Genomic DNA, 57,069 nt, shown 5'->3' with positions numbered 1-57,069 from the left:
GATGCTGTTTGCAATCATCGTCGGCGGCCTGATTGGCTATGCTTTTGGAAAATTCCCGGGATTCCTGGTGGGCGCTGCCATCGGCGCCTTCCTGCTCCACCGCCTCAAACGCCGCCTGATCGGTAAACTGCAAAGCATCCAGTCCGGATTCATCGATTCCGTCTTTGCCGTCATGGGCGCCCTTTGCAAGGCCGATGGTGTGGTGTCGCGGGATGAAATCCAGATGGCGGAAACCATGTTTGTACGATTCCGCCTGAATGAAGCACAGAAAGCCCAGGCCAAAGCGGCGTTCTACCGGGGCAAGCAACCGGACTTTGATCTCGAGGCGGAGTTGGGACGCTTCCTGCGGGCCAGTGGCCGCCAGCCGGCATTGCTGCAAATGTTTCTTCAGGTGCAGGTATCCGCCGTGGCCGCGGATGGCTCAGTGCACCCGGCCGAACATGAAATGCTGGTTCGCATTGCGCGGGGATTGGGCCTGCCGGAAAGCCAGGTGGACCAGCTGGAAGCCATGCTCCGGGGGGGCGCCCATTCCGGCCAGGCGGGAGCCGGTCAGCGGTCCTCTGCCGACCAGATCAGTGACGCCTACAAGGTGCTGGGCGTGTCGCCTTCGGTGAGCGATGAAGAACTCAAGAAGGCCTACCGCAAACTCATGAGTGAAAACCACCCGGACAAGCTGGCGGGCAAGGGGTTACCGGAAAGCATGCGCGAGATGGCCGAGGAGCGCACCCGGGAAATCAGCCATGCCTACGATGTCATCAAGGAGGCCCGCAAACGCCAGGCATGAGCCGGGCCGGGTAGCTGAGGGACTCAGAGCCAGCGCGGTACCCTGACCCGATAACGCTCGTATTCATCGCCGAATTTCTCCGCCAGGGCCTTTTCCTCCTCCCGGGCCTGGCGGGTAATCACCAGCACGCCGGCTACCAGACACACCAGAGAGAACACACTGGGCAGCGCCAGGAAGAATCCCAGCTGGCCGGCGATCACCGCCATGAACAGCGGGTTGCGCGATCGGGAAAATGGCCCTTCGGTCAGCAGCCTGCTCCGGTTTTTACGGGGGTCAATCCCCGAACGCCAATCCTCATGCATGTAGGCCTGCAGGTAGTTCACGACCGCAAAGGAGCCCAGCAACAAGACCATCCCGGCCGCCAGCACCGGCCACTGGTATAGCCAGCCGAACACCCCCAGCCAGCCATCAATGTCCGCGAAAATCCGCACCACGCATACCGAAAGAATCAGTGCCCGGAATACGTTGAAAATGTGTCTGTGCCACCAGGGTGCGGAACCCCGCTCACCATAGTTGATATGGGAGAAGTGCATACGGCTGTATAACCCGAGGCTGCGGCCCGCAAACTGCAGGCCGATCATCAGGAAAAAAATGCCGAGAAAGTGGCGTACAAGCGGTTCTGTGATTTCCATCGGGATCGCTAACAAAGAATCAAACCATCAGCTTATTACCTGAAAACACGGATGAAAAGAGCCTTTTTACGGACTTTTATCACGCCCCTGTCTCAGCTTCCCGAAATGACATGTTGCCACGCTGGAGATTACCGTAGAGTAAATACTGAACTGGCCACCAGACAGACAGGGAAGCACTATGCCCGATGCCCCGGCTCCAAAAACCTGCTCGGCGTTCAGAAACGATGCGCTGGGACACGACGACGCCACCGCCCTCGCCCGCCGCCTGAGAGAGAAAGAGGTCTCGGTGGCGGAAGTGACCCAGGCCGCCATCGACCGCGCAAACGTTGCACAACCCCTGCTGCAGGGCGTGGCCGCAGAAGACTACGAGCGGGCCATGGCGGAGGCCCGGGCCCTCGACAACCACGACCGCCCCGCGTCTTGGCCATACTTCCGGGGTGTGCCTACGTTCATCAAGGACAACACCAACGTTGCCGGGCAGACCACGCAACATGGTTCCCTGGCCGTTCCAGCCGCCCGGGCCACCGACACCAGTCCTTTCGCCCGACAGCTGCTGGCCCAGGGCTTCGTTTGCCTTGGCAAAAGCACACTGCCCGAATTCGGATTCAATGCCACCACCGAACCTGCCCATGCGCCTGCGACCCGTAATCCCTGGAACCTGGGGTATTCTGCTGGCGCCTCCTCCGGTGGGTCTGCTGCGCTGGTCGCCGCCGGTGTGGTGCCCGTCGCCCATGCCAATGATGGGGGTGGTTCCATCCGGATCCCTGCTGCCTGTTGTGGCCTGGTTGGTCTGAAGCCAACCCGCGCCCGCCTGCTGGACAACGAAGCGGCGGCCTCGCTGCCGCTGAACATCATCGGCGAAGGCATTGTTTCCCGCTCGGTTCGGGACACCGCGAATTTCCTGGAACAGGCCGAGCTTTTTCACAGGAACACCAGGCTGGCCGCCGTTGGCCACATGGAGGGCCCTTCGGATCGAAAGCTGAGAATTGGCCTGGTGCTCGACTCCATCAATGGCCACAGAACGGACGACATTACCCGCCGAACCGTGGAAAAAACGGCCCACACCCTGGAGAAGCTCGGCCATCGGGTGGAGCCGATCCCCGTACCGGTACACCGCTCATTTCCGGAGGATTTCGCGCTCTACTGGGCGCTCCTGGCCTTCGGAGTAAGGGTCAACGGCAAAAAGCTGCTGCATCCGGAGTTTGACAGACAACAGACGGACGGCCTCACCAACGGTCTGGATGCCCTGTTCCGACGGCAGTTCTGGCGCCTGCCCGCCGCCCTCTGGCGGCTCAAGCAATCGCACCGGGACTACTCCCAAGCGATGAAGGGCTACGACGCGGTGCTAACGCCCGTCCTTGGCCATACGACGCCGGAACTGGGCCACCTGAGCCCAGACGTTCCCTTCGATACCCTGTTCGAGCGTCTGCGGCGCTACGTCAGTTTCACACCATTGGCAAACGCAACTGGCGCGCCCGCCATCGCCCTTCCCATGGGGCGCACGCCGGAGAACCTCCCGGTTGCCGTGCAGTTCATGGGCCAGCACAGCGGCGAACGCACCTTGCTGGACATCGCCTTCGCACTTGAGGCGGAAGCGCCGTGGCCACTTCTGCACTCCGCCAATGTAACCGGGAAAGCCGGCCAGCCTGTGACTGACCCGGCGTGAGCGCCTCCCGCATTGGACAAGAAACACCTGAACTGTCATATTTTTCAGGGAGTTCAGGACTGACCTGATCTGCTCTTGACCTTCCCGACAGAACCAGCAAACAGGGCCGCCCGTATTTCAATAACGAGGATCTGACATTGAGCCCGGCCATGCGCGACAGTGATGTTCTTGTGACCCACCATAAGGCACTGATGGAGCTGAGCCACAACACCAGCTTCATTGACCTTCCCAGGACCCGGAAACTCGCGGCTCTGCTGGAGCTTTGCGCCAACCGCCTGGGCCTCCGGCGCGCCAGCGTCTGGCAGTTCCCGCCCGAGCGCGACCGTATTCGATGTGAATGGCTGCACGACCAGAGCGAAGCGCGGAGAAAAGTCCCCCCCGCAGAGCCTTCCGATATCCAGCTGTTCCGTTCCGACCACCCCGCCTACTTCAAGGCGATTACCGAGGAACGAGTGATTGCCGTCGAGGACGCCCGCAACGATCCTCGAACCAGTTCCTTCGATCGCGAATACCTGTCGGTGCAGAACATCCAGGCGATGCTCGACGCGCCGATTTTTGACGGCGAACGGCTGAGCGGCGTCGTCTGCCTCGAGTCCGGTACCTGCCGGGCATGGACGGTACCGGACATCTCCCTGGCGGTCGCCATCGCTGACACCATCAGCCTGATGAACACCCACGAGGCCTGGCTGCGTTCGAAACGGGCCCTCGACTATGTCCGCCGCTACGATGCCCTGACCGGCCTGGCCAACATCGATTCGTTGCGCGATCGCCTGGAGCACCTGGTACGCAAAATCAAGCAGCGGGGTACCGGCAGCCTGGCCCTGCTCTGGATTGATGTGGATCGGTTGAAAACCATCAATGACGGTCTGGGGCCCCAGGCTGGAGACCAGGTTATTGCCGGCATCGGGCAACGCCTGAGAGAGCTCCAGCTCGCGGGAAAAGATTTTCTCGCCCGAATTGGCGGCGACGAGTTCGCCCTGGTAATCCGCAACTATACCCTGCCCGATTTCCTGGGTGAGGTTACTCGCGAAATCCAGGGTCGCATCCGCCAGCCTATCAAGGTTTCCGACCAGACCCTGAACATCAGTGCCAGCGTCGGCATCTGTCATTTCCCCGGTGACTGCGAAGAACCGGAGGAACTGCTCAGGGGCGCTGAAGCGGCCATGTACCACGCCAAGCGGCAGGGTCGGGACCGCTCCACCCTGTTCGATTCGGAAATACAGATGACCGCGCGCTCCCGGTTTGCGCTGGAGGGCGAACTGAGGGATGCACTGCAGCAACAGAGTCTCGATGTCTTCTTCCAACCCATCATGGATCGCACCGGGCAACACATGGAAAGCATGGAGGCCCTGGTGCGGTGGCAGCATCCACGGCGCGGCTGGCTGTCGCCCATTGAATTTCTCGACGTTGCCCGAAGCGCTGGCCTGATGTACGAACTGGGGGCCTGCGTACTGGAACGGGTCTGCCGGCACTGGCGGGAAGGCATGGACGCGGGCTTACGCCTGCCAACGATCTCCGTCAATCTGTCGGCAGAACAGGTGCTGGTTCAAGAGTTGCCGGAACTGGTCCGAAAAATTTGCGAACTGTATGAAATGCCCCTCACCGCCCTTCAGTTCGAAGTCACCGAAGATTCCATACAGGGGGATTTCGAGGTAATCAGCGGGGTTCTGGAACAACTGGTGGAGGCCGGCGCAGAGCTCGCCATCGATGATTTCGGCACCGGTTACTCATCGCTTTCCCGCCTCAAGAGCCTGCCGTTCTCACGAATCAAGATAGACCGGTCGTTCATTAACAACCTGCCCGACGATGAAAACGACTGTGCCATCACCCTGTCGATCATCGGTCTTGCCCGCGGGCTGGGCCTTTCCGTAGTGGCAGAGGGCGTGGAACTGGAGTCCCACGAGGCCTGGCTTTTCGACAAGGGTTGCGATTACCTCCAGGGCTACCGGTACAGCAAGCCCCTGCCCTTCGCGGACATCTGCGCCAAATTCCTCAATTATCCGGCCTGACCGGGCAACGCAAAGCCGGGAAATATCGACAGCACCTCCATAAAGCTTGCTTCCGGTTTCGCCTGCACCACCACGGACTCGCCGGAGACCGGATGATCAAAGGCAATCGCCGTCGCCGCCAGCATCAACCTGCCCTGGCCGAAACGCTCTGCGAAGTAGCGATTGTGACGCCCGCGGCCGTGATTGGCATCTCCGATGATCGGATGGTGAATATGCTTCATGTGCCGTCGAAGCTGATGTTTTCGTCCGGTTTCCGGATATAGCGCCACTACCGCGTATCTGCTGCTGGGGTATTTCTCGATGGCCACCGGAATCTCGGTGGTTGCCAGGGTCCGGTAACGGGTGATGGCCTCTCGAACCGGCTGCTCCAAACCTTTCAGCCGGCGATCCTCGGGTTCCTCCCTCAGCGGATAATCGATCTCGCCCCGCGATGGCGGCCACCCTCGCACCATGGCCAGATAGGTCTTTCGAACCGATCCCGCCATCATTGCCAGTCCAAGGCGACGCGCCGTGTCGCTGTCTCTGGCAAACACCAGGACACCAGAGGTCGGCCGATCCAGTCGATGCACCGGGTATACGTGCTCCCCGCCATTCAGCGCCCTGGCATACTGCAGCGCAAACTCCGTTTCATGCCGATCAATCGGGCTCCGGTGCACCAGCAGGCCCGCCGGTTTGTGAACCACGAGCAGGTGCTCGTCGCGGTAAAGAAGTGTCAGCGGGTTAGTCATGGGGTTCTGTCATAAAAAATTCACAATTCTCGTGCAATAAAGGCTCATGGTTATGCAAACGATGCCGACATTATCGTCGCCAATAATAAACGATTGCCAACGCCACTGATCTGTCACCTTCAACTTTTTCGGGAAGCTTCCATGGGCTGGTATTCAAAAAGCATTCTCAACCGGGTTCTCCTGGTTGTTCTTGCCGCGAACCTGGTAGTAGCGGCTGTGGCGGTCGTTTACCTCAATTTCTCTCTCAACGTCAAAGACGATTTTAACGATCTGGTTGGTAACCGGATGGTCACTGCTCTGGAGTCTCAGGATGTACTCTCGGAGTTCAAGACTCAGGTCCAGGAATGGAAAAACGTACTTATTCGCGGTTCCGATCCCGAACAGCTGGAGAAGTACTGGCAGCGTTTCCAGGACCGGGAGGCGGCGATCCAGTCCCAATTGAAAACACTGATTCCGCGCATGACCGAACCGGACGCCAAGGCTCTCATGACCCAGTTCAGTCAGGCCCATCGGGAGATGGGCCAGGCTTACCGACGCGGCTTTGAAGCCTTCACCCGTGCTGGCTTTGACCCCAACGCTGGCGACGAAGCGGTTCAGGGCATTGATCGGGAGCCGGCCCGCCTGATCCAGGAAGCAGCCCGGGCAGTTCGTGAAGACAGCCTGACCCGGGCCGAGGCGCTCAACACGACCGTGACCGAGCGCAGCTGGCTGGTGGCCAGCGTCCTGTTGCTGGCGATTGTTCTGGGTACGGTCGTGCTGATCCTGATTCTGATCTCCGGCGTGGTGCGCCCCGCCCAGAAACTGACGGCGCAGATTTCCCGGCTGGGCGACGGCGACCTGTCTGATCCTGTCACCATGCAGCGCGCGGACGAGCTGGGCCAATTGGCTGATGCTGCGCGCAACCTGCACCGTTTCCTGAGCGATACTGGTGCCCAGTTGAAGGACAATGCCCGGCAGCTGAACGATACCGGCGAGCTGATACGACTGAACGCTGACAGCGTGGTCAGTCAGTCGGACCTCGCCCACCAGCGGATTGAGCAGATCGCCACTGCCATGAATGAGATGTCGGCCACCGCCGAAGACGTTGCCCGGCACGCAGCGTCAGTGGCCACGGAGGTGGCTCAGACCTCCGAAGAAACCGCTACCGCCGACACGCAGATCAACCGGGCGGTGGACAGCATGCGCCGCCTTACCGACCAGATCCGCAGTTCCGCGCAAACCGTCAACCAACTGGCCAGCGACGGTAAGAAAGTGGGCGACGTCATGAAGGTCATCCGGGAGATTGCGGACCAGACCAACCTGCTGGCGCTGAATGCCGCCATTGAAGCCGCCCGCGCGGGCGAGGCCGGTCGGGGCTTTGCTGTGGTGGCGGATGAGGTCCGCAACCTGGCAGCCAAGACCCAGGAAGCCACCGTGGAGATCGACCAGATCATTGGGGCTATCAGCAATGCCTCGCGGGATGCTACCGAGTTCATGGAAGCGTCAGGCGTGGTGGCCGGAGAAAGCAGCGAAGCGGTAGAGGCGGTGCGTACCACACTCGCCGGCATCAACCACCGTATGGGCAGTATCAACGACGCCACCACGCAGGTTGCCACCGCCGCCGAGGAACAGACCAGCGTGTGTGAGGATATCAACCGCAACGTCACTGACGTTGCCGAAACCTCCGAGGCCATGCACCAGGCGGCCCAGAACAACTTGCGCACGGTGCCGGAACTTGAGGCCATGGCCACCCGCGCTCAGGACTTGGCCAACCGCATCCGGCACTAGCCATCAAGCGCCACGCACCCGTCCGGCCAGGCCCCGTATGGACCGGCCGGCCCGGTTTCCCAGCACCAGCAGGGCCGGTGTCAGCAGCAGGGTCAGCATGGTCGCGAAGGTGAGTCCGCCGGCAATGGCGCTGGAGAGCTGGGTCCACCACTGGGTGGAAGGCGCACCCAGGCCCAGGGAGGGCGTGAGCAGATCCACGTTCACGCCCAGTACCATGGGCATCAGACCCAAAACCGTCGTGATCGCAGTGAGCAGCACCGGCCTGAGACGCAGGCAACCGGTTTCCAGGGCTGCCTCATAGGCGTCCATGCCGTCCTTGCGCATCTGGTTGTAGGTGTCGATCAGAATGATGTTGTTGTTCACCACGATGCCCGCCAGGGCAATGGTGCCCATGCCCACCATCACTATGCCGAAGGACTGGCCGTTCACCAGGAGCCCCAACAGAACCCCGGCGGTGGATAGCACGATGGCCGACAGGATCAGGAAGGTCTGATACAGGGAATTGAACTGGGTCACCAGAATCAGCAGCATCAGGCCAATCGCCACCAGGAACGCGGTGGCCAGGAAGTTTGAAGCCTGCTGCTGGTCTTCATTCTCACCAGCGAACTTCACCGACACGCCCTCTGGCGGCTCGGGCATCGCGGCCTGGAGTGAACGCAGCAGTTCGTCCACCCGACGGCCCTCGGCCAGCTCGGATTTGATGGTGACGGTGCGCTGGCCATCCACCCGCACAATGCTGTTGGTCTTGTCACCCGGGCGCAGATCCACGAATTCCGACAACGGCACCTGGCCCCTGGGCGTGTTGATGGTCTGTCGCTGAAGATGGTCCAATTCCCGCCAGTTGTTGGGCACGCGGACCACAATATCGACTTCATCCCGCACGTCTTCCGGCCGGTAGGTAGCCAGAACCAGGCCGTTGGTAACCAGTCTGACCGCGCTGCCGATACCCAGCACGTCTGTACCAAAGCGCGCCGCCGCCTCGCGATCCACCTGCAGCCGCCACTCGATACCGGGCAGGCTACGATCGTCCTCGATGTCCACAAAGCCGCCCAGCTCGCGCATCTTTTCCTTGATCTCATTCACGTAGCCGTTCAGGTTGCCGGCACTGCGGCTGCTCACCTGCAGTTCAATGGGCTTACCCTCCGCCGGTCCGCCCTCCTGCTTGCGAAACTCCAGCTCTATGCCGGGAATGTCCGCCGTCAGATCGCGGAAATCCTCGAGGATGGCACTGGCCGGGCGACGGGTGAACCAGTCGGTAAACTGGAACTGCAGAACGCCGATCACATCCGGCGCCAACTGCGACCCGGGGCGAACCATTGAACGTGCGTAGAGGGCCTTCACCTCGGGCATGCCACGCAGACGCTGTTCCACCTCCCGCACAATGGCATCCCGCTCCCAAACGGAGAGATCGCCCCGGGCCCTGACCTGTACCTGCGCCGAATCCGGCTCCACGCTCGGGAAAAACTCCACCCCATGGTTGAAGCGCGCATAGGCCACGTAGATCACGCCAATCACCAGCAGTACGCCCACCAGAGTCAGACCCGGCGATTGCAGAAGTCGGGTCAGCAGCTGGCGATACCCTTGCATCAGCCGCCCGCCCGGCTGCGTGTTGAGTGACCGCCGACCACCACTGACGCTGCCCAGCACCGGCAGGAACACGAGCGCCATCGCCAGGGACGCAATCAGGCAGATGATCACCGTCAGCGGCAGGAACTTCATGAACTCACCGACCACACCGGGCCAGAACAGCAGTGGCAGAAATACCGCCAGGGTGGTGGCGGTGGAGGCGATGATGGGCCAGGCCATGCGACTGGCCGCCTCGGCCCAGGCGTGCCTGACCGGATGACCCTCGGTCAGGTTACGGTCCGCCAGCTCGGAGACCACGATGGCGCCGTCCACCAGCATGCCCGCCACCAGAATCAGGCTGAAGAGCACCACGATATTGAGGGTCAGCCCCATGCTCCAGATCACCAGGATACCGGTGAGGAAGGCACCGGGAATGGTCAGTCCGACCATCACCGCCGAGCGCGGCCCCATGGCGGCAATCACCACGATCAACACCAGTACAATGGCCGTCAGTACGTTGTTGAGCAGGTCGCTTAGAATGTCCCTCACTTCCTGGGACTGATCCATGATGTAGCGTATTTCCAGCGAGTTCGGCAGCTGCGGCCTGGCCTCGTCAATCAGCTCACGAACCTGGGCGATGGTCTCGATGATGTTGGCACCGGCACGTTTGGACACTTCCAGCACCAGGGCCGGCTCGCCGTTGATGCGGGCAAAACCGGTGGGGTCCTTGAAGGTGCGCTGGAGCATGGCGACATCGCCGAAAGTCACCACCGTATCGCCGTCCACCTTCACGGGCATGGACATGACATCCTCGATGGTCTCGATCACACCCGGGACTTTCAAAGCCATGCGACCGTTACCGGTGTCCAGGGAGCCTGCCGCCACCAACTGATTGTTCCGGGTAACCAGGGCGGCCAGCTGGTCAAAATCAATGCCGTAGCTCTCCAGCACCTGGGGGTCCACCACAATCTCGAGCAGGTCCTCCCGGTCGCCGCCGATGTCCACTTCCAGCACTTCCGGAATGGACTCGATAGCATCCTGGAATCGGCGGGCAATGGTGATCAGCTCACGTTCCGACAGCGGCCCCGACAACCCCACCGACAGCACCGGGAACAGGGAAACGTTGATCTCGTTCACCCTGGGCTCATCCGCTTCCTCGGGCAGCTTGGTTCGAGCCGTGTCCACCTTCTCCCGAACGTCCTGCAGCGCCTTGTCCGGGTCGAAACCGGCATCGAACTCCAGCATCACCGAGGCATGGCCTTCCGAGGCGGTACCGCGCATTTCCTTGATGCCTTCCAGGGAACGCAGCTCCTGCTCCATTGGCCGCACCAGCAACCGCTCCGCGTCCTCCGGACTGATGCCATCCAGTGTCATCGAAACGTAGATCATCGGGATGGTGACGTCGGGATTGGCTTCCTTCGGGATGGTCTGGAACGCTGCCAGCCCGCCCAGAATCAGGAACAGCAATGTCAGCAACGTGGTCCGGCTGCGATCAATGGCGGCGAAAATGAGGGTGCGCATCGGCTTTAGCCCCGGTTTTCAGCTGCGTCAACGGGCACTACCTGCTCGCCGATACTGACAAAGCCGCCACCCCGGGTAATCAGCCGGATCTCCTCCGGCAGGCCGGTCACCCAGGCGCCCTCGGTGGACACGCTCAGCAGCTTCACCCGGCCGAACGCCACCTCATTGTTACCATTCACGTACTTCACTCCGGGTCGTCCATCATCGCCGAGCGACAGATAGGCGGGCGAAATGAACATCGCTTTCACCTCCGGCAGGGCTACACGCAGGCTCGCACTGCCGCCGGCAATCCGTTTGCGATCCGGATTTTCCACCGCGATCTCTACCGCAAAACTGCGGGTTTCCGGTGACGCGGCACTGGCTACAAAGGTCACGACACCCGAGAGCTGGCTGCCGTCCAGAAGATCCACGCGCACCGCCTGGCCCGGCGCAACATCCGCCACCGATTGCTGGGGCACCCGGGCGGTTGCCTTCAGGCGATCCACCTGCACCAGTTCAAGCAGCGGTGAGCCAATCTGCACCAGGTCACCGGTATCCACAGATTTCTGGTTGATGATGCCATCAAAGGGCGCTTCCGGAGTCAGGTGGTCGACGACCTGCCGGGCAATGGCCAGTTCGGCACGCGCCGCCGCAAGGTCGCTTTCAAGGCCAAGGACCTCGGATTCTGCGGCCAGGTTGCCAGACCGCAGGCGCCTGGCCGCCGCCAGATCAGCCTCCAGTTTCTTGACCCGGGACTGCCAACGCAGAACCTCGGCATTGCGCCCTTCATCAGAGATCTCCAGCAGTTGCTGACCCTGGCGTACGTCATCTCCCAGCCCCACAGACAGGGATTCCACCCGGCCCGACACCTGGGCACTGAGCATCACCGAACGCCAGGGCTCAAGCTGGCCCTGGAGCATAAGCCCGGGTTCATGGAGCCTGGCACTCAGGGTTTCCACCTGCACGCTGGTGAGTGAGTCCTCGACGTTCTCCTGGCGTTGCGGCGCCTCTTCGCTGGCCACCTTCACTTCCCCGATCGCCATCCAGATCACCAGAACCACCACGATCAGTAGAGAAAGCCCGATCGACCCCCATTTTGCTTTCGTCATTGAATGCTCTCTGTAAATAAGGCTTGCGCCCGGCTAAAAACGTGGGTTAGATTCTACACAGAATCGTTTTATGAATTCAGAGCAGACCGTCGATTTTATGAATCTCAACTCAGTGATTGTCCTTGTGAAGCTCGTCCTGGTGGTCGTGGTACCGTCCGGGGGCTTTTGCGTGGACAAGCGGGTGAGATAGCGACAACCTGACAAGACACCAGAAACCCCCGGCACCGAAAGGTCCCGGGGGTTTCTTTTTTTACGGCAAAAGAAAAGGGAAAAACGACCATGAACGGCGCACAGCACATTCTTGAAGCGTTCCACCGCCACCACATCAGCACGGTATTCGGCTACCCCGGCGGCTGCATCATGCCGCTCTATGACGCGCTGGTGGACGATGTGGGTGTGGAACACGTGCTGTGCCGCCACGAACAGGCCTGCGCCCTGGCCGCCGACGGCTACGCCCGGGCCAGTGGCAAGCTGGGCGTGTGCATTGCCACCTCCGGGCCCGGTGCCACCAACCTGATTACCGGCGTGGCCAACGCCCACCGGGATTCCATTCCCATGCTGGTGATCACCGGCCAGGTGCCCTCCGGACTGATCGGCACCGACGCCTTCCAGGAAACCGACGTACTCGGCATGACCCTGGGCATCGTCAAACACAGCTACCTGATCGACGATGCGGACAGCCTGCCCGGCATCTTGGAAGAGGCGATTGAACTCGCCCAGAGCGGTCGCCCCGGTCCGGTCTGGATTGATATCCCTAAAGACCTGTTGCTGACCGAAGTGGCCGAGGCGCCCGCCCCTCAACAGTCGACCGCCTCCAACGCCGCTCCGGATCTGACCGACGCCCTGGCCATGCTGCGAACAGCCCGCAAGCCCCTGCTCTACAGCGGCGGCGGCATCAGCCTGGCCCACGCCGAGGAAAGCTTCCGTGCCTTTGCCGGAACCTCCGCCTTGCCCGCGGTCGTCACCCTGAAGGGCATCGGCAATGCCGGCAAGCACAACCCCTACAACCTCGGCATGCTGGGCATGCACGGCTCCCGGGCGGCCAACAAGGCGGTGGACGAATGCGACCTGCTGCTGGTGATCGGCGCCCGCCTGGACGACCGGGCCACCGGCAAGCTGGACGGCTTTGCCCCGAACGCCCGGATGATCCACATCGACGCCGACGCCGCCGAGATCAACAAACTGCGCCCGGCCGACCTGGCTATCCGTGGCGACCTGAACGCTATTCTGTCGGCGCTCACCGAGGCGTTTGAGAAACAGCCGCTGGCCATTGCCCCCTGGCAGAAGCAGTGCCGAACGTGGCACACCACTGGCGGCTTCCACGCCGCCGACAACGAAGAGCCCCTGGCCCCGATCACCGGCCCGGCGTTCATCCGCCAGCTGTCACGGATTGCCCCGGACGACACCGTCATCGCCTGCGACGTGGGCCAGCACCAGATGTGGGTGGCCCAGCACTACGAGTTCGACCACCCGCGCCACCACCTCACCAGCGGTGGCCTGGGCACCATGGGCTTCGGCCTGCCCGCCGCCATCGGAGCGCAGTTTGCAGATCGCAACAGCACCGTGATCAACGTTACCGGCGATGGCTCGTTCATGATGAACGCACAGGAACTGGCCACCATCCGCCGCTACAACCTGCCGGTGAAACTGATCGTCATGGACAACCAGTGCCTGGGCATGGTCCGCCAGCAGCAGGAGCTGTTCTACAACAACCGGGAAAGCCAGATAAACCTGGACGACAACCCCGACTTCGTAGCCATGGCCCGGGCCTTCGACATCCCGGCCCTGCACATCGAACGCACCGACCAGATCCGCCGGGGCATCGAAACCATACTGGCCTACAACGGCCCGATGCTGCTGCACGTGGCCATCAGCCGCGACGAAAACGTCTGGCCCATCGTCAAACCCGGCGCCAGCAACACCGACATGATCGACGAAACCCGACGCACCACAAACAACAAGCAGGAGCAGGTAGCATGAACCCGCAAAGCCAGCCAGCAACGCCCAGCTACACCATCCACTGCCGAATGAATCAGGAAGCGGCCGCCCTGGAACGCCTTTGCCAGGTGGTCCGCATCCGCGGGTTCCGAATCGCCACAATGGCGGTAGAGACCGCCGGGGAGCACCTGAACATCGCCCTCACCCTGGAAGGCACCCGGCCGATTGCCATGTTGCAGTCGCAACTGGAGAAGCTGCATACGGTTGCTGAGGTGGCGCTTGCTTCCGGGGGCGTGGCTCGGTCTCGGTTGGCCTGAGGTTTGGCGGGTATAGTCTTTTTGTAGCCTGAGGGTTGGCGGGCAGGTTTCTCTTTAGCCTGAGGTTTGGCGGGCAGGTACGCGGGTGGCGGTATTTTTTCTTCGGGGAAAAGAACTCGCTTCGCTCAGACACCTTTTCCCTGTCAGAAAAAATACCGCCACCCCCTACCGACGGGCAGAAACGATAGACCAAATGAAAGAAAAAGACCTTAATGCAGAATCAGGAGTTTGTAGGTCGGATTAGCAAAGCGTAATCCGACAAAATCTGTTGGATTACGCCTACGGCTAATCCAACCTACACGAGCACAAGAGTCTTTAACCTCGTGAACCCCTGTTGCACGTCGGCGCGGGGTGGTAGGTGGATTTTTCGCCGGAAAAAGGTGTCTGAGCGAAGCGAGTTCTTTTTCCAAGAAAAACTCCACCTGCCACCCCGCAGGCCCGCCCCCCAGCCAACAGGCTACAAGGACGAGACCTCCGAGGTTAAAGAACCCAGGGTTACCAGGCCTTATAGGGCAGGAATTTCCCGTTCATGGTGACCACCACACGGTCGCCCTTCGGATTCTCTTCCTTCTCGATGTCCATGGTGAAATCGATGGCACTCATGATGCCGTCACCGAACTTCTCATGGATGAGTTCCTTCATGGTGTCGCCGTATACGCCGACCACTTCATACAGACGGTAGATCAGCGGGTCCTGGGGAACGGCGCCGTCCCAGGCTTTCTTCGGGCACACCTGCAGGGCTTCCGCCACCGGCTTTTCCAGGCCCAGGGTTTCGCACAGGGCGAACGCCTTGTCTTCGGTGAGGCTGTTCATGCCCAGGGCGGCCGAGGTGGTGAACACGGGGGACATGCCGATGGCTTCGGCAATGGCTTCCCAGGTCATGCCCTTGGCGACTTTGGCTTCCAGGATTTTGGCGGTCATCAGTTCTTTGTTCATCATGGCTGTTTTCCTCTCTTGGGTTGTTACGTCAGGCATTCACCGCGCGCGCGGCGGTTTCAGATTCGGATTCGGTGTCAGAGGCCTCGGGCGACGATTGCGCGACACCTTTGGCAGGTTCGGCGACTTTCGGGGTGCCGTCTTTTTCCGGCAGGGCCGAGCCGCTGCGGTTCACCAGGAAGTCCACCAGGTAATCCCGGGTCTTGTGGTAGGCCGGGTTCTGGAAGATGGTGGAGCGGGCCCGTGGGTGCGGGATATCCACTTTCACGCTTTCGGCGATCCGGGCGTTGGGGCCGTTGGACATCAGGAAGATGCGATCGGACAGCAGGATGGCCTCATCCACGTCATGGGTGATCATGAAGACGGTCTGGCGGGTTTCTTCCCAGATTTTCACCAGCTCGTCCTGGATCACGCCCCGTGTCAGGGCATCCAGCGCGCCGAAGGGTTCGTCCAGCAGCAACAGTTCCGGCTGGGTGGCGAAGGCCCGGGCGATACTCACCCGCTGGCGCATACCGCCGGACAGCTGCGAGGGCTTTCGGTTCATGGCGTGCTCCAGGCCCACCATTTTCAGGTAGCGCTCGCTGTGTTCCCTCACTTTTTCCTTGGACCAGCTGGGCCAGCGCGCTTTAACCGCAAACACGATGTTGTTTAGGGCGGTTTTCCAGGGCAGCAGGCTGTAGTTCTGGAACACCACGCCACGCTCAAGACCCGGGCCTTTGATTTCCTTGCCGTTCATCACCACGTTGCCGGCGCTGGCTTCGTCCAGGCCTGCCAGCACGTTCAGGATGGTGGATTTGCCGCAGCCCGAGTGGCCGATGATGCAGACAAACTCCCCTTTCTCCAGGGCAAAGCGGACATCCTCGAAGACGGTCAGCTCACCGCCCTGGCCGTCCGGGTAGATCTTGGACAGACCATCTACTTCCAGGAATGACTTACTCATAACAGGTCTCCGTTCGGAGGGTTGAGGCCGGCACCGCAGACCGGTGCCGGGCCGCTCATTCTTTGTATTCCACCAGTTTCTGGGCCTTGCCCAGGGCCAGGTCCAGCAGCATGCCCACCACCCCGATCATCAGGATGGAGAAGATCACACTGGCCAGATCCAGGTTGTTCCATTCGTTCCACACGTAGTAGCCAATGCCGGTGCCGCCCACGAGCATCTCCGCGGCCACGATCACCAGCCAGGCGATGCCGATGGAGATGCGCATGCCGGTGAGGATGGTGGGCGCCGCGGCCGGCAGGATGACCGTGAGCGCGGTCTTGATCGGGCTGAGTTCGTGGGTGCGGGCCACGTTCACCCAGTCCTGCCGGACGTTGGCCACACCAAAGGCAGTGTTCAGGAGCATCGGCCAGATCGAGCAGATAAAGATCACGAAGATCGCCGAGGCGTCGGAGTCCTGGATGATGAACAGCGCCAAGGGCATCCAGGCCAGCGGCGAGATCGGCCGCAGCACCTGGATGTACGGGTTCAGGGCCTTGTACATCAGCGGCGACATGCCGATCAGGAAGCCGATGGGCAACGCGATGGCCATGGCCGCCAGGTAGCCGGTGAGTACCCGGTACACTGAGTAGGCCAGCTGGATGCCGATGCCCTTGTCGTTGGCGCCGGCGTCATAGAACGGATTGGACAGCTCTGCCCAGGCCAGCTTGATCACCGCCGACGGTGGCGGCACCCGGGATTCCTGTTCCGCCCCGCCCATGAGCATTTCGTATTCGGTGAGCCCGGTCTGGGCCTCCGGGGGCTGGGTTGCCATTTCCCAGAGCCCCAGGGCCAGAATCAGGAACGACACCGACAGCAGGGCTGCGCGTACGTTCAGGGAAGCCATGGTTACACCCTCCCGATGGCAAAGCTGCGGGCGTACTCTTCCGCGCTGTCCGGATCGAAGGTCTTGCCCATGATGGTGTGGGTCTTGTAGGTCTTGTCCGGCGCGCTGTAGCCCATCTCCTCCATCAGCTTGCCGGTCTCACCGGCCAGATAGACCTGCTCGGCAATGCCCTTGTAGTCCACATCGCCCTCGATGTAGCCCCAGCGCTTCATCTGGGTGAGGATCCACACGCCCATGGAGTGCCACGGGAATGGGTCGAAATCGATACGGTCCGGCACGTTTTTCACTTCGCCCAGGCCGTCGGCGTAGTAGCCGGTCAGCACCTGCTGGATCACCGGCACCGGCTGGTTCAGGTAGTTCTTGGGCGCGATGGCTTCGGAGATTTCCTTGCGGTTCTCCGGGTTGTTGGAGTACTGGGTGGCATCAATGATGGCCCGCAGCAGGGCGCCGTAGGTGTTCGGGTTCTCGGTGGCGAACTGCTGGCTGCAGGCGAAGGCGCAGCAGGGGTGGCCTTCCCAGATATCCTTGGTGAGCATGTGAATGAAGCCCACTTTCTCCCACACGGCACGCTGGTTGAACGGGTCCGGGCTCAGGTAACCATCGAGGTTGCCGGCGCGCAGGTTGGCCACCATTTCGGGTGGCGGTACCACACGGATCTGCACGTCGGTGTCCGGGTCGATGCCGTTCTCGGCCAGGTAGTAGCGCAGCAGGAAGTTGTGCATGGAATACTCGAACGGCACACCAAACTTGAAGCCCTTCCACTGTTTGGGATCGCGTTTGTCCTTGTGGTCCACGTGCAGAACGATGGCCTGGCCGTTGATGTTCTCTACCGCCGGCATGATGAATGGCTCGGGCGTGGAGCCGGCACCCATGGTCATGGCCAGGGGCATGGGGGTGAGCATGTGGGAGGCGTCGTATTCACCGGCCAGGGACTTGTCCCGGGCGACTGCCCAGCCCGCGGTCTTGGTTACGGTCACATCCAGGCCATAACGCTCATAAAAGCCCATGGGGTGAGCCATAATGATCGGTGTGGCGCAGGTAATGGGCACGAAACCGACGTTCAGCTTGGTCTTCTCCAGCTTGCCAAGGGACTCCTTCACCGCGGCTTTGGCCTTGTCCATGGGGAACACACTACCAAGCAGCGCGGCGGCGGTACCCGCGCCCATCATCTTCATGAAGCTGCGGCGGCTGTGATCGTTGTGGCCAAACACGGAGCGCACCACGGCGCTCTCGATAGCGCGATCCATCATCGCTTCGGAGTCCATTCGCTCCTCTGCTGCTCCCTGGCGGCTGGCCGCAGGTTTCAGATCAAGCGAAATGGAAGGTGCAGTGTCACCGGGCTGGCACTCATGGCAGCCGCAGTTCTTGGCGTGGATCAGGGACTTGTCACCGTCAAAGGGATTTCCAAGGCTTTTCGTGGTCATTGGGCACTCTCCTGGGTAATGGACCTGGTTTTCAGGGTGTTTCTGCACTCTTTTGGTGCTACTAACGGTGCGACTCGGACTCGGTGGCAACATCGCATCGGGTCGGCTTCGCGTTCTGAAGGTGATATGGCAGGGTTTGTGCCAAGTCCGAATATTTTTGCAACACCCTGTTTTCGTTAATTTTTTATTGGCCTAGTTGGTCTGCCGGACACTACGATTTTTCGTAATTAACGATTTTTCGTAGTTAAGGCTGCGATATTTCGTAGTTGGCATGGGGTTTGTACTGGCGAGTTCAGACTGACCCAGGACATCGCCATGAACACCGACACCCGCATTGCGCTCTTCGACAACCTGGAGTGGATTGATCACCTGCCGGAAGCGGCCCTTCTGGTGGATGCCGGCCGCGACCTGATCCTCGCGGCCAACAGTGCCATGGGCCGACTGATCGGCACTGATCGCAAGTCGATAAGTGGCAAACCCTGCACCCAGCTGTTCACCGACCAGCGCCCGCAGCTGATTGCCTTTACCGAGGAAACCCTGTTCCGCAGCCAGGGCTGGAGCCGGGATTTCTTCCTGCAGCACCGGGACGGCCATACGGTGGAACTGGAAATTTCCTCCTCGCGGGTGGGTGAGGCCGAATCCCAGAACCTGCTGTTGCTGCTGCGTGACCGCCGCCAGCTGCGCACCCTGAGGGAGCGTCACGATGCCAACCACTATCACCGGGGTGGCCTGTTGGAGTGGCGCCGGGTGGAGGAGTTGTTCAAGGACATGGAGCGGGAAAACCAGCTGATCCTGCATGCGGTGGGCGAAGGCATCTATGGCGTGGATGCCGAGGGTCGCACCACCTTCGCCAATCCGGCGGCGGAACGCATGCTGGGCTGGCGCATTGATGAACTCATGGGGCGTGTGATCCATCGGGTCGTGCATCACTCGCACGAAGACGGCTCCATTTTTCCACTCAAGGAATGCCCCATCTACGCCGCCTTCCGGGATGGCAGCGTCAAGCGTGTGGGCGAGGACTGGTTCTGGCGCAAGGATGGCAGCGGCTTCCCCGTTGAATACACGAGCACACCGATTCTCGATAACGGCCACCCAGTGGGCGCCGTGGTGGTGTTCCGTGATATCTCGGCCCGCCTCGAGGCCCGCCAGGAACTGCAGGAGGCCCTGAAGGAAGTGGAAACCCTCAAGCACCGGCTGGAAATGGAGAACGCCTACCTGCAGGAGGAACTGAGCGCCGAGTACCACTTCCACGAGATCTTCGGCCAGAGCGATGCCATCAAGGCCATTGTGCGGCGCATTGGCATGGTGGCGCCCACCGACGCCAACGTGCTTATCACCGGCGAGTCCGGCACCGGCAAGGAGCTGATTGCCCGCGCCATCCACCAGTCCAGCAGCCGGCGCGATCGGCCTCTGATCCGGGTGAACTGCGCCGCCATCCCCAAGGATCTGTTCGAGAGCGAGTTCTTCGGCCACATCAAGGGCGCCTTCACCGGCGCCGTCAGCGACCGTGTGGGCCGGTTCGAACTGGCCGACGGCGGCACCCTGTTCCTGGACGAAGTGGGGGAAATCCCGCTGGAACTTCAGGGCAAACTGCTGCGGGTGCTACAGGATCAGCAGTTCGAGCGGGTGGGCGAAAACCGGACCCGGGCCGTGGACGTTCGAGTCATTGCCGCCACCAACCGCGACCTCAAAGCCGAGGTCCAGCACAAGACCTTCCGGGAGGACCTCTATTTCCGACTGAACGTCTTCCCCATCGAGTCCGTGCCCCTGCGACGTCGCCTGGAAGACATCCCGATTCTGGCCCAGGAATTCCTCAACCGGGCCTGCCAGAAATTCAACCGCCCCACCCTGGTCCTGCGGGAAAGGGATGTGGAAACCCTGAAGGCCTACCACTGGCCGGGCAACGTGCGGGAGTTGGAGAATGTAATCGAGCGCCAGGTGATCACTGCCGACGGGCGCCTGGATCTGGATCTGCTGGGGCAGGATACAGCCGCCCTGACACCCAGCGTACCAACACCGCCGACCAGGCATTTTGACGGTGACTTGCTGACAGAAGAAGAGCTTCGGGAACTGGAAAAGCGAAACCTGGTTCGTGCCCTTAAAATCAGCGGCGGGCGGGTGTTTGGCGACGACGGCGCCGCGGCGCTTCTGGGCGTAAAGCCCACCACCCTTACATCAAGGCTGAAAAAACTGAAAATCGAACCGAGGCAATATCAGGCCGGGGCGTGATGCCCCGGCGCGAAGCGAGTTTACATCAACTCGATGGCAACAGCGGTACCCTCACCACCCCCAATACACAGCGAAGCCACGCCACGCTTGAGGCCACGCTGCTTGAGCGCGTTGATCAGAGTCACGATGATCCGCGAGCCCGAGGAGCCAATCGGATGCCCCAGGGCGCAGGCGCCACCGTGCACGTTCACCTTCTCGGCCGGCAGCTTGAGCTCGTTCATGGCGGCCAGGGTCACCACCGCGAAGGCCTCATTGATCTCGAACAGATCCACGTCATCCTTGTTCCAGCCGGCTTTCTTGAGCACTTTCTCGATGGCGCCGATCGGAGCCAGCGTGAACTCGGCCGGCAGGCGGGCGTGGGTGGCGTGGGCCACAATTCGGGCCTGGGGCACCAGACCGCGGGCATCGGCTTCGGCGGCGGAGGCCAGTACGAGGGCGGAGGCACCATCACTGATGGAGCTGGAGTTGGCAGCGGTGACCGAACCGTCCTTGGCAAAGGCGGGCTTCAGGTGCGGAATCTTCTCGGGCTTGGCGTTGCCCGGCTGTTCATCGGTATCCACCTCGATGTCACCGCCGCGGCCAGACACGGTTACCGGGACGATTTCGTCGCGGAACCAGCCGTTCTCGATCGCCGCCAGGGATTTCTGCAGGGATGCGATGGCAAATTCGTCCATGGCCTGGCGGCTGATGTCGAACTTGTCGGCGGTGCGCTGGGCAAACACGCCCATCAGGCCGCCCTCGTAGGCGTCTTCAAGGCCATCGAGGAACATACTGTCCATCACCTGGCCATGACCCATGCGCATGCCACCACGGGCCTTGGGCAGCAGGTACGGCGCCTGGCTCATGTTTTCCATACCGCCGGCGATCATGACGTTGTTGGTGCCGGCCTTGATCTGATCGTGGGCCATGATCACGGCCTGCATGCCGGAGCCGCACATTTTGTTGATGGTGGTACAGCCGGAGCTGTCCGGGATGCCAGAGGCACGGGAGGCCTGGCGCGCCGGGGCCTGGCCGAGGCCAGCGGGCAGTACGCAGCCCATGATCACTTCCTGGATGTCCGCCGGCTGCAGGCCGGCCCGCTCTATGGCGGCCTTGATGGAGATGGCGCCCAGTTGCGGGGAGCGTACCGAGCTCAGGGAGCCCATCATGCCGCCCATGGGGGTTCTTGCTGAGCCTGCGATTACCACATCATTGCTGTTCATTTGGTTGTCCTCCTGATTCTGTGGAAGGCCCGATCAGGGGGCAGCCTCTCCGGAACACGCTGTAAATACTTCCCTGTACGCTTGACTGCAGCATCCATGCTGCAGACAGTCCCGGAGAGGCTGCCCCCTGCTCGGACCCCGAGCATTCGAGTTGCCTTCTGAGGCCTTAAAGGCCCTTCTTTCAGGCTTTGCCCAGTACCGAGCGGGCAATGATTTCTTTCATCACCTCTGAGGTGCCGCCGTAGATTCGCTGCACCCTCGCGTCGATGAAGTTCCGGGAGATCGGGTATTCGGTGGTGTAGCCGTAGCCGCCAAACAGCTGCAAACAGCCATCGGCCACCCGGCACTGCATCTCGGTGGCACTGTACTTGGCCATGGAGGCGGTGGGCGCATCCAGCTCGCCGCGGTCGTACTGGTCGATGCACTGGTCCACGAATGCCTTGTTCACCCGGTAGTCGGTTTCCATGCGCGCGATTTCAAAGCGGGTGTTTTGCAATTGGGCCAGTTTCTGGCCGAACAGTTCCCGCTCCTGGGCGTAGGCGATGGTCAGGTCCAGGGAACCCCGGGCGGCGGCCACGCCAAGGGCGCCGATCACCAGGCGCTCGCGGGGCAGTTCGCGCATCAGGTACACAAAGCCCTGGCCTTCTTCGCCCAGCAAAGCAGAAGCCGGGATGCGCATATCCGAGAAGAACAGCTCGGAGGTATCGCCGGAATGCTGGCCGATCTTGTCCAGGTTGCGGCCCTTGCTGTAGCCAGGCAGCGAGGTGTCTACCAGGAACAGGCTGATGCCACGGGCACCGGCCTTGGGGTCGGTCTTGGCGGCCACAATCACCATGTCGGCGTGCTGGCCGTTGGTGATGAAGGTCTTGGAGCCGTTCAGGATGTAATCGTCGCCGTCTTTCACCGCGCTGGTGCGAATGGCCTGCAGGTCACTGCCGGCGCCGGGCTCGGTCATGGCGATGGCGCCAACGGCCTCGCCCGACACCAGTTTTGGCAACCACTGCTGCTTCTGCGCTTCGTTACCAATGTGGCTCAGATACGGGGCAACAATGTCGGAATGCACCATCACGTTGGTGGACAGTGCGCCAAAGCCCATGCGGGCCAGTTCTTCGCCTACCACCACGGAAAACTGGAAGGGTGCGCCAATGCCACCGCACTCCTCGGGCACGTCCACGCACAGCATGCCGGCGTTGCCCAGGGTGTTCCAGAGCTCTCTGGGTACCAGCCCGGATTTTTCCCAGGCTTCGTAGTGCGGCGTTACTTCCTTTTCCAGGACCTTGATCACGGACTCCCGGAACATCGCCAGTTCTTCTTTATCAACAGACACGGTCATGAATGTCTCCTGCTATGAATGCTTTACTTGGGCGCCATGCGCAGCGCGCAGTCGAGACGAATCACTTCGCCATTGAGCACCGGGTTTCGAACCATCTGGTCCACCATCATGCCGAACTCCTCCGGCTTGCCCAGGCGCTTGGGGAACGGCAGCGTGGCCGCCAGGCTCTCCTGAACTTCTTCAGGCATACCTGCCATCATGGGGGTCATGAACAGGCCGGGGGCAATCGTATTTACCCGGATGCCCTCACGCGCCAGCTCCCGGGCGGATTGAAGCGTGAGCGACACCACGCCACCCTTGGAAGCACTGTAGGCTGCCTGGCCGATCTGGCCCTCATAGGCCGCAATGGAGGCGGTGTTGATGATCACGCCCCGTTCGCCCTCGGCGTTAGGCTCCCGCTGCGCCATGTCGGCGGCTGCCAGGCGCAGAATATTGAAGGTGCCAATGAGATTGACCTGTACCACCTTGCTGAAGTTCTCCAGCGGCATCACGCCCTCGCGGCCCAGAATCTTGCCAGCGGTGGCAATACCAGCACAGTTCACTGCAATACCGCAGGGCCCATGGGCTTCACGGGCGGCGTTGATGGCAGCCTCGGCGCTGTCGGCAGAGCTGACATCGCATTCCAGGAAAATCCCGCCGATATCCTCAGCCACTTTTCGGCCCTGCTCCTTCTGCAGATCCAGAATCGCCACCTTGCAGCCGGCAGCGGCCAGCGCACGGGCTGCGCCCTCGCCCAGCCCGGATGCGCCGCCTGTTACAATGGCCGGAACATTTTTGAATTCCATGCTTCGCTCTCCTTTTAGGGAACCTGTTGGTGAAAATTGGACCAGAAAACTACTTTACGTTTACGTAAACTTTATCTAACCTAAGTCGAAAAAGGAAATCGCAATGGTCGAAAAAAGAACGTTCAGCATCAGCGAACTCTCACAGGAGTTCGATGTCACGACTCGAAGCATCCGCTTCTATGAGGATCAGGGGCTTCTGAAGCCACGGCGCCGTGGACAGACACGCATCTTCAGCACCAAGGATCGTGTTCGCCTGAAACTGATCCTCCGTGGCAAGCGCATGGGCTTCACCCTGGCAGAAACCAAGGAGCTCTTCGACCTGTGGGACGAAACGCTCACCGGCAACGAAAAGCAGCTTCTGAAAATGCTGGAAATCCTGGAAGGCCGCAAAGCCATGCTGGAACAGCAGAAGAACGACATTGCCCAGGCAGAAATGGAAATAGACACCGCGGAAGCCCGGTGCCGGGAGGCACTGGCTGAACTGCAGAAAAAGAAAGAAGCGCAGGCGCCGGCCAACGACGAGGCCAGGCAGTCCGCTGAAACCTGATAACAGAAACGCAAAGGTAGCCAACGATGAAATCACAGTACTCAGAGCTCAACTTCGGCCTCGGCGAAACCCTCGACATGCTCCGCGAGCAGGTCAACGGCTTCGCTGCCGCTGAAATCGCGCCCCGCGCCGAGGAAATCGACCGCAACAACGAATTCCCTATGGACCTGTGGCGGAAAATGGGCGACATGGGTCTGCTGGGTATCACTGTGAAAGAAGAATACGGCGGATCCGACATGGGCTACCTCGCCCACGTGATCGCCATGGAAGAAATCAGCCGTGCTTCCGCCTCCGTTGGCCTCTCCTACGGTGCTCACTCCAACCTGTGTGTGAACCAGATCCACCGCAACGGCACCGAAGAACAGAAACAGAAATACCTGCCGAAGCTCGTCAGCGGCGAACACATTGGCGCCCTGGCCATGTCCGAGCCCAACGCCGGCTCCGACGTTATCTCCATGAAGCTCAGCGCCAAAGACGCCGGCGACCACTACGTGCTGAACGGCAACAAAATGTGGATCACCAACGGCCCCGACGCCCACACTTACGTGATCTACGCCAAAACCGACACCCAGGCCGGCTCCAAGGGCGTAACCGCCTTTATTGTTGAGCGCGACGCCCCGGGCTTCAGCCGCCACCAGAAACTCGACAAACTGGGCATGCGCGGCTCCAACACCTGCGAACTGGTGTTCGAAGACTGCAAGGTTCCCAAGGAAAACGTCCTGGGTGGTGTTGGCAACGGCGCCAAAGTCCTGATGAGCGGCCTCGACTACGAACGCCTCGTTCTCTCCGGCGGCCCCCTGGGCATCATGCAGGCAGCCATGGACGTGGTGGTTCCCTACATCCGCGAGCGCAAACAGTTCGGCCAGGCCATCGGTGAGTTCGAACTGGTACAGGGCAAAGTGGCCGACATGTACACCTGGATGAACACCGCCAAGTCCTACGTCTACATGGTGGCCATGTCCGCGGACCGCGGCGCGGAAACCACCCGCAAAGACGCCGCCGGCGCCATCCTCTACTCCGCCGAAATGGCCACCAAAATCGCCCTGGACGCCATCCAGCTCCTCGGCGGTAACGGCTACATCAACGAATACCCGACAGGCCGCCTGCTGCGCGACGCCAAACTCTACGAAATCGGTGCGGGCACGTCTGAAATCCGCCGCATGCTGATCGGCCGCGAGCTGTACCTGAACAAGTAAGCAGCGACACGGCGAGGCCGTCCATTCCCTGCGATGGGGGACGGCCTGCTCCCAAGTTAAGACGAGGGAGTGGCAGGGTGTCTTTCCGGGAATGTCTGTGGCCAAGGATGGCCACAGTCAAGCGCACAGGGATGTGCTCGTAGCGGTTCCCGGAAAGACACCCTGCCAGTCCCGCCGCCCCGAAACTCGAGGCCCGAAAAAATGACAATACTCCAAAGCAAGATTAACCCCAGGTCCGAAGAGTTCCAGGCCAACCAGGAATCCATGGCCAAGGCCGTCGCCGACCTGCGCGACAAAGTCGCCACCATCCAGCAGGGCGGCGGCCCCGATTACCAGAAACGCCACACCGACCGGGGCAAACTGCTCCCCCGCGAGCGCATCAACCGCCTCCTGGACGACGGCTCCCCGTTCCTGGAAATCGGCCAGTTCGCCGCCTACAACGTGTACGGTGAAGAAGTCCCCGCAGCGGGCGTGATCGCCGGCGTGGGCCGCGTCTCCGGCACCGAATGTATGATCATCGCCAACGACGCCACCGTAAAAGGCGGCAGCTACTACCCGCTGACGGTCAAGAAACACCTCCGGGCCCAGGAAATCGCCCTGGAAAACCGCCTGCCCTGCATTTACCTGGTCGACTCCGGCGGCGCCAACCTGCCCCGCCAGGACGAAGTCTTCCCGGACCGCGACCACTTCGGGCGCATCTTCTACAACCAGGCCCGCATGAGCGCCGACGACATCCCCCAGATCGCCGTCGTCATGGGCCTGTGCACCGCCGGCGGCGCCTACGTGCCCGCCATGGCCGACGAATCCATCATCGTACGCAACCAGGGCACCATCTTCCTGGCCGGCCCGCCGCTGGTAAAAGCCGCCACTGGTGAAGTGGTCAGCGCCGAAGACCTTGGTGGCGCCGACGTACACTGCAAGGTTTCCGGCGTGGCCGACCATTACGCCGAAAACGACGCCCACGCCCTGGAAATCGCCCGGCGCAGCGTTGCCAACCTGAACCGCAAAAAGCCGGTCCCGGTGGAAGTCCAGAAGCCCCGGGCGCCGCTGTACGACGCCGAAGAAATCTACGGCATCGTCGGCACCGACCTGCGCAAACAGTTTGATGTGCGTGACGTGATCGCCCGCATTGTCGACGGTTCTGAGTTCGACGAATTCAAACGCTACTACGGCCAGACCCTGGTCACCGGCTTTGCCCACATCCACGGCTACCCGGTAGGCATCATCGCCAACAACGGCATCCTGTTCAGCGAAGCCGCCCAGAAAGGCGCCCACTTCATTGAACTGTGCTGCCAGCGCAACATTCCACTGCTGTTCCTGCAGAACATCACCGGCTTCATGGTGGGCCAGAAATACGAGGCCGAGGGCATTGCCAAGCACGGCGCCAAGATGGTCATGGCCGTGGCCTGCGCCAACGTGCCCAAGATCACCGTGCTGATCGGCGGCTCCTTCGGTGCAGGCAACTACGGCATGTGTGGCCGCGCCTACAGTCCCGACTTCCTGTGGATGTGGCCGAACGCCCGCATCTCGGTGATGGGCGGCGAACAGGCCGCCGGCGTACTGGCCCAGGTGAAGCGTGAAGGCATGGAGCGTAAAGGCCAGCAGTGGAGCGCCGAGGAAGAAGCCGAGTTCAAGAAACCGGTGATCGACAAGTACGAAGAACAGGGCCACCCCTACTACGCCAGCGCCCGCCTGTGGGACGACGGCGTGATCGACCCGGCCCAGACCCGGGAAGTGGTTGCCCTGAGCCTCTCTGCCACCCTTAACCGACCCGCCAAGCCCACGCGCTTTGGCGTGTTCCGGATGTGATCGGGGAGACTGCCATGACAGACAACGAAACCGCAGTCCTGCTCAAACGGCGCGACGACGGCGTGGCCGAGGTAGTGCTCAACCGCCCGGACAAACGCAACGCCTTCGACGACGTGATCATCCAGCAGCTGATCAACGCCCTCACCGAGGTGAATACCGACAGCAGCGTGAAAGTGGTGATTCTGCGCTCCGAGGGCAAGCACTTCTCCGCCGGGGCCGACCTTGGCTGGATGCGCCGCATGGCCGAGAACACCCGCCAGGAAAACCTGGACGATTCCCGGGAGCTGGCGCGGCTGATGAACGTGCTTAACCACCTGTCCAAGCCCGTGATCGGCCTGGTACAGGGCGCCGCTTTCGGCGGCGCAGTGGGCCTGGCTGCCTGCTGCGACATCGTGATCGCCACCGAGCAGTCCAGCTTCTGCCTGAGCGAAGTGAAGCTCGGCCTGATTCCCGCGGTGATCAGCCCCTACGTGGTGCGTGCCATCGGCGAACGCCAGGCCCGGCGGTACTTCATCTCCGCCGAAGTGTTTACCGCGCAGCAAGCACAGGAATACGGCCTCGTGCACATCGTCTGCGACGACGTCGAGGCCATGGACGCCCGCTGCAACGACATGCTCCAGCAACTGGCCATGAACGGGCCCGAGGCCATGAAAGCCGCCAAGGACCTGGTATTTGCCGTCAGCCACAAGCCCATCAGCGACGATGTGATCGACGACACCGCGCAACGCATCGCAGACATTCGGGTGGGTGAAGAAGGTCAGGAAGGGCTTGGTGCCTTCCTGAACAAGCGCAAGGCCAACTGGGTTCCGGAGGGAAAATAACAATGTTCAGCAAGATTCTGATCGCCAACCGGGGCGAAATCGCCTGCCGGATCATCCAAACCGCCCACCGCATGGGCATCCGCTGCGTGGCCGTCTACTCCGACGCCGATGCCAACGCCCGGCACGTGGCCATGGCCGACGAGGCTTTCCACATTGGCCCGGCACCCAGCGGTGAAAGCTACCTGAAGGCCGAGAAGATCATCCAGGTCGCGAAGGAAAGTGGCGCCCAGGCCATCCACCCGGGCTATGGCTTCCTGTCGGAGAACACCGGCTTTGCCGAGGCCTGCGAGGCCAACAACATCGTGTTCATCGGCCCGCCCTCCTCGGCCATTGCCGCCATGGGCTCCAAGTCTGCCGCCAAGGCCATTATGGAGAAGGCCGGCGTGCCGCTGGTACCGGGCTACCACGGCGACGACCAGTCGGTGGAAACCCTGCGCGCCGAAGCCGAGAAGTGCGGCTTCCCGCTGCTGCTAAAGGCCGTGGCTGGCGGCGGTGGTAAAGGCATGCGCGTGGTGCAGAGCATGGCCGAGTTCGACGACGCCCTGGCCGCGGCCAAGCGCGAAGCCAAGAACGCCTTCGGCAACCCGGACATGCTCATCGAGCGCTACCTGACCCAGCCGCGGCACGTGGAAATCCAGGTGTTCTGCGACCAGGACGGCAAGGGCGTGTATCTGGCCGAGCGGGACTGCTCCGTGCAGCGCCGCCACCAGAAAGTCCTGGAAGAAGCCCCGGCCCCGGGCCTGAGCGAGGACACCCGCAAGGCCATGGGCGAAGCCGCCGTGCGCGCGGCCCAGGCCATCAACTATGTGGGTGCGGGTACCGTCGAGTTCCTGTACGACGTGGACGGCTCTTTCTTCTTCATGGAAATGAACACCCGCCTGCAGGTAGAGCACCCGGTTACCGAAATGGTCACCGGCCAGGACCTGGTGGAATGGCAACTGAAAGTGGCCTGGGGTGAGCCCCTGCCGCTGGAACAGTCCCAGGTGAAAACCCGGGGACACGCCCTGGAAGCGCGGATTTACGCCGAAGACCCGGACCAGGACTTCCTGCCCGCCACCGGCAACCTGCGCTACCTGAGTACCCCGGATGAAAGCGCCCATGTGCGCGTGGATACCGGCGTAACCGAAGGCGACGACATCAGCATCCACTACGACCCGATGATCGCCAAGCTGATCGTGTGGGACGAAACCCGCGACCAGGCCATCAACCGCATGGTTCAGGCTCTGGAGCACTACCGCATCGCCGGCGTGAAAACCAACATCCGGTTCCTGCACGCCCTGGCCGACGCCCAGCCGTTCCGGGAGGCGGACCTGACCACCGGGTTTATCGAAGACCACCGGGAACTGCTGTTCCCGAAGTCCAGACTCGATACCCACAAGGCCCTCGTGCTGTCGGCAGGTTTTGTACTGGAGCAGCGCAAATCCTCCGAGCCGGTCACCGCCGACCCCTGGTCGCCGTTCAGCCGCAAGAACAGCTGGCGCATGAACTCCGAGTACGCCCAGCCCCTGAAGCTGCAGGTGGGCGAGGACGTGCACGAACTCAAGATCCTCGAGCGCGACGACCGCTACCAGGTGTTCGTGGGCGACAGCATCTACCACCTGAACGCCAAACTGGATGATGACTACCTGCAGGCCGTGATCAACGGCCACCGCATCAGCGTCCACGGCAACCTGCACAACGACCAGCTGGTGCTGTTCTACGAAGGCGACACCTTCAACTGCACCGTCTACAAGGAAAGCTACGGCTTCGAGGAAATGGCCGGCGACGGCAGCCTGGCCGCGCCCATGAACGGCGCCATCGTGGCGGTACAGGCCAAGGTGGGCGACAGAGTCACCGCCGGCCAGAGCCTGGTGATCATGGAGGCCATGAAAATGGAACACGCCATCAAGGCCCCGGCCGACGGCGTGGTGACCGAGATCTTCTTCGCCGAAGGCGACCAGGTCTCCGAAGGTGCCGAGCTGATCGCCATCGAAGTCACCGAAACCGAGGAGGCAGGCTGATGGCCTTTCCCAAACAGGTACGCCTGGTTGAGATGAGCCCCCGGGACGGACTCCAGAACGAGCCCGGCCCGGTGATCGCCACCGCCATCAAGACCGGGCTGATCGACCGGCTGGCCGACACTGGCCTGAGCCACATCGAAGCCGCCAGCTTCGTCTCGCCGAAATGGGTGCCCCAGATGGGCGATGCCGCCGAAGTGATGGCCGGCATCACCCGGAAGGCTGGCGTTCGCTACTCCGCCCTCACCCCGAACCTGAAAGGGTTTGAGGGGGCGCTCGCGGCGAAGGCCGACGAAGTGGCCGTGTTCGGCGCCGCATCCGAATCCTTCACCAAGAAGAACATCAACTGCACCATCGCCGAAAGCCTCGAACGCTTCGCCCCGGTGGTGGAAGAAGCCCGCAAACACGGCATCCCCGTGCGCGGCTACGTGTCCACCGTCATGGGCTGCCCGTACGAAGGCGACATCGCCCCGGAACAGGTAGCCACCGTGGCCAAAGCACTCTACGACATGGGCTGCCACGAAATTTCCCTGGGCGACACCATCGGCGTGGGCACACCGCTGAAAGCCAAACGCATGCTCGAAGCCGTCGCCGCCCACGTACCCATGGACAAACTCGCTGCCCACTTCCACGACACCTACGGCCAGGCCCTGGCCAACCTGTACGCGGTGCTGGAAGAAGGTGTGAGCGTGATTGATGCCTCCGTGGCGGGCCTCGGCGGCTGCCCCTATGCCAAGGGCGCCTCGGGCAACGTCGCCACCGAAGACGTGCTATACCTGCTGAACGGTTTAGGCATCGAAACCGGCGTCGATCTGAACAAGCTCGTCGCCACCGGCGAGTGGATTTGTGGCCAGCTGAAACGTCACAACGGCTCCAAGGTCGGTCAGGCCTTAGGCGGTAACTGCTAGCAATGGACTGGCAGGTGGGGTGCAACCACCCGGGACTGTCTGCAGCATGGATGCTGCAGTCAAGCGTACACGGACGTATTCACCGCGTGTCCCGGGTGGTTGCACCCCACCTGCCACAGCACCGAGACAAGAAGGCTAGGAATAACCAATGAACCAGAACAAAAACGTGGTAGCCCTGGACCTCCCCATCCCGGAGATCAAAGACCTACCAGAAGACACCCAGAAGTACTTCCAGATCTGCCAGGAAAAACTCGGCATGATCCCGAACGTACTCACCGCGTACAGCCAGAACCTCAAACAGCTGGAAGGCTTCACCCGCCTCTACAACGAGCTCATGCTCGGCGAAGGCGAACTCTCCAAACTGGAGCGGGAAATGGTGGCCGTGGTGGTCTCCTCCGAGAACAAATGTTTCTACTGCCTGGTGGCCCACGGCGCCGCCGTGCGGGTACTCAGCGGCGATCCGCAACTGGGCGAGCACATGGTGATGAACTACCGCAGCGCCAAACTCGACAAACGCCAGCGGGCCATGCTCGATTTTGCATCGCACCTCACCCGCTCGCCGGCCACCGTGACCGAAGAGCACATCCAGGCCCTGCGCGATGCCGGATTCAGCGACCGCGCCATCTGGGACCTGAGCAACCTGGTGGGTTTCTACAACATGTCCAACCGCGTGGCGATTGCCAGCGATATGCAACCTAACCCCGAGTATCACAATCAGAGTCGCTAGCAGGTGATATCCCCCTGCTCGCCCTCGACTACAAAAACAATGGAGGCAGAGAAATGAGCAAGACTCTACCCAGCTACACCAGCGGAACCGCAGACGTGCCCCTGCTGGGCATGACCATAGGCGAAATGCTCGACCGCACCGCCGAAAAATACCCCAACACCGAAGCCCTGGTGTGCCTGCACCAGGACATTCGCTGGACCTACAAAGAGTTTGTGGAGAAGGTGAACGAAGCCGCCCGCGCCTTCATGGCCATCGGTGTGAAGCGTGGTGACCGCGTGGGCATCTGGTCGCCGAACCGCTACGAGTGGACCGTCACCCAGTTCGCCACCGCCAAGGTGGGCGCCATCCTGGTGAACATTAACCCGGCCTACGGCGTGCATGAACTGAAGTACGCCCTCAACCTGGCGGGCATCTCGGTACTGGTCACCGCCGACAGCTTCAAGGCCTCCAATTACCGCCAGATGATTTACGAGCTGGCGCCAGAGCTCAAGAACTCCACCGCCGGCAAACTCAAGGCCGAACAGGTGCCCGAGCTGCGCGCCGTGATCAACGTGCACGAAGACAAGCACGACGGCATGTGGAGCTGGAAAGAGTTTCTCGGCTTCGCCGGGGAAGTCACCGAGGCACAACTGTACGAGCGCCAGGACCAGCTGCAGTTTGATGACCCCATCAACATCCAGTTTACCTCCGGCACCACCGGCAACCCCAAGGGCGCTACCCTCACCCACCACAACATCCTGAACAACGGGTACTTTGTGGCGGAAAGCCAGCTGTTCACCGAAAAAGACCGTCTGGTGATCCCCGTTCCGCTGTACCACTGCTTCGGCATGGTGATGGGCAACCTGGGCTGTATTACCCACGGCTCCACCATGATCTACCCGGGCGAAGGCTTTGAGCCCAAGTCGGTACTGCAGGCCGTGCACCAGGAGAAGGCCACCGCCCTGTACGGCGTGCCCACCATGTTCATCGCCGAACTGGCCGACCCGGACTTCGAAACCTACGACCTCTCCAGCCTGCGCACCGGCATCATGGCCGGCTCCATCTGCCCGGCCGAGGTGATGAAGAAGGTCAACGGCAAGATGAACATGAAAGAGGTTCAGATTGCCTACGGCATGACCGAGACCAGCCCGGTGTCCACCCAGACCAGCTCCCTCGACCCGTTCGAGAAGCAGGTGACCACCGTAGGCCGTACCCAGCCGCACCTGGAAACCAAGATCGTGGACCCGGGCACCGGCAACGTGGTGCCCCGTGGCGAGATCGGCGAGCTGTGCACCCGCGGCTACAGCGTGATGCTGAAGTACTGGAACAACGAAGAAAAAACCCGCGAAGCCATCGACGACGCCGGCTGGATGCACACCGGCGACCTGGCCACTATGGACGAAGACGGCTACATCCAGATCGTCGGCCGCATCAAGGACATGGTGATCCGCGGCGGTGAGAACATCTACCCGAAAGAGATCGAGGAGTTCCTGTACACCCACCCGGCCATCGAGGAAGTGCAGGTGACCGGCATCCCGGACGAGAAGTACGGCGAAGAGCTGATTGCCTGGGTTAAGCTGCGCCCGGACGCAGAACCGGTCAGCGCCGACGACCTCCAAGCCTTCTGCAAAGGCAAGATCGCCCACTTCAAGATCCCGAAGAACTACAAGTTCGTGGACGAATTCCCGATGACTGTCACCGGGAAGATCCAGAAGTTCAAGATGCGGGAGATTTCCATCGAGGAGATGGGATTGAAAAAATAGCCGCAATTCCTGCGTCGGTTGAACCTACAAACCCTGGCCATGGCCAGGGTTTGTTGTTCTGCGGAGCAGCAAAAGGGTCCGATACGAGCCCCTGCTCACCGGAAACCCAGGAAGGAAAGAATCATCACAACAATGATCACGGCACCAACGATATAAATACCATTATTCACAGGCAGATCCTTCCCGTTTAAATCCTCAATCATGGTTGCGTCTCGTCCCTGTGACGCAAGATGTAACGTCCTGTTCCGGCAGCTCCGTCGCCTCATCTATAGTGATCGTAGGTGATTCTCTCAGGTCAGTCTGTTCGCTGCCGCACATAGGGCGAAGAGGGTCAGATCAGACATTGTCCGGGTCCGGAAAACCGGCGAACCCCGCCTTGAGCCATTGGAAATTCTCTCGCGAGAGATCTAGTTTTACAGTCAGGGAGGGACGTAACCATGCGTCAGGATAATGTCCAGGTATCGGACGACAACGCGCCGGAGCACAGCGAAGGTATCCGGGTTGGTCGGAAGCTGCTCGAGGCCACCAGACCGTATGTCGAGCAATCTGCGGCAACGAGCTGGTGGCGCGTGGCTTCTACCTTCGTTTTAATGATCATCGCGCTAACGGCCGCCGGACTGGTTCCCTGGTGGCCTCTCCGGCTGATGTTCTCGGTGTTGGGCGGCCTGCTGATAGTGCGCGCGTTTATCACCTTCCACGACTACCTTCACGGTGCGATTCTCAAAAACTCCCGGGTTGCGTACTGGCTGTTCCATGCCTTTGGCGCGCTGATGCTGACGCCAACACGCTCCTGGCTTGCCAGTCACAATTACCACCATGGCCATGTTGGTCAGATTTCAGAAGCCAGTGTGGGCGCCTTTCCGTTGATCACAACACGTATGTGGCGAGACTCAACCCGGTGGCAGCGTTTTACCTATCGCGCCCAACGGAATCCATTAGTAGTGCTGTTGAGTTACCCCATTGTCTTTGGATTTAACATCACGCTCCTTCCCTTTCTGAGAGCCCCCGTCAAGTATCTCGACTCCCTGGCGGCCATGGCCAGCCATGCCGCATTGATGACCGTGGTATGGGTTTTGGGCGGGTTCACCACAGTCTTCTTTGTGGTCCTGTTGCCCATGACGCTCGCCTCGGCAATGGGTTGCTACCTGTTTTTTGCCCAGCACAGCTTCCGGCGTATGCAAATTGCCTCACCCGAAGCCTGGACCTTTTACCGCGGCGCCATGGAGTCTTCGAGTTTTATGCGAATGAATAAGGTTATGCAGTGGTTTACCGGCAACATTGGCTACCACCATATCCATCATCTCAACGTTCGCATTCCTTTCTACCGGCTTCCCGAAGTGATGGCAGCCATTCCTGAACTGCAATCGCCCGCGACAACGAGCCTTGCTCCCGGCGAGATTGCCGACTGTTTCCGATATGCACTGTGGGATGAAGAGAAACAGCGTATGGTGTCTTACCGGGAGGCCGGCGGTTGAGTCTCCACCTTGAGAACAGTGGTTACCCTGCCGGATCTGCAGGGCATTCCATTGACGATTCCGGCAACAAAATGGCGCCGGCATGGTCCCGCTGTTCTTCATCATCCTGATGGTTTTCAGTAGCTCTCACTCTTACCCGTGACCGGTGTTAGCGGCTCTCCCTCCTCGTTCTGAAGCTGATAGTCGTAAGCCGCCTGCAGACCGGTGTCCAGTTCGCCCTCATCCTCGGGATCGTACTCGAGATAACGGGGGTAAAACGGCGACAGTATGGCAACCACAATTCCAATCACGCAGAACAGGGCAAAAGCGTCGGCGTAGCCGATACTCCCCACCAGCGTACCCACCACCGGCGAGCCACTGGCCTGGCCCAGGGAAATGGCGATAAACGGCAACACCGGCCCCATGGACAGCCGACCGGGCAGCAGGCGGATGCCGGTCATCAGGTACAGACCGGTGAGACTCATGTAAGCGAGACCAAACACCAACGAGGAAAACGCCGCAATCGCCAGATTGTCCGGGCTGGCCGCCAGCAGCGCCAGGCTCGCGGCCAGCATCATCAGCATCAGCGCCTGGGTAATGGGCGGGTTGTTGCGATCGGCCAGGTCTGCCACCACAGCACCGCCGAGGCCGGCGATGCCCACACCCAGCCACAGCCACCCGGTGTAATCAGAAGGCATCTCGCCAAGGTTGACCACCAGATCCGGCGCAAAGATCCAGTAGGCCGCGGACACAAACCCCATCATGAAAGCGAACAGTGACAGCCGGAACAGGCGCCACCACTGGTCAGCGCTGATAGGCTCGGCCGGTGCTGCGTTAGAAGGCACCACCCGGGAAACCGAAGGAATAAAGAACCACGTGGCCAGCACGCCAATCAGCGCCAGAACGGCAAAGGACGCGTATGCATACCGCCAGGCCCCGGCCAGGAAAAGAATAGTGGGAACGGCGACGATAACGCCGATACTGGTACCGGCATTCATGACCGAACTGACCCGACCGTGCAATGAACGCCTCACCAGGGCCTGCATGGCGGCCGTCAGGGCCGGCATCATCAGCCCGGTGCAGATGCCACAGGCAATCACCCCCAACCCCAGCGAAATGGCGCCGCCAGCCTGGCTGATCAGCCCGAGGCCAACCACCCCGAACAGCCCGGACGCCATCGCGGTGTTACGGGCACCGAGCCGATCGGCAGAAAGCGGCGCAAGGAGGGTGGCGAACACAAAACTGATCAGCGGCAGCGCACCAATCACACCAATCACGTCGGGCGCCAATTCCAGATCGGCCCGGATGGGCGGCACAAACAGACCAAAGGCAAAACGCGCCAGCCCATAGCTGATGGCAATCAGGGCGGCACCGAGTAACGCAAAGGCTGTGCTTGATGGAAATTTCATTCCACCTCCAGATCACTGGCTTTTGTGTTGGCATCCACTGTCAGCGTAGCTGCCGGGTCAATCATCGACCAGATTTGAACTGGAAAATCCGCCTGGGTTAGTCTGTATAAAAAACGAACACGAGGGTGACTCTCAGAAATGGCAACCGTTCCCCCACTCAGCGCCGACCGTGTTTCACTGATTGAGGAAGCAGGGCTGACCATCAAACAGATCGAGCCCATGGGGGCAGAGATTTACGGCGCCGATGTTCGAACGCGATTGCCAGAAAGCGTAATCGCGGCCCTGGAACAGGAAATGGCCAACCGGGGTTTTATCGTTTTCAAGCACCAGACCAACCTTTCTGCGGAAGAGTTGGTGGAGGCCAGCCGGTGGTGGGGCGCGAACGAAATTCACTCCACCCATGGCGTTCACCCGGCAACGCCTGGCCACAACCGGCACATCTTCCGATGCTCCAACGACGCCCGTTACGGCATCCTCGGCGTCGGCCCGCAATGGCACAATGATGGCAGCTTTGAGGCCGCCACCTTCTCCCACAGCGCCTATTACATGGCACGGGCGCCGGAGCGCGGTGGCGGTACCCACTTTGCCCACCAGGGCGCGGCGTTCGATGCCCTGCCACCGCAGAAGCAGGACTTCTGGCAACGGCTGGTGTCAGTGAATTCCGCCTCCAGCGTGACCCACCCCGTGGTGCACACCCACCCCATTTCCGGCCGCAAGAGTGTATGGCTGCATCTGGGCATGACCGGCGCCGTCATCGAACGACTGCCCGACGACCAGCTGACACTGGACCAACTGAGGATGCTGCCGGCCGACGCCGACAAATTCCGCCTGCTTGATGAACAGACCATGAAAGAGCTGTTCAACGACTACAACGAGCTGCTGAACAACTCCTTTGAGGGGGGCTACGGCACCCGGTACCAATACGACACCGGCGACCTCCTGTTTGTTGACAACTGGGCGGTGGCCCACCGGGCCGCGCCGGAAGCCCACCTGCCCGCCGAACAGCAGGGCCTGCGAATCATGGACCGGGTAACGGTAAAGGCCAGGCAGAACCTGGCGCCCCACTTCGGGCTGCCGCAGTACATCAACATCACCGGCCCCCATCCCTTCAACCAGGATGGCGTGTGGCAGGCCGGAGGCGTGGGGTTCCGCTGGAAAGACGACATTCGCATGCAGAACTGAAGGGCAGGCGTTCAGCGCGAATTAATGCTAATGTTGCGGCTTTCACCAGAGGGGAAGACATGGCCAACCTTTCCAAACACCAATCCGGAACCGCGGGACATTCCTGGAAACTGTCGGCAGTGGCCGCCGTGGCATCGGTTATCGCCGCCATCGTCAGCTTTGGCGAGGTGTCGCTCATCATCACCGGCCTGATCCTGCTCACCGCCGTCGGCTGGGGATTCACCGCCCGGGATAACCGACGCGCCCAGCAATCACCTGAAGAATCCTGAGCACCTGCGGCTAATCGTCCGGTCGGGTCTGGTTGAAACGTGTTAGCACCCAAGCCGCCACCGACAGGATCAGAATGGCCACGGCCTCATAGAGAATGTTTTCTGGCGCCATGTCCTTGCCCTGAAGAATGATCAGCCGCGCCAGGGCAGTGATGGCAATGAAGATCGGGAAGACCGAAGCCGACCGCCGATTCGAATAAAACACCGCAACCATGCCGATCACCTCCATGTAGAGGAACATCAGCAGGATGTCGCCGAGATCCAGTGTTTGTGCCAGGTACAGAGACCGGATCTCTACGAAAACGCCCACCAGCGTCATCACTACCACGATAAACAGAAGAATGCGCTCGATAATCTGGAACAGCTTGAGCGCGACGTTTTTCTCTGAAGAGTTCATCTGGTTCGCCTTACAGGATGGATTTAATTCGCCAGCGCGTAATCGATGGCCGCACACACGGCCGCCACCTGGGCGGCGTTGCACTGGTCCGGGGTTACCTGCTGGCTGTCCGGATACACCTCGGTGGTGGTTCGGAAGGGCGCACGGGTAATACTGGTGCACAGCCCCCACTCGGTGAGCGGATAGGCAATCACACCCCGGGCCAGCACCGGTGAGCCGAACAGCTCGCCTTTGTCATCGGCCGGGGCGATGTGAGTGACCTCTTCTACCGCCTTGACCACCGCCTGCTGAAAATCCGGATTGGGAGCGGCGCTGTCGTCCACCACGTAGAAGCCATCGGGAATACCGGCCGGCTCGAACGGCTTGCCATCGCGGGCCGCCAGCGCCGGGCGGAACTCGGATTCGTCGGTATCGGTAGTCTCGTGCAGATCCATGTGCAGCAGGGCACTCTCACGAATGGGCGCCACCAGGCGCAGCAAGGCCTCAGATTCTTCCACGCCGCTGCCCTCGCGGAACGACCGGTTGGGGTCCTGCGCGTTGGCATTCCACCGGTGGATACGCTCGTAGGCCCAGGGACTGACACAGGGCGCCACCAGCAGGTTTACCCGGCCCGCGTAATTCGCCGCGCGTTGCTCCAGAAACTGCAGCGCACCGTGCACGCCGCTGGTCTCGTAGCCGTGCACCCCGCCGGTAATCAGCACCACCGGCAGGTCGTTGTTCCAGCTGCGGCTGCGTAGGGCCACCAGCGGGTATGCATCCTGGCCGTAGGCAACGCGGCCGTATTCCTCAACATCAAAACGTGAGCCCAGGCGGTCGGCCGCGGCGAGCACATCCTGTTCGTAGCTGCGTTGACGGGCCTGGCGAGACAACCACTCGGCGCGCTCGTTATCGCCCCAGGGTTTACCCGGGGTGCCAATGGGATAGGGATGGGCGGTGGAGCTCATGTCGCCTGTCTTCTCCTTTGCTTATTCGTGTTGAGGTACGGAATCTTCCGCTACTATCTAGTTAAGTAGGTCTTGGCTATTTAAGTAAGTCCTGGCTAGTTAAGAAAGTCCTGGAGATGATGCCACCGTGGGACTGTCGATCAAACAATCGGAATTTGCGGCGGAAGACTTCGAGCGTTTTTCGGCCAAGGTGCGAACCGACCTTGCCGCGCTCCGTCGTCTTCTGGACAGACCCGACTTCGGCGAGGGTGAGAGCTCCATCGGCGCCGAAGTGGAGTTCTACATCGTCAACCCCGATCTCTACGTTCAGCCCATCAACACCGAAATCGCCGACCGCGTGCAGGACCCTCAGCTGACGGTGGAACTCAACCGCTTCAATCTCGAGTACAACCTCACGCCCCAGGCGTTCAGCGGAACCCCCTTTGCCCGTACAGAACACGAGCTGCTCGCGGCCACCCGGTGCATTAACCAGCACGCCAAACCGCTTGAGGGTGAACTGGTGCCGATCGGCATTCTGCCCACCCTGCGCCAGTCCGACATGGGTGCCGAGGTGATGACCGATCTGCCTCGCTACCACGCGCTGTCGAAAGCGCTGCTCAAACAGCGGGGCGAGCCGTTCAGTATCCACATCGGCGGCAATGATGTCATCGACCTGACCGCCGACGACGTGTACATGGAAGGCGCCACCACCTCCTTCCAGCTGCACTGGCGAGTGCCCGCCAACCGGTTTGCCGACTATTTCAACGCGGTGCAGCTGGTTACACCCATCGCCCTGGCCCTGGCCAGCAATTCACCCAGCCTGTTTGGCCACCACCTCTGGGACGAAACCCGGATTGCCCTGTTCAAGCAGTCCATCGACAGCCGCTCGCCCCACCATAAAACCTGGCGCCACCCGCCCAGGGTGTATTATGGCAACGGCTGGGTACGCAGCGCCTGGGAACTGTTTGCCGCCTCGGCCTCGCTGTATCCCCCCATCCTTCCGGTGCTGTCCGAGGAAGACCCGATGGCGATGATCGACCACGGCCAGGTGCCGGAACTGGCCGAGCTGCGCCTGCACCAGGGCACCACCTGGCCCTGGAACCGGGCCATTTACGATCACGCCGACGGTGGCCACCTGCGCATCGAGATCCGCTCCATGCCAGCGGGGCCCACCGCCGTGGATATGTGTGCCAACGGACTGTTCGTGATCGGCGCGGCCCTGGCCGTGCTCGACGACATTCATCACCTGACATCCATACTTCCCTTCCACTACACCGAACACAACTTTTACCGCGCCGCCAAGTACGGCATCGGCGCCGAGATTATCTGGCCGCACAAGGATCAGGTTCAGTTGCAGGACACGCCCCTGCTGAACGTGGCCCGGGCGCTGCTGCCAAGGGCGCGGGAAGCGCTGCAGCGCACCGCCGTGGACGACACCGAGATTGACCGCCTGCTGGGCATCATCGAAGGCCGCATAGAAACCACCCTCTCCGGCGCCCGATGGCAGCGTTACATGACCCAATCCCTGCTCCGCTCCCTTGGCCCGAGCGACGCATTCCGGAGTATGCTGGCGCTGTACATCGCCAACCAGAAGCAAAACACACCGCTCCACGAATGGACACTGTCACCGTGAGCAATTCCAACCGGCTTGAGTACCTGAACGACCCGTCGCCCCAGACCCTGGGCCGCTCGCCCCTGGAGTGGCTGGAGCGCCTGAACGGGCCAACGGTGGTGCGGGTGGCGGGCCGGGATCGTTCCCGAACCCGGGCCATGGCCACTCTGAATCATGGCAACGAACCGTCCGGTTTTTTTGCCCTGCACCGTTGGCTGCTGGAACAGCGCACGCCCGAGGTGAACATGCTGTTCCTGCTCGGCGGTGTTTACCCGGCAAAGATCCCACCGGTACTGACACAGCGCCAGCTACCCGGTGGCCGCGACCTCAACCGGTGTTTCAAAGAGCCCTTCGAAGGCGATGAAGGCGCCATCGCCCACGCCCTGCTGGAAGAGCTGCGCGACGCCAACCCCGAATGCCTGCTGGACGTGCACAACACCTCCGGCACCGGCCCCGCCTTCGCGGTAACCATCACCAACGACGCCGCTCACCAGGCGCTGACCTCGCTGTTCACCGACCGACTCATCATGACCGACCTGCGCCTGGGGGCACTGATGGAGTATTCGGAGCAGGAGGTGCCCACGGTAACCATCGAGTGCGGCGGCGCCCAGGACGACCACGCCCACGAACTGGCTTACGAGGGCCTGGTTCGTTACACCTCGAGAGCCGACGTACTATCACTGGAAAAAGCAGACTGGGACGTGGCCGTACTGCGCAACCCCATTCGGGTGGAGCTGGCGCCCGAGGCCACCATTGAATACCGGCTTGAACCGACCGGCCTGGCGGACCTCACGCTGCCGCCCGACATTGAACACCGCAACTTCGGCGTGGTTTCGCCAGACGAACCCCTGGGATGGGTGGGCAAAAAGGGCCTCAGCATACTCAACGCCATCAGCCACAACCGCACGGAGAACGTAACGCAGGTACTTCGGGTGAAGGACGGCCAGGTTTACCCGGCCCAGGCCATCAAGGCCTTCATGATTACCACCAACCCGGCCATCGCCAAGAGTGATTGCCTGTTCTACGCCGTGAAGGCCACCGGCGACCCCCTTTTTGAATCGTAAACGAACCGATCAGACCCCGCCTGAATCCGTTTTCCGGCGCCCGTGCTCCGGGCGTCGCCGCTCATCGCCTTCGGCCGCGGTATAAAGTTCTGTCTGCAGGGTCTGGAGACGCCGATCGGGCTCATTGCTGCGACGGTCGTTCTGGTGGGCGTATTTACAGTCGCACCCGGACACATTCGTGCATTCATCCAGGGGTAAGGTGGGCGTGTTGTGATGGCTGTCCAGAAAAAGCTCGTCCTGCAAATCCTTCGCGGCCTGGCAGGCATTCGCTCCCGGAACAATCCGCGTGGCCGGGAAGTCAGCCTGGCCGCTACTGGCCGCAGCCCGACTGCCCGCTTTTCGGGCGCGCCTGCCCGCAACACGCCTCTTGCCACCTGTGGACTTCAGCTTCCACAGCACTACCAGAACGGCTACAACACCAGCCAGTATCAGGAAATACACCATACAACATCCCTTTAAACGTTCGCTCTGTCTGAAGTAACAAACACCAGAGGGGGGCTTGCGCCCCCCTTCCATTTTTCACCGATTGCCTGCCTGTGGCTAGGGTGTCGGCGCGTTGCAGTACAGCGTGCTCGTGGCGTCTTCACACTCCCACTTGAATATCCACAGCCCGGTGCTGCGATCGGAGCCCAGAATGAACTGCTCACCATTCACTTCGGTGACCGTCACACCCCAGAAGTTCGAGCCCGCCCGTTCGCCGAATTCCTCACCGGCGATAAAGCGTCCCACCTCGTGCACGTTCCAGGACACCACGCCTTCGCCCTGCGCGTTGGTATGGAAGTGGCCTGGACGCCACTCAACGGCTCTCATGCCCAGTGAGTACCAGGAAATGAACACCCGGTTGGGTTGCTGGGGATCGGCCTCCAGGTTGTGCATGGTGAGGTCGCCTGCGCCCGACGCCAGTGCAGGATCTGTCAGCTCAGCCGGCGCGTAAAAGCCGATTTCGCCCAGATAGCCCACGGTAACCGGGTCCTGAGCGTTGGCGCCCATACCAACCGGAACGGTGACATCGCCCTGGGTGTTATTCAGCACATGCAGGTAGCCCCAGCCATCGAAGGCAGCACCAATGGTGCTCGCAATGCCGGGTGTGCCGACGGCCGGTAACGCCGGGTTGGTGCCATCGTCCGCACCACACTGCGCCGGGTCATAACCGTTAATGCCAAGAATGCCGAAGCCGGAGGAACGAGGCACAAAGACCATCGGAATGCCTGCCTCTACCAGCATCGAAACGGACGCCTCGCAGCGGTCCGGCCCTACGCCGTTAAACACGATACCGGCGGAGTAACCGGCGGCTTCGATGGTTTGTGCCTTGGTTGTAAAGGCGCAAACGCCGCGCTCAATAACCGCAATGGATGCCCCGGTTTCCGCGGCGGTTGGAATCGCCTCGCCACAGGCAAGGCCAACGAATACCGTGTTCCCCGTTACGCTTTCAATCGCCGCGCCCGGCCCTACCTGGGGCACATCACTGCCCTGGGATGCCGGGTATTCATTGCTACCGACAATCACCGCTGTGAAGAATGCATCAAAATCTTCATCGCCACCGAAAATCTTGTCGAAGCCATCGCCACCAAACACGGCCGCGTGGGCATTTCCCTCGGCCGGGCTGATGCCCAGAACCGGGTCGATTTCCGGATAGGTGGAGTCTCCGAGGAACACCGGATTGGCGGGATCATTCACGTCCAGAATGATAAACCCGGCGTCCCAGTAAGAGAGCACCGCATGCCAGTCTTCCCCGGGGCCTGGGTCCATGTCATTCACCCAGATATCGTGCAGCAGGGGAGCCGCGAAAACACCCGTGAATAACTGGCCATCCGCTGCCACTTCCGGGTTGGTCTCCAGCCAGGTGCCGATGCCCGTGGTTGCAATCTTTTTCGGCGCCTGTGGCTTGGTGATGTCGGCAATGATGACATCGTCAACGTTGATATCGTCGACGATCATCAGGAAGGTCTTGCCGGCTGCGGTAGTCCAGGCAAAGGTATTGTGTACGGGGGTGTCCAGAAAGTTCTGCTTGAGGGCATGGGGCATGGTTGGGTCGGTCACATCCCACAGCGAAATGCCGCCCTGCCCCTGTTGTTTGCCGCCGTTGCCACCACCAATGGCCTGGCCATTGCCTCTCAGCGGGCCACAGGGTTCCAGGGAATGGATGAGAACCGATTTGGCGCCAACCTTATGGACTTTGACATCGTTGATCCGGGTATTGGGTGGCGATTTGATCATGCCGATGGTGGTGGGATTCGCCGGGTCCCGGATGTCTGAAATAAACACGCCGGACCGGTCACACGTCGGCTCCTCAAAGGTGCCCACATAGGCATACCCTTCGTGGGCCCAGACATCCGTGTATTTGCCATCGGCGATACCGCCCAGCGCATCGTGACCAATCACCGTAAAACCGTAATTCACATTGCTCGGTACATGGCCGTCGGGGTTGGGGGTATCGTGCAGGAGGTGTTTGTTATCTGCTTTACTACCGTCGGAGGCGCCGTCTTCGTGGGCCCAGACCGGGGCGCTTGCGACAGTCAGGCACAGGGACCCGACCAGTAGAGTCGATCTCATGTTCATTGAAACTCTCCTTGTATCGAGGTTTTAGCGCGCCGCGTTGCGTTCAGAATGAGGGGCTGTTGTTTTCAGCGGCACGGCTTGATCGCTCACTACTCCATAACGATCATATTGAGTGTTACCCGTTTCCTTCGATAATCAAGGTTGGCTGGACAAAAAACGACCAGAGTGTTGGAGCGTTGGACAGGCGTCTCATTTTTAGTCGACCTTCACGACTTCCCCATTCCCTATGTACCTGAAAAGTTGCCCCTCATCATCTCTGAAGACCTCCCCAGAACTGATGACCGCCGGCTTGGAAGATATGACTCTCAGCTCCCCGGTATTCTGGTTAAGCAAATAGACAACACCTGCGGAGGTTTCAAACAGCGAGAAGTTAGGGGCAGCTGACATCGTCGTGTTGTCGCACCCTGTGAGAACAAGTGCGGTGAGAAGAATCCATGGCCTCATCGAGAGTCTCCCTGAGGATTAGCGCTTGCATAGGCTGCACGTCTCACGCTGCCGCCTTCCGTTTTTTGTCAGACTCCATCCTGAAGCACGAACCGTAACGTTTCCGCTGCTTCTGCCAGGTAAGAAAACTCACCATCCTGCTCCTCCTTGAGTCGGTAATAGACCATATTTCTCTGGTCTAGCAAGCGAGGGCCTGAAGCAAAATGAATATTGACCTCAAACCCATAATCCACACCGTGAAACGCATTCAACACTTCAACCAATTGATCGCTGTGCGGGTTCCGGAAGGTCAGGCGATGTGTGTAAGCGGAGCTCTCATCCAACGCGGGTTCGAAGCCAAACTCCTTCTGTAAGAAAGCAAAGTGTTCCATTACTTGCGCTTTGAATTCGTGGCCTAATGCCGCAATGGAATGCTCATTCATAAGGTGGCCTAACATCAAAATCAGGAGATCGGAAACCGCGCCGAGGTTTCTTCGGTCGCCCTGAGTTTACTCGATATGTTCTTAATTTGAGTTGTAGCCATGCTCTCTCGTCAGGAGAACTTCCTTCCAATGAGATTCGCGACGAAGAACCTCTTTCTCACTGGAATGAATATCTGCGATTTCCAGCACAGCAAACCGAAAATTCTCGGCAGAAACTGCCCCAGTTTCCCGAAGCAATTCTCGAAGTTCCTTGTTGCCACCATGGCCAGTAGAGGCGTACTGGCTCCACCGCTGCCAGATACCACCTTCGCCAGTGGCGCTACCGACATACAGTTTACCGCTTGCGGTATCTGATATTACATAGACACCCGCGACATTGGATAAAGCGGTACGCCAAGACTCAATTGATTGGCGCACGATTGCATCAAGCTCTCCCTTGGATAGATTGATGCTGCGATATCCCGGGAACTCCGCAATGGAGAGTTTTTCCGCTTTCAACTCTGCTACAGAAATGTGGGCAACCCAGGTTTCAGCATTCAAGTACGACTGCCTTCCTGTGCGGGAAAAGGACACCACCAAGCGCCCTGCAAATTCCTCGCATGAGACATCTGGAGCCATCTTGTAATAGTGCAAATTATGCTCACTCTTCCACTCGGAACCATGAGCCGTATAGAGCCCGGCAAATAGCCACTGATTTTGCGCAGGGAGCGAAATCAAAGCGATAACGTATTTCCGTTGGAAATTGCGTTTTGTTTGCCATCGTTGCCATTCATCGAAATTACCAGCCAGGAAAACATCGACTGGATTCTCTTTTCCGTTCCAGGTGGCCAGATGGAGCTTGCATTCCTCGGGGACGAGGCCAGGGTTTGAGACTTGAAGGAGATCGAATAACTGCACTTTGTGAACCTAGCACTGAAATAAGATGCGTTCGGCGGTCATGGGCCGAGAACTGCTGCGCCCTTTTAAATGGCTCTTGGCACACGATCCGCCTGAGCCACTGTTTGATTGAGTTGCCGGAGTTTGTTTAGGGAGACTTGAAACTGGCCGTTACTCGGTCGCCTTTTACCTTGGAATTGCTCCCAAACAACGGCTCCTGGCCCGTTATAGATTTCCTCGAATGTACCATCACGCAGGATCTTGATGACGATCGCATGCTTCGGCTGGCTCCGGAACGCAACAGAATTTGACTGAGTAGCCTTGATCTCGACTTCCAAGCCGGCTTCGGTGACAGCGTCGTAGCCTTTGTTGGACGCTGTCTTCAGCTCAAGATTGTAGGCGTCAGCCACGAGGCATTCACCCAAACTGCCAACCATATGACCATCCGGGGTGAAGTGCCTGCCTGGAAACATTTCTTCTAACTCATTTACTGTGGCATAGAGCTGCTTCACCAAGGCCTGGAATTTATCGTGATCGATCATAAACATTTAACGCTGGTGGTAACCGGGGCCAGAGCGCAGCGGAGGGAACCCAAAACGGTACGCTTTGGGCGTGCGGTTGACCGCCTTGTTACATGGTGATTCGATAGTATCGGCCATGCTCTCCACCCTTAGTTCCGCTATGTGTGGACTGCCAACCCAATTTTTCAGCTACCCTTTTGCTGGCAACATTTTTATCTGCAATGAAAACCTGGACGGTCTCTAAATCAATATCCGCGACCAGCTTTTCAACTGCCAACTCACACGCCCGGACAGCTATGCCGCTACCCCAAAACTCTGACCTGATGAAGTAACCAAAATCTGGAACGCCATCTATTTGTTTAACCCCGCAGAACCCGATAAATTCATCAGTATCTACATCTGCGACAGCGAACCGGGCCGGATGAGCGAGCGCACTTTCGAACCATAAAGCCGCCTCGTCTTCAGTCAGAGCGCGGCGGGGCCCAAGAAACCTCATTACCTTCGGGTCACGAAGCATGGCTAATACATTCGCTTTATCTTGGTGTTGAAGATCCCTCAGTTTCACCGCAGTCATAACCCTGAATTCACTATGTAACGCCCGCCATCACCGGTGACAAAACCGGCGCGAAGCAGGGGTTTCGGCATCCGGTGCATGACTTGGTTGTACGCTCTAGCGGATAGCACGAATATCCTCGATATCCACAGGACGTGAGAGAGCAGATTTATATTTAATCAAATCGTCTTTCAGCATAAGTGGAAGGTCTATGCCCAGCAAACGCACGATCGCATATCGAGAAAAATCTATTTCCAGCGGAACCCAATCTGCTTTTCCTGCATCGAAGATTTGCGGTCCGTCAGCGTTACCGACCTCCACCTTGATGCCCTCATAGTTGAACTGGACGTAAGTCAGATCCCAGCCCTCCTCCTGGCGATGGGCAGCGGCTTTCGATACAAATTCCTGGCCGGCCTCAACCACAGCCGAAAAGCATTCACCGGGGACGAAAAGGTCGATGTCATTCAGAGTCCGTTCAGAGCCATACCCCTTTGCTGCGAGACCGCCACAGATCAAAAAGGGGATATTCTGATCTCTGAGTAACTCGACAATCCATTGGGCTGCCAGGTGGTGCATGCGTTCTCCTTATTGGGCATAGGGCCAAGCGCAGGGGCGCACTACCAAGGGAGTCATACGGCCACCGGCCGCGTATTGATGCGTCTTGTTAACCCCTGAGTTCCAGGTCTTCCCGAATGACCTCGGGATGGCGAAAGGCAATCTCGATGAGCGCCTTTGCCGGCCCGGAAGGTTTACGTCGTCCCTGCTCCTATTCGGGTAACCGTTGGTGTTGATTGTATTCATCGTTGATTTCGTACCAGCTTACTTTTTGAGAAACAAATGCGTGATACTGTTTGCTCGGCTGCACGATGGTATCCAAAGTGCCAACGCGCAGGCGCTTGATACCGGGTAGATCGTCTCGCGCGCTATACAGCGGACTACCGCACTCGCCACAGAAAACCCTGCGTTTGCCTGGACTAGCACTGAACTCCTTTAAGTACGCCTGACCTTTTACGAGACGAAACTTGTTAGCTACAACCGGCGCAACAGCTACGAAGGCAGTTCCCTGGCCCTTTTGGCATTGATTGCAGTAGCACCTGGAGATTTCGTTGATTTCGCACTCGTACTCGTACTGCACGTTTCCGCACAGGCAGCTTCCTTTGTGCATTCGTTACTCCGTAAGACAGTGAGCGCCCTAAAGCCGGCCCGCAGACGCACTGGTTAAAAGTCACTTACTCCCAGCCTCACGAAACCTCCGAAGCAGCCCGCTAAGACCATTAGCACGTAAGCAGAGGAAAAGGCCTATTGCCATTTCTATGACTGTTACAGCCTGATTAATGAGATATTTATGGGAACCATCCTGCCCCCACAGACGGCTCGTTTCACCATGGCTGGAATACCACCACCAAATGCCATTATCGAAAACATCAGGTTTGGCGAAAGACAGAATGTAGACGCCGATGATTACAAACGCGGCTGTTTCAATGTCGTGAACCGATCCGTTGAGGATCGGTTCCTGGTTCTTCGATTTCGGTAGCAACCAATTTGAAACAGATACCGGAAATTTGATCATTAATAGCGCTGCTGCCAATAAAAGGCCAACCTGGGCTGTAGCCAGAAAGCGGACAAGGGTCAGTTCGTTTTCGACGTTTGACTGAAATTGAAGAATAATCTGGTACTGGTATAAACCCGTCTTAATAGCATAAATCAGAGCAAAGATTCCCAGCACTCTGATTCCAATCGCCAGTAATTCGATGCTCTTCATCTTTCCTCTACTTTTAACGCCAAGGTAACGGGCCGCTTTGGAGCAAAGCCAAGGGCGGCGCGGAAAAGCGCTCCCGTTGACCGTTTGGTTACGCGATCAGGTGGCTACGGGAAATATCCTTTGGCCGCTATCCCAACCGCCTCAAAAAAACGACCATCTAAATCATCATCCTTTTCGGGCACAACACTTCGCCACAAACTGAACTGAAGATCTTTGAATATAAAGCTACGACCAAGCTCAGGATCATTTTTATCGTATTCTGTGAATTGGCTCAGAAAGCTTACGATTTCATCAGCCGCCGTACTGTGGACCGGCAAATCTTGAAAGTAGGCTACAAATCTGTTCGAATTTGCCAGCTCAATGAACTCAACACAATCATTGTCATCGTAGTCCACCATGAAGCCTGACAGAAATCCTTCGCGTTCATTGTGGGTATGCTCGGGAACCCCCAGGATCGCGTGGACATCCGCACGGCTCATCCCGAGCTTTATTGGCCCAACTCCAATGTGCGGTTCAATTTCGAATTTCATGAGATGCGGCTCTTCGTATAACGCCGAAGCACAGCGGCGCCACGTCAGTGGCGTCCGGCGGCCATCGGCCGCGACCTGCTGCGCCTTGTTATAAATTACTCAACATACTTGTCGTACGCCCGTTCTTCGCAGAGTGCATGCCACACCTCTTGCGGAATTAGCTTGCTCGCCCAACCGTAGTAGCCCCACGTTTTAGTGAGATCTTCTTGCCAACAATCGTCGCAGATCAAGGAATGATAATGAACGTGGCCCGCCATGATATCCAGATAGATCTCGTGGAGACTCTTCGGGTTGTTGCAATAGCATTTGAACTTCTTATCTCGAGTTCTATCGGTGAGAGGGCCAACTAGCCTCTGGTAAATGAGGGGGTAGTTTTTCTTCAACCGTTGATGAACGGCATCCAGGACATCAACCCTGTCTCTCTCAAGAGCGTTGTCACGGAGACGTAACAGCTCCTTTTCGGAGTCATATCGCCCTTGGTGGATTTTGGATACGAGGCCCGTCATTGGACTACCTCAATTTATAACGCTAATGCTCAGCCACCGCTTTAGCGGTCGGCTGGAGCGCCTGGTTATGTTTTTCAACTTCAACTGAGAGCTGTCTTTGCTTCTCGGCGAGCCCCTCCACGGAACTCAGAAGTTGCGTAATTCGATCCCTCTGATGATCAATAACCCGAGCTTGATCGGCGATTTTCTCCTCCAATTGCTGTTTCTCGAAGGATGGAGTCAAAAACGGAGCAACTACCAACCCCACTGTTGCTAGCGCCAAAATGCCTGTTAACCAGTTAAGCCTCTTTGAAAGACTCTCATTAACTTTGGCTGCCCTAACAGTGATCACGGATTGAATTAAAGCTTCTTCGCTCTGATGCCCAGAAGGATTGTTATTTAGTCGCTCCACTACTTGGTCAAGTGGCGCTTTGAGATACTCCTGAGCAGTAGGTTTAATAGTTTTTGTTGCGAAGTCATCCATAAAACTTTCAACCCTTCGAGAACATAACGCCTGGGCTCAGTGGCCGATTTGAAGGCGCAACGCGCCGGAAAACCGGTCCGCCCCAGCCCCTGGTTATGTTCGCAGCTAAAGTGCACCCTGTATCCCACCAGCTCTGACCTCTTCCATATAGCCAGAATCAGGAAAAAGATCAGCGTACTCCTCTATAACCATTTTGATCCTATGTTCTATTCTCTTTGCATCGGACGTTTTGAAAAGCAGGAACTGCTTGCCCGAAATGTACCTTTCCAGCCTTGGTAGAAGCATATCTCTGACGAAAACCATGAGGCGCGCAGCCTCGTGATCCAAGCTCGACAAAATGTCCCAGTAGGTATTCAAAATATCGGCTTGAGCGCCCTCATCTTTGGCCAAAAACCCATCTCTGCTTTTTAGATTCTCTTTTACGAAATCGATCAGATGCGATTGGTTAGTGTCTTCCTCATGCAAGTAGACCAGCATGTCAAAAGCCTGGATAAGCTCAATATCGTCGTAACCTACGAGCAACTTATAATCGGCGGGTAAGTTATTAAACTGCATAGACTTTGTTTTCAATATATCGAATTCATCGGCCAGTAGAGTCGTTTTCAGGAGTTCTGAATCACCATCGATTATTCGTTCCGTTGCCTGAATGTGAGGGACGATCGTGTGCTTCTTTACGATGATGGCTGAATAAAGGATTCTATAGGCGACATCTAGCATGTAATTCGCAGTAAACAACCGCTGCTTCTGCTCTTTTTCAAACCTCACCAGTGCCTGAATGGCGATCACCGATAGGGAAGCACCTAATGTCGCCAGGAAAGGGAGCATAAGCTTTTCTTGTAGTAAGAACTCCATGATTAACTAGCCAATCCCTTCAAACATAACGCTTGGCTTTGCGGCGCTCCGGAGCGCCAGCGCAGGCGCGTCCGACAACAGCCACTTGTTAAGAGCTCGGCCCGGTAAGCAGTGAATATAAATACGCTGCCACTATTGAACTGCTGGCGGCTATTAGCCAAGACAAAATACTAGGCCAGGCTCGCTTAAACACACCGGGTCGCGATTGTTCTAAGTAAATAGCGGTATTCGGTATCAGTTTATTGTGAACAAAAAGAAGAAAACTCAAAAGAACGAAAACGACCACAACAAACAGGGTACGGTCCTGCCATTTTTCTATGTCGGGTATCACAATCAGCATTGCAATGAATATGACCGCATTCAGATTTAAACCGTACTTTCTATACGTGGTGACCAAAGAATTCTGTTTTGGGCGCAGTATCTGGTATAGAGATTCAGCTTTCCCTAGAACCCATGATTCGTTAATACCGGATACTCTTATTTCACTTGCGCCGGACTGAACAAACTCAATGACAATGACACGATTGATTCCGTACGCCTCAGGCTCTTGAATGACAAGTTTCAGATAATTGAGAGTGCCGATATCATCAATTTTCTCAAGAAAGTCATCTGCATATTTTGTAAGCTCACTACTTCTTTGGGCGTAGGTAACAATAACACGCCCAGCCGTGAAGTCCTTCTTCATGAAATTGATGAGTTGAACGACATCTTCCTTGAACAAACGCAGAGAACCCACTTGGAGCGTTTTGTTATGAATCTGCTCTGGGTTACCAGGCTTCGATTCCACAGCGAATTGAGAATCGTTGCTAGAATGAGGGAATAATTCAAAAGTCCCAGCGGTACCTATGGTGGATTCCCAGTCGCCTCTAATGTTGCCATCTCGGTTAAGCGAACCAGAAATTGTTACGTTACCCAATTCCACGCCTTCCGGTGCGTATTCCGGCGTGCAATCCATCATCAATCTTTCATTATCCACCGACCCTTCACATTGATAGACGGACACACCAAAGATCGAATCCATGATCCGAAGGCGTCCTTTTATCGAGTTGCCCTCTTGGTCTAAAGCAAGGAAAACATTGCCAGTATTTGTGCCAAAGATTCTCCCAGCCCATTTGTTGGCAAGTTGCTTCATTGTTTGGTTGTCCCCTTACTCTTAACGCCGGCCATAAGCGGCGCCCTGTCAAGGGCGTCCGGTGGAGGGCCGTCGGCCCGGAACAGACTTAATGGCTTTGTTAAGTCTTTACCCACATTCCCCATGGCTGAGAAACTCTAATATCGCCACTGCGGCCATAATTGCAGTGGCGAAAGATGCAACGATCACTGAAACGTTAACCCACCACTGAAGCTTAATTTTCTGCTCTGTGACGATACGCTTTCCATTCCAATAGAGGTTTGTTTCGTCATCAATTCCCAGTGAGCCCTCTTTCCCATTATCGAGCTGTTGAGAGAATATCTCGTGAACTTTAGTCACTTTCGGCTCCTTTCTTGGAACTTAACGCTTGCAGCATGCGCGCCCTTGGAATGGAGCCAAAGGCGCAATGTAGAGGGCGTCGCCGTGCCTGCACTGGTTAGAAATTATTACCTCGAAGCGATAGCTTAGCACCCTCAGCTAATACGGTACGAACAATTGACAACACCCCCTCACGTCCGAGATTTTTGGACTCTGAGGCCAAGACACCTCCGATAGATGTTTTCTGTTGAATAGCGTCCGGAACCATATTCAGAAGTTCTAGACTTTTTGGTGTTAATGTTGAGTTAGATACACCCCCATAAAATTCGTTACCCACCCATAAATAACCGGCACTAGACAACCACCGGATAGTCGCTGCCGCCACTTCCGAAGAGGTCATTACTGTATTAAAGAAATCTTCGTTGTCCTCGGATGGAAATTGACTAGCCACCCGGCTTCCAATTTCATCAAACTTTAGATCTACTTTGACCGGGAACTGCTCATAACAAGCACCCAAAATATCAGCAACACAAAAATTAAAAAATTCTATGTTCTGCAAGGAGTGACCTTTAACTTTACACTCACCCGGTGCGCTGATATTTTGCTTTATATTTTTTCCAAAACTCTTGCAGATGTGGGTCTTTCGCTTAAATGCGAAACTAAATCCACAGCCATACACAAAGGCCACGAAAGCGAAAAATAATGACAAAAATGCTATTCCCTGTGCTGAAGGCCCAGTTTCAGGGTTCCGATAAACAAATAAAGAAATAGCTAGCATTGTTGCTGTGGCCGCTGAACCAAAAACATATATAGTTTTCGGCATTTCTCGAAGAACTTCATCGACATAAGAATCAACATATTTATTGTCAAAAACCTTCCCAATAGCTGAAAATAACCCTATAACCATTAGAATTGCCAAAAAAGTAAGTCCGATTTCCGACAATGCACCGCTGTTGATTTTTTGGTTGGCAAACTCTACTAGCTTATCTTCGCTATTAAGAAAATTCGAAGTAAAAACAGCAACCATAAAAAATACTGCGATTTGCGATAAAAATATAACAAATTCACTAAAAACGAACTTTCCGAAAGTCTGCTTGTATTGCTCTACTCTCTCCACTTGGAATCCTCTATAAATTCTAACGCCTTGGCTTTGCGGCGCACCGGAGCGCTAGCGCAGGTGCGTCCGACAACAGCCACTTGTTAGAAACCCTCAAAGATACTCCACTTGCAAAGATCATGCTCAGATGAGTCATGAAGCTCAACTTTGACACCCAATCTAGAATTCAAGGTTGAGTTAAGATGTTCTTTCTCCCCTTTACTCAGCTCATTAAGCTTGAACTGATAAAAGCGCACTCTCTCTACTGCTGACTCCCTAACAGCTTCTATAATATGACCATCAACTTCGGGGTTCAGACTATGCCCATATATATCCAACTCGCCTGACATTGAGCGCAGCTCATCATAACAGAATGATAGATATTGATTACTTTTGATATTTGCAAGCTTTTCCTCAGGCGAGCCCTCAGAGATGAAGAGAGGATAGCCGTTTTCGTTACTTATACGATCTTGAATAGCCTCGTCTAAGGTGGCATGTTCTCCTTTACTTATTTTCTTTATTTTGCTGTCAATTTCAAAAATAAAAAGCGCTCCGTGCAAAAAGTAAATTGCATCTCTTCCACGCTTGTCTACATTCGTTCGATCAAAACACCCATCTTCAAAGAAAAAGTCAATAATATTAAAACTTTCTCGCCCCCTTCGGGCCCAATAAAGATATATGTCATAATTTGTTGTAAATGTGTTGTTATACTTTTTTAGCGCTTTATTTAACTGCTGCGGGTCTAGTCCATGGTCCATAGGGCCGCGAGGGTTCATGCTTTGTATAGCTTCAATCAGTTTGGCGCGAATCTCATCACTAATTGATTGGCTCACAATTACCTGTCCGTCAGTGATCGCCTCCATTACATCTCTTGCATCTCGAACTTTGGTTAAGAGATGCTCAAAATCTACAGTGTTTAACTTTTTAAACAGACGATCTACAGCCGGGGAGGACTCTCTAGTGACCTTTTCACGCAGAGACGAGTAGGAGAAGTCTGGAGAAATTGAAATAGAAAGGCCGTTCCCGATTAGCAAGTTTTTCACAGTCTCCCCTCGTTTCTAACGCCAGCCATAAGCGGCGCCCCGACAGGGGCGTCCGGTGGAGGGCCAAAGGCCCGGAACAACCTTCATGGCCTTGTTAGGCCTATTTACTTTCACTGGACTTCGCCTGAGCAATTCGATTTTTTGCAGCCGCCAGTGCACCTTCAGGCCACACGTCAACGGTACTACCCTCTTTCATGTATTCGTCCGTGAATATTTGGCTAAACCACACAGGGTCATATTCACCAGATTCTGAAGTGAAGTGCTCACGATTGCGGTACCAAAGGTCAAGGATGGCAACGTCGATGGTGTCGGATAAGTGAAGGGTCTCCTTCACAACCGCTCTCCAATCGGATGCCTGGGTATCGAACACTCGCTGGATATTCATGCTCTGAATTGATGCCGACTTATCTTCTGGCAAGTACCCGATCACGTCTTGGATGTATGCCTCGAAGAAGATGTAGACCGGATTGGGCCCATATCTTGGGTGATCCTGAATACTCATTCCCGCTCCCTGAACTAAATGAGAGACCAATAGGGCTGAAAAAAACACCAAAGCTTTGTTCATCGACCTGCCTAACGCTGAAGCACACCGGCGCCATGCCAATGGCGTCCGGTGCTGTGACTTGTTAGTGATTCTCGAGCCATCGTTCACTCTCTGCGACAATCTCAGATTTGATCTTTTGCATACCTGCATCCCTTTTAGAATCGTCCAAATCATCGACGGCGAAGTACAGGCCATAGAGCGTCTCCACTCCGATGGAGTCACCAACGTAATGCTTCACATCTTTGTGGAGATCGAAGCGTTTGATGTCCCGCCACAGAACCGAAAGTTCAAAGAGTGGGTCCACCTCACCAGCCGCAATCAACTCAAGGTGGTGACGGACAAGCTGAAGGATCGCTTTTTCGAAACTTGGCATCGCATACCCCAAATCCCTGACAGCCAATTCGAAAAGAGGTGAAATGGCATCCCAGTTTTTTGCGGTCTCATCCAGAATAGCTACTAGGTAGTCAGAATAGGCACCTTCCATTAGCTTCCTGTCTGCATACTCAACAAGATCTTCGGTGCTCAATCCCCCAGCAGCATACCTAGCGATGAAAATTGGCTCAGGACTAGACATATCCATGCTCACTAACGCCAGCGTAACGGGCCGGTTTGGAGCGCCAGCGGAAAACCGGTCCCATTGACGCATTGGTTAAATGGTAGCGGGCTTAACCGATGCTACCGTCCGCAACCATAATTGTCCCATCCGGTAGCTTGAGCACCCAGGGCTCGTAATGAGTTGCGGAAAAGCATTCAATCGCCAATCCATCGTTTAAGTGCAGCACAACGTCGAGAGGCACAATACCGGACGGACTGGCTTCTATTATCTTTGCTCCTATCAAGCTCCGAACCTGGTCCTGCGTGGGTTCTGCCTCTGCTCCGTACTCGAATCCTTTTTTTGAACTTACTCGCCAAGCAGAGCGTGCAGCAAAAGACCAGTTAGAGCCTGAGACAATTAGCTCCTCATTTTCCCAGGAGGCATGCTCGATAACTAAGGGAATGCTTTCCTTCAGTTTCGCTATGTAATAGGGATCTTCCATGGATCTTATCCATTTAACGCCCGCAGCATGCGCGGCTTTGGAATGGAGGCGAAGCCGCAATGGAAAAGACGTCGCCGTGCCTGCGATGGTTATGCTTTTTACTCATACTGAGAGGCCTCATCTCTTAGGCATTGCGCCAAGTCGAACGGCTCCATAACCCAGAAAACCCACTCTTTGTTTGGAAATACCGCGACCTTAACATTGTCAGCCTCAAAGGTTGGCAGCCAATGGGATAGAAATTCTTCAAGTGGTATCTCTACCGCATGATGGCCAGGGAAATGCTCATCAACAATCTTTTGAGCATACTCGGGGTGCGGCCAAACGGGGAAATACTCTAAATCTTCGGGAGTGATCGGAACCAGCCAGCCAAGATCGTTTTTGACACCCCACAACTGCTCCCAATCAGCAACCTTTCCAACAAAATGAGAGCTTCGGTCAGCACTGCTAAGTGCTAACACAGCATCGAATTGTTGGGGATTCATTTTGTAAGGCACTCGAAATCCTTGTGAGCATAACGCCGGTGGTAATGGGCGGCTACGGAGCGCAGCGTAGTAGGCGTCCCGTTGACCACTTGGTTAAATTCAATCCGAGACTTTCGCTGCCGTC

Annotated in this window: 55 protein-coding genes; 20 read left to right on the top strand and 35 right to left on the bottom strand. The window is 58.3% G+C overall.

All coding sequences use genetic code 11. From position 1 onward, the window contains the following. Position 1: 1 nt before the first annotated feature. A complete protein-coding gene (djlA, locus tag BM344_RS15095; RefSeq protein ID WP_091992023.1) occupies positions 2-784 on the top strand; it encodes a co-chaperone DjlA in 783 nt (260 codons plus the stop codon). Between the two features lie 23 nt (positions 785-807). Here djlA and BM344_RS15090 read toward each other — a convergent pair whose 3' ends face one another. Continuing rightward, positions 808-1,416: a methyltransferase family protein gene (locus BM344_RS15090; RefSeq protein WP_091992021.1), complete on the bottom strand. Its 609-nt coding sequence runs from the start codon at positions 1,414-1,416 to the stop codon at positions 808-810. A gap of 178 nt (positions 1,417-1,594) precedes the next feature. Here BM344_RS15090 and BM344_RS15085 point away from each other — a divergent pair, with 178 nt between their 5' ends. Beyond that, a complete protein-coding gene (locus BM344_RS15085; RefSeq protein WP_091992019.1) occupies positions 1,595-3,082 on the top strand; it encodes an amidase in 1,488 nt (495 codons plus the stop codon). A 149-nt stretch (positions 3,083-3,231) separates the two neighbouring features. Next, a complete protein-coding gene (locus tag BM344_RS15080) occupies positions 3,232-5,091 on the top strand; it encodes a putative bifunctional diguanylate cyclase/phosphodiesterase (RefSeq protein WP_091992017.1) in 1,860 nt (619 codons plus the stop codon). Here the strand turns inward: BM344_RS15080 and BM344_RS15075 are convergent. After that, positions 5,079-5,819: a pseudouridine synthase gene (locus BM344_RS15075; RefSeq protein WP_091992015.1), complete on the bottom strand. Its 741-nt coding sequence runs from the start codon at positions 5,817-5,819 to the stop codon at positions 5,079-5,081. The genes BM344_RS15080 and BM344_RS15075 overlap by 13 nt on opposite strands. A gap of 141 nt (positions 5,820-5,960) precedes the next feature. Here BM344_RS15075 and BM344_RS15070 point away from each other — a divergent pair, with 141 nt between their 5' ends. Beyond that, complete coding sequence (locus BM344_RS15070) at positions 5,961-7,586, top strand: methyl-accepting chemotaxis protein (protein WP_091992013.1); 1,626 nt, start codon at positions 5,961-5,963, stop codon at positions 7,584-7,586. Between the two features lie 3 nt (positions 7,587-7,589). Here the strand turns inward: BM344_RS15070 and BM344_RS15065 are convergent, their stop codons facing one another. After that, positions 7,590-10,673, bottom strand: a complete 3,084-nt coding sequence (locus BM344_RS15065) for an efflux RND transporter permease subunit (protein WP_091992011.1) — start codon at positions 10,671-10,673, stop codon at positions 7,590-7,592. A 5-nt stretch (positions 10,674-10,678) separates the two neighbouring features. Then, positions 10,679-11,761 (bottom strand): efflux RND transporter periplasmic adaptor subunit, encoded by a 1,083-nt coding sequence (locus tag BM344_RS15060; protein WP_091992009.1) that lies wholly within the window; start codon positions 11,759-11,761, stop codon positions 10,679-10,681. 279 nt (positions 11,762-12,040) lie between these two features. Between BM344_RS15060 and ilvG the strand changes: the two genes are divergently transcribed. Both ilvG and BM344_RS15050 read left to right on the top strand, forming a co-directional pair. Then, on the top strand, positions 12,041-13,741 hold the full coding sequence (gene ilvG / locus BM344_RS15055) for an acetolactate synthase 2 catalytic subunit (RefSeq protein WP_091992007.1): 1,701 nt from the start codon (positions 12,041-12,043) through the stop codon (positions 13,739-13,741). Then, positions 13,738-14,016 carry an ACT domain-containing protein gene (locus BM344_RS15050; protein ID WP_091992005.1) on the top strand — a complete coding sequence of 93 codons (279 nt, stop codon included), beginning with the start codon at positions 13,738-13,740 and terminating at the stop codon, positions 14,014-14,016. Before ilvG ends, BM344_RS15050 begins: the two co-directional genes overlap by 4 nt. A 495-nt stretch (positions 14,017-14,511) precedes the next feature. On the opposite strand, the gene cynS is transcribed toward BM344_RS15050, so the two are convergent. Genes cynS through BM344_RS15030 form a run of 4 tightly spaced genes read right to left on the bottom strand, consistent with a single transcriptional unit; the run spans position 14,512 to position 18,199 of the window. Then, complete coding sequence (gene cynS / locus BM344_RS15045) at positions 14,512-14,955, bottom strand: cyanase (RefSeq protein WP_091992003.1); 444 nt, start codon at positions 14,953-14,955, stop codon at positions 14,512-14,514. Positions 14,956-14,983: 28 nt separating this feature from the next. Next, positions 14,984-15,892 carry an ABC transporter ATP-binding protein gene (locus tag BM344_RS15040; protein WP_091992001.1) on the bottom strand — a complete coding sequence of 303 codons (909 nt, stop codon included), beginning with the start codon at positions 15,890-15,892 and terminating at the stop codon, positions 14,984-14,986. Positions 15,893-15,947: 55 nt separating this feature from the next. Beyond that, complete coding sequence (gene ntrB / locus BM344_RS15035) at positions 15,948-16,775, bottom strand: nitrate ABC transporter permease (RefSeq protein WP_091991999.1); 828 nt, start codon at positions 16,773-16,775, stop codon at positions 15,948-15,950. A 2-nt stretch (positions 16,776-16,777) separates the two neighbouring features. Beyond that, the gene (locus BM344_RS15030) at positions 16,778-18,199 is read right to left on the bottom strand and encodes an ABC transporter substrate-binding protein (RefSeq protein ID WP_091991997.1); all 1,422 of its coding nucleotides are present in this window, start codon (positions 18,197-18,199) and stop codon (positions 16,778-16,780) included. A 315-nt stretch (positions 18,200-18,514) separates the two neighbouring features. Here BM344_RS15030 and BM344_RS15025 point away from each other — a divergent pair, with 315 nt between their 5' ends. Further along, positions 18,515-20,428, top strand: coding sequence for a sigma 54-interacting transcriptional regulator (locus BM344_RS15025; RefSeq protein ID WP_091991995.1), 1,914 nt, complete (start codon positions 18,515-18,517; stop codon positions 20,426-20,428). Positions 20,429-20,448: 20 nt separating this feature from the next. Here BM344_RS15025 and BM344_RS15020 read toward each other — a convergent pair whose 3' ends face one another. The 3 genes from BM344_RS15020 to BM344_RS15010 form a co-directional block, all read right to left on the bottom strand. Further along, positions 20,449-21,630, bottom strand: a complete 1,182-nt coding sequence (locus BM344_RS15020) for an acetyl-CoA C-acyltransferase (protein ID WP_091991993.1) — start codon at positions 21,628-21,630, stop codon at positions 20,449-20,451. A 181-nt stretch (positions 21,631-21,811) separates the two neighbouring features. Then, entirely contained in the window at positions 21,812-22,963 is a 1,152-nt protein-coding gene (locus BM344_RS15015; RefSeq protein WP_091991991.1) for an acyl-CoA dehydrogenase family protein, read from the bottom strand. Positions 22,964-22,986: 23 nt separating this feature from the next. After that, positions 22,987-23,748 carry an SDR family NAD(P)-dependent oxidoreductase gene (locus tag BM344_RS15010; protein WP_091991989.1) on the bottom strand — a complete coding sequence of 254 codons (762 nt, stop codon included), beginning with the start codon at positions 23,746-23,748 and terminating at the stop codon, positions 22,987-22,989. Positions 23,749-23,851: 103 nt separating this feature from the next. Here BM344_RS15010 and BM344_RS15005 point away from each other — a divergent pair, with 103 nt between their 5' ends. From BM344_RS15005 to BM344_RS14965, 9 genes are all read left to right on the top strand, one after another. Continuing rightward, positions 23,852-24,295, top strand: a complete 444-nt coding sequence (locus tag BM344_RS15005; protein ID WP_091991987.1) for a MerR family transcriptional regulator — start codon at positions 23,852-23,854, stop codon at positions 24,293-24,295. Positions 24,296-24,321: 26 nt separating this feature from the next. Then, positions 24,322-25,491, top strand: coding sequence for an isovaleryl-CoA dehydrogenase (locus tag BM344_RS15000; protein WP_091991985.1), 1,170 nt, complete (start codon positions 24,322-24,324; stop codon positions 25,489-25,491). A gap of 201 nt (positions 25,492-25,692) precedes the next feature. Further along, entirely contained in the window at positions 25,693-27,300 is a 1,608-nt protein-coding gene (locus BM344_RS14995) for a carboxyl transferase domain-containing protein (protein WP_091991983.1), read from the top strand. 14 nt (positions 27,301-27,314) lie between these two features. After that, positions 27,315-28,121: an enoyl-CoA hydratase-related protein gene (locus BM344_RS14990; protein ID WP_091991981.1), complete on the top strand. Its 807-nt coding sequence runs from the start codon at positions 27,315-27,317 to the stop codon at positions 28,119-28,121. 2 nt (positions 28,122-28,123) lie between these two features. Next, on the top strand, positions 28,124-30,121 hold the full coding sequence (locus BM344_RS14985) for an acetyl/propionyl/methylcrotonyl-CoA carboxylase subunit alpha (RefSeq protein ID WP_091991979.1): 1,998 nt from the start codon (positions 28,124-28,126) through the stop codon (positions 30,119-30,121). Further along, on the top strand, positions 30,121-31,026 hold the full coding sequence (locus BM344_RS14980) for a hydroxymethylglutaryl-CoA lyase (protein ID WP_091991977.1): 906 nt from the start codon (positions 30,121-30,123) through the stop codon (positions 31,024-31,026). The genes BM344_RS14985 and BM344_RS14980 overlap by 1 nt, the downstream gene beginning before the upstream one ends. A 148-nt stretch (positions 31,027-31,174) precedes the next feature. Further along, the gene (locus tag BM344_RS14975) at positions 31,175-31,753 is read left to right on the top strand and encodes a peroxidase-related enzyme (protein ID WP_091991975.1); all 579 of its coding nucleotides are present in this window, start codon (positions 31,175-31,177) and stop codon (positions 31,751-31,753) included. 53 nt (positions 31,754-31,806) lie between these two features. After that, the gene (locus BM344_RS14970; RefSeq protein WP_091991973.1) at positions 31,807-33,495 is read left to right on the top strand and encodes an AMP-binding protein; all 1,689 of its coding nucleotides are present in this window, start codon (positions 31,807-31,809) and stop codon (positions 33,493-33,495) included. Positions 33,496-33,932: 437 nt separating this feature from the next. Then, the gene (locus BM344_RS14965; RefSeq protein WP_091991971.1) at positions 33,933-34,970 is read left to right on the top strand and encodes a fatty acid desaturase family protein; all 1,038 of its coding nucleotides are present in this window, start codon (positions 33,933-33,935) and stop codon (positions 34,968-34,970) included. A 116-nt stretch (positions 34,971-35,086) separates the two neighbouring features. On the opposite strand, the gene BM344_RS14960 is transcribed toward BM344_RS14965, so the two are convergent. Then, positions 35,087-36,358 carry an MFS transporter gene (locus tag BM344_RS14960; protein WP_091991969.1) on the bottom strand — a complete coding sequence of 424 codons (1,272 nt, stop codon included), beginning with the start codon at positions 36,356-36,358 and terminating at the stop codon, positions 35,087-35,089. A gap of 138 nt (positions 36,359-36,496) precedes the next feature. On the opposite strand from BM344_RS14960, the gene BM344_RS14955 reads away from it, so the two are divergent. Both BM344_RS14955 and BM344_RS14950 read left to right on the top strand, forming a co-directional pair. Beyond that, complete coding sequence (locus BM344_RS14955) at positions 36,497-37,540, top strand: TauD/TfdA dioxygenase family protein (RefSeq protein ID WP_091991967.1); 1,044 nt, start codon at positions 36,497-36,499, stop codon at positions 37,538-37,540. Positions 37,541-37,599: 59 nt separating this feature from the next. Further along, on the top strand, positions 37,600-37,809 hold the full coding sequence (locus BM344_RS14950; protein WP_091991965.1) for a hypothetical protein: 210 nt from the start codon (positions 37,600-37,602) through the stop codon (positions 37,807-37,809). 10 nt (positions 37,810-37,819) lie between these two features. Here BM344_RS14950 and BM344_RS14945 read toward each other — a convergent pair whose 3' ends face one another. Then, positions 37,820-38,206, bottom strand: a complete 387-nt coding sequence (locus tag BM344_RS14945; RefSeq protein WP_091991963.1) for a phosphate-starvation-inducible protein PsiE — start codon at positions 38,204-38,206, stop codon at positions 37,820-37,822. A gap of 23 nt (positions 38,207-38,229) precedes the next feature. Next, positions 38,230-39,150 (bottom strand): M14 family metallopeptidase, encoded by a 921-nt coding sequence (locus tag BM344_RS14940; protein ID WP_091991961.1) that lies wholly within the window; start codon positions 39,148-39,150, stop codon positions 38,230-38,232. A gap of 127 nt (positions 39,151-39,277) precedes the next feature. On the opposite strand from BM344_RS14940, the gene BM344_RS14935 reads away from it, so the two are divergent. Together BM344_RS14935 and BM344_RS14930 are read left to right on the top strand one after the other, a co-directional pair. Continuing rightward, on the top strand, positions 39,278-40,762 hold the full coding sequence (locus BM344_RS14935; protein ID WP_091991959.1) for a glutamate--cysteine ligase family protein: 1,485 nt from the start codon (positions 39,278-39,280) through the stop codon (positions 40,760-40,762). After that, positions 40,759-41,805, top strand: a complete 1,047-nt coding sequence (locus BM344_RS14930) for a M14 family metallopeptidase (RefSeq protein WP_228143658.1) — start codon at positions 40,759-40,761, stop codon at positions 41,803-41,805. Before BM344_RS14935 ends, BM344_RS14930 begins: the two co-directional genes overlap by 4 nt. A 9-nt stretch (positions 41,806-41,814) precedes the next feature. Here BM344_RS14930 and BM344_RS14925 read toward each other — a convergent pair whose 3' ends face one another. The 21 genes from BM344_RS14925 to BM344_RS14815 all read right to left on the bottom strand — a co-directional run bounded on the left by BM344_RS14925 (position 41,815) and on the right by BM344_RS14815 (position 56,957). Next, on the bottom strand, positions 41,815-42,249 hold the full coding sequence (locus BM344_RS14925; RefSeq protein ID WP_091991955.1) for a hypothetical protein: 435 nt from the start codon (positions 42,247-42,249) through the stop codon (positions 41,815-41,817). Positions 42,250-42,345: 96 nt separating this feature from the next. Continuing rightward, the gene (locus BM344_RS14920; RefSeq protein ID WP_091991953.1) at positions 42,346-44,364 is read right to left on the bottom strand and encodes a PA domain-containing protein; all 2,019 of its coding nucleotides are present in this window, start codon (positions 44,362-44,364) and stop codon (positions 42,346-42,348) included. Positions 44,365-44,559: 195 nt separating this feature from the next. After that, positions 44,560-44,808, bottom strand: coding sequence for a hypothetical protein (locus BM344_RS14915; protein WP_091991951.1), 249 nt, complete (start codon positions 44,806-44,808; stop codon positions 44,560-44,562). A 68-nt stretch (positions 44,809-44,876) separates the two neighbouring features. After that, a complete protein-coding gene (locus BM344_RS14910; protein ID WP_139229649.1) occupies positions 44,877-45,230 on the bottom strand; it encodes a hypothetical protein in 354 nt (117 codons plus the stop codon). Positions 45,231-45,311: 81 nt separating this feature from the next. Continuing rightward, entirely contained in the window at positions 45,312-46,127 is an 816-nt protein-coding gene (locus BM344_RS14905) for a GIY-YIG nuclease family protein (protein ID WP_091991947.1), read from the bottom strand. A gap of 65 nt (positions 46,128-46,192) precedes the next feature. Next, complete coding sequence (locus tag BM344_RS14900; protein ID WP_228143657.1) at positions 46,193-46,654, bottom strand: DUF6998 domain-containing protein; 462 nt, start codon at positions 46,652-46,654, stop codon at positions 46,193-46,195. A gap of 82 nt (positions 46,655-46,736) precedes the next feature. Continuing rightward, on the bottom strand, positions 46,737-47,201 hold the full coding sequence (locus BM344_RS14895) for a GNAT family N-acetyltransferase (RefSeq protein WP_091991945.1): 465 nt from the start codon (positions 47,199-47,201) through the stop codon (positions 46,737-46,739). Positions 47,202-47,297: 96 nt separating this feature from the next. Continuing rightward, a complete protein-coding gene (locus BM344_RS14890) occupies positions 47,298-47,756 on the bottom strand; it encodes a hypothetical protein (RefSeq protein ID WP_091991943.1) in 459 nt (152 codons plus the stop codon). A gap of 190 nt (positions 47,757-47,946) precedes the next feature. Continuing rightward, on the bottom strand, positions 47,947-48,345 hold the full coding sequence (locus BM344_RS17780) for a GFA family protein (RefSeq protein WP_208603448.1): 399 nt from the start codon (positions 48,343-48,345) through the stop codon (positions 47,947-47,949). Positions 48,346-48,405: 60 nt separating this feature from the next. After that, positions 48,406-48,942: a hypothetical protein gene (locus BM344_RS14875; RefSeq protein WP_091991941.1), complete on the bottom strand. Its 537-nt coding sequence runs from the start codon at positions 48,940-48,942 to the stop codon at positions 48,406-48,408. Between the two features lie 104 nt (positions 48,943-49,046). Then, positions 49,047-49,472: a hypothetical protein gene (locus BM344_RS14870; protein ID WP_091991939.1), complete on the bottom strand. Its 426-nt coding sequence runs from the start codon at positions 49,470-49,472 to the stop codon at positions 49,047-49,049. Between the two features lie 528 nt (positions 49,473-50,000). Then, positions 50,001-50,441 carry a hypothetical protein gene (locus BM344_RS14860; protein WP_091991935.1) on the bottom strand — a complete coding sequence of 147 codons (441 nt, stop codon included), beginning with the start codon at positions 50,439-50,441 and terminating at the stop codon, positions 50,001-50,003. 105 nt (positions 50,442-50,546) lie between these two features. After that, positions 50,547-51,293 (bottom strand): hypothetical protein, encoded by a 747-nt coding sequence (locus BM344_RS14855; protein WP_091991933.1) that lies wholly within the window; start codon positions 51,291-51,293, stop codon positions 50,547-50,549. Positions 51,294-51,381: 88 nt separating this feature from the next. Then, entirely contained in the window at positions 51,382-52,425 is a 1,044-nt protein-coding gene (locus BM344_RS14850; RefSeq protein WP_091991931.1) for a hypothetical protein, read from the bottom strand. A gap of 108 nt (positions 52,426-52,533) precedes the next feature. After that, the gene (locus tag BM344_RS14845; RefSeq protein WP_091991929.1) at positions 52,534-52,764 is read right to left on the bottom strand and encodes a hypothetical protein; all 231 of its coding nucleotides are present in this window, start codon (positions 52,762-52,764) and stop codon (positions 52,534-52,536) included. Between the two features lie 97 nt (positions 52,765-52,861). After that, complete coding sequence (locus BM344_RS14840; RefSeq protein WP_091991927.1) at positions 52,862-53,860, bottom strand: hypothetical protein; 999 nt, start codon at positions 53,858-53,860, stop codon at positions 52,862-52,864. Between the two features lie 83 nt (positions 53,861-53,943). Beyond that, positions 53,944-54,882: a DUF4917 family protein gene (locus tag BM344_RS14835; protein ID WP_091991925.1), complete on the bottom strand. Its 939-nt coding sequence runs from the start codon at positions 54,880-54,882 to the stop codon at positions 53,944-53,946. 100 nt (positions 54,883-54,982) lie between these two features. After that, positions 54,983-55,384, bottom strand: coding sequence for a hypothetical protein (locus tag BM344_RS14830; RefSeq protein WP_091991923.1), 402 nt, complete (start codon positions 55,382-55,384; stop codon positions 54,983-54,985). A gap of 124 nt (positions 55,385-55,508) precedes the next feature. Continuing rightward, entirely contained in the window at positions 55,509-56,006 is a 498-nt protein-coding gene (locus tag BM344_RS14825; RefSeq protein ID WP_091991921.1) for a hypothetical protein, read from the bottom strand. Between the two features lie 85 nt (positions 56,007-56,091). Continuing rightward, entirely contained in the window at positions 56,092-56,463 is a 372-nt protein-coding gene (locus BM344_RS14820; RefSeq protein WP_091991919.1) for a hypothetical protein, read from the bottom strand. Positions 56,464-56,561: 98 nt separating this feature from the next. Beyond that, positions 56,562-56,957: a DUF2750 domain-containing protein gene (locus BM344_RS14815; RefSeq protein WP_139229648.1), complete on the bottom strand. Its 396-nt coding sequence runs from the start codon at positions 56,955-56,957 to the stop codon at positions 56,562-56,564. Positions 56,958-57,069: the final 112 nt, after the last annotated feature.

Origin of the sequence: Marinobacter gudaonensis (assembly GCF_900115175.1) — a bacterium.
Classification (GTDB): Bacteria; Pseudomonadota; Gammaproteobacteria; order Pseudomonadales; family Oleiphilaceae; genus Marinobacter; species Marinobacter gudaonensis.
The sequence above is the reverse complement of the archived record's forward strand: the minus strand, read 5'-3'. Positions and strand labels throughout refer to the sequence as shown.

What these genes read in the sequence shown, in the direction of transcription:
- djlA (WP_091992023.1), top strand. Translation starts at nt 2, where the DNA reads ATGCTGTTTGCAATCATCGTCGGCGGCCTGATTGGCTATGCTTTTGGA.
- BM344_RS15090 (WP_091992021.1), bottom strand. Translation starts at nt 1,416, where the DNA reads ATGGAAATCACAGAACCGCTTGTACGCCACTTTCTCGGCATTTTTTTC.
- BM344_RS15085 (WP_091992019.1), top strand. Translation starts at nt 1,595, where the DNA reads ATGCCCGATGCCCCGGCTCCAAAAACCTGCTCGGCGTTCAGAAACGAT.
- BM344_RS15080 (WP_091992017.1), top strand. Translation starts at nt 3,232, where the DNA reads ATGCGCGACAGTGATGTTCTTGTGACCCACCATAAGGCACTGATGGAG.
- BM344_RS15075 (WP_091992015.1), bottom strand. Translation starts at nt 5,819, where the DNA reads ATGACTAACCCGCTGACACTTCTTTACCGCGACGAGCACCTGCTCGTG.
- BM344_RS15070 (WP_091992013.1), top strand. Translation starts at nt 5,961, where the DNA reads ATGGGCTGGTATTCAAAAAGCATTCTCAACCGGGTTCTCCTGGTTGTT.
- BM344_RS15065 (WP_091992011.1), bottom strand. Translation starts at nt 10,673, where the DNA reads ATGCGCACCCTCATTTTCGCCGCCATTGATCGCAGCCGGACCACGTTG.
- BM344_RS15060 (WP_091992009.1), bottom strand. Translation starts at nt 11,761, where the DNA reads ATGACGAAAGCAAAATGGGGGTCGATCGGGCTTTCTCTACTGATCGTG.
- ilvG (WP_091992007.1), top strand. Translation starts at nt 12,041, where the DNA reads ATGAACGGCGCACAGCACATTCTTGAAGCGTTCCACCGCCACCACATC.
- BM344_RS15050 (WP_091992005.1), top strand. Translation starts at nt 13,738, where the DNA reads ATGAACCCGCAAAGCCAGCCAGCAACGCCCAGCTACACCATCCACTGC.
- cynS (WP_091992003.1), bottom strand. Translation starts at nt 14,955, where the DNA reads ATGATGAACAAAGAACTGATGACCGCCAAAATCCTGGAAGCCAAAGTC.
- BM344_RS15040 (WP_091992001.1), bottom strand. Translation starts at nt 15,892, where the DNA reads ATGAGTAAGTCATTCCTGGAAGTAGATGGTCTGTCCAAGATCTACCCG.
- ntrB (WP_091991999.1), bottom strand. Translation starts at nt 16,775, where the DNA reads ATGGCTTCCCTGAACGTACGCGCAGCCCTGCTGTCGGTGTCGTTCCTG.
- BM344_RS15030 (WP_091991997.1), bottom strand. Translation starts at nt 18,199, where the DNA reads ATGACCACGAAAAGCCTTGGAAATCCCTTTGACGGTGACAAGTCCCTG.
- BM344_RS15025 (WP_091991995.1), top strand. Translation starts at nt 18,515, where the DNA reads ATGAACACCGACACCCGCATTGCGCTCTTCGACAACCTGGAGTGGATT.
- BM344_RS15020 (WP_091991993.1), bottom strand. Translation starts at nt 21,630, where the DNA reads ATGAACAGCAATGATGTGGTAATCGCAGGCTCAGCAAGAACCCCCATG.
- BM344_RS15015 (WP_091991991.1), bottom strand. Translation starts at nt 22,963, where the DNA reads ATGACCGTGTCTGTTGATAAAGAAGAACTGGCGATGTTCCGGGAGTCC.
- BM344_RS15010 (WP_091991989.1), bottom strand. Translation starts at nt 23,748, where the DNA reads ATGGAATTCAAAAATGTTCCGGCCATTGTAACAGGCGGCGCATCCGGG.
- BM344_RS15005 (WP_091991987.1), top strand. Translation starts at nt 23,852, where the DNA reads ATGGTCGAAAAAAGAACGTTCAGCATCAGCGAACTCTCACAGGAGTTC.
- BM344_RS15000 (WP_091991985.1), top strand. Translation starts at nt 24,322, where the DNA reads ATGAAATCACAGTACTCAGAGCTCAACTTCGGCCTCGGCGAAACCCTC.
- BM344_RS14995 (WP_091991983.1), top strand. Translation starts at nt 25,693, where the DNA reads ATGACAATACTCCAAAGCAAGATTAACCCCAGGTCCGAAGAGTTCCAG.
- BM344_RS14990 (WP_091991981.1), top strand. Translation starts at nt 27,315, where the DNA reads ATGACAGACAACGAAACCGCAGTCCTGCTCAAACGGCGCGACGACGGC.
- BM344_RS14985 (WP_091991979.1), top strand. Translation starts at nt 28,124, where the DNA reads ATGTTCAGCAAGATTCTGATCGCCAACCGGGGCGAAATCGCCTGCCGG.
- BM344_RS14980 (WP_091991977.1), top strand. Translation starts at nt 30,121, where the DNA reads ATGGCCTTTCCCAAACAGGTACGCCTGGTTGAGATGAGCCCCCGGGAC.
- BM344_RS14975 (WP_091991975.1), top strand. Translation starts at nt 31,175, where the DNA reads ATGAACCAGAACAAAAACGTGGTAGCCCTGGACCTCCCCATCCCGGAG.
- BM344_RS14970 (WP_091991973.1), top strand. Translation starts at nt 31,807, where the DNA reads ATGAGCAAGACTCTACCCAGCTACACCAGCGGAACCGCAGACGTGCCC.
- BM344_RS14965 (WP_091991971.1), top strand. Translation starts at nt 33,933, where the DNA reads ATGCGTCAGGATAATGTCCAGGTATCGGACGACAACGCGCCGGAGCAC.
- BM344_RS14960 (WP_091991969.1), bottom strand. Translation starts at nt 36,358, where the DNA reads ATGAAATTTCCATCAAGCACAGCCTTTGCGTTACTCGGTGCCGCCCTG.
- BM344_RS14955 (WP_091991967.1), top strand. Translation starts at nt 36,497, where the DNA reads ATGGCAACCGTTCCCCCACTCAGCGCCGACCGTGTTTCACTGATTGAG.
- BM344_RS14950 (WP_091991965.1), top strand. Translation starts at nt 37,600, where the DNA reads ATGGCCAACCTTTCCAAACACCAATCCGGAACCGCGGGACATTCCTGG.
- BM344_RS14945 (WP_091991963.1), bottom strand. Translation starts at nt 38,206, where the DNA reads ATGAACTCTTCAGAGAAAAACGTCGCGCTCAAGCTGTTCCAGATTATC.
- BM344_RS14940 (WP_091991961.1), bottom strand. Translation starts at nt 39,150, where the DNA reads ATGAGCTCCACCGCCCATCCCTATCCCATTGGCACCCCGGGTAAACCC.
- BM344_RS14925 (WP_091991955.1), bottom strand. Translation starts at nt 42,249, where the DNA reads ATGGTGTATTTCCTGATACTGGCTGGTGTTGTAGCCGTTCTGGTAGTG.
- BM344_RS14920 (WP_091991953.1), bottom strand. Translation starts at nt 44,364, where the DNA reads ATGAACATGAGATCGACTCTACTGGTCGGGTCCCTGTGCCTGACTGTC.
- BM344_RS14915 (WP_091991951.1), bottom strand. Translation starts at nt 44,808, where the DNA reads ATGAGGCCATGGATTCTTCTCACCGCACTTGTTCTCACAGGGTGCGAC.
- BM344_RS14910 (WP_139229649.1), bottom strand. Translation starts at nt 45,230, where the DNA reads ATGAATGAGCATTCCATTGCGGCATTAGGCCACGAATTCAAAGCGCAA.
- BM344_RS14900 (WP_228143657.1), bottom strand. Translation starts at nt 46,654, where the DNA reads ATGTTTATGATCGATCACGATAAATTCCAGGCCTTGGTGAAGCAGCTC.
- BM344_RS14895 (WP_091991945.1), bottom strand. Translation starts at nt 47,201, where the DNA reads ATGACTGCGGTGAAACTGAGGGATCTTCAACACCAAGATAAAGCGAAT.
- BM344_RS14890 (WP_091991943.1), bottom strand. Translation starts at nt 47,756, where the DNA reads ATGCACCACCTGGCAGCCCAATGGATTGTCGAGTTACTCAGAGATCAG.
- BM344_RS17780 (WP_208603448.1), bottom strand. Translation starts at nt 48,345, where the DNA reads ATGCACAAAGGAAGCTGCCTGTGCGGAAACGTGCAGTACGAGTACGAG.
- BM344_RS14875 (WP_091991941.1), bottom strand. Translation starts at nt 48,942, where the DNA reads ATGAAGAGCATCGAATTACTGGCGATTGGAATCAGAGTGCTGGGAATC.
- BM344_RS14870 (WP_091991939.1), bottom strand. Translation starts at nt 49,472, where the DNA reads ATGAAATTCGAAATTGAACCGCACATTGGAGTTGGGCCAATAAAGCTC.
- BM344_RS14860 (WP_091991935.1), bottom strand. Translation starts at nt 50,441, where the DNA reads ATGGATGACTTCGCAACAAAAACTATTAAACCTACTGCTCAGGAGTAT.
- BM344_RS14855 (WP_091991933.1), bottom strand. Translation starts at nt 51,293, where the DNA reads ATGGAGTTCTTACTACAAGAAAAGCTTATGCTCCCTTTCCTGGCGACA.
- BM344_RS14850 (WP_091991931.1), bottom strand. Translation starts at nt 52,425, where the DNA reads ATGAAGCAACTTGCCAACAAATGGGCTGGGAGAATCTTTGGCACAAAT.
- BM344_RS14830 (WP_091991923.1), bottom strand. Translation starts at nt 55,384, where the DNA reads ATGAGTATTCAGGATCACCCAAGATATGGGCCCAATCCGGTCTACATC.
- BM344_RS14825 (WP_091991921.1), bottom strand. Translation starts at nt 56,006, where the DNA reads ATGGATATGTCTAGTCCTGAGCCAATTTTCATCGCTAGGTATGCTGCT.
- BM344_RS14820 (WP_091991919.1), bottom strand. Translation starts at nt 56,463, where the DNA reads ATGGAAGATCCCTATTACATAGCGAAACTGAAGGAAAGCATTCCCTTA.